Below are 44,764 nucleotides of genomic sequence, written 5' to 3' on the forward strand. Positions count from 1 at the left end.
GGCAGATCTTCGTCAAGGGCGAGGTCATCAAGACCGTCCCCGAGTCGAAGATCGTGGAGACCCTCATCGAAGAGGCGCTGAAGATCGCCGAGCAGATGGAGAAGGACGGCGTCCCTTCGGGCGAGCCGTCGGTGGCTGTGGCGGGCTGATCCTCGCCTGCGCGCCCAGGCGTCTACGTGGGCCCCGCCACCGGGGGTTGGTGGCGGGGCTGTCCTTTGCCTGCGGGTCGCTCCGGCCTGAACCGCCGCTTCGCGGCGGATGCCTCCCATCCACCCGAGTACCTCGCGGCACCGGCTGATGCGGGGCAATCGGGTGGTGGGCGGGAAACCCGCCGCGAAGCGGCGAAGAAGGCGAGCCACCCCCCGGCCCGCGGAGGAGGCGACGGCCGAGCCCCAAGCCGCCCCGCGGCACGAGGTAGCTGCCGGGTGATCGGTGGGTGGGTGGGAGACAGCCGCCGCGAAGCGGCGAAGAAGAGCCACCCCGGCCCGCAGGGAAGGGAGACAAAGCCCCCTCCAAGCGACCCCACGGCACAAGGCGCCCCCGCCAGGTACAGTGCGGAGATCAGCAGACCGTATGGTGAGGCCCCCGCACGTGTTGACTCAGACCACCACCAGGGTCCTCGAACCGAGTGACCTGGACGCCGCGCTCGCCGTCCTTGACCGCGAGCCCGTGGCCAACGCTTTCGTGGCCTCGCGGGTCCGGGTCGCGGGCCTCGACCCGTGGCGGCTCGGCGGTGAGATGTGGGGCTGGTACCAGGACGGCATGTTGGAGTCCCTCTGCTACGCGGGCGCCAACCTCGTTCCGATCTGCGCGACCCCGCGAGCCGTCCGCGCCTTCGCGGACCGCGCCCGCAGGGCGGGCCGTCGCTGCTCCTCCATCGTCGGCCCCGCCGAACCGACCGCCCAACTGTGGCGGCTGCTCGAACCGTCCTGGGGCCCCGCCCGCGAAGTCCGAGCCCAGCAGCCCCTGATGGTCACCGACCGTCTGCCGCACGACATCACGCCTGATCCGTACGTCCGTCGCGTCCGCAAGGACGAGATGGAGACGATCATGCCCGCGTGCGTGGCGATGTTCACCGAGGAGGTCGGCATCTCGCCGATGGCGGGCGACGGAGGCCTCCTCTACCAGGCGCGGGTCGCCGAACTGGTCGGCGCGGGGCGGTCGTTCGCGCGCCTCGACCGCGACGGCAAGGTCATCTTCAAGGCCGAGATCGGCGCGGCCACGGCACACGCCTGCCAGGTGCAGGGTGTGTGGGTGGCCCCCGAGTACCGGGGCCAGGGCTTCGCGGCACCCGGCATGGCGGCCGTCCTGCGCTACGCCCTCGCGGACGTCGCCCCGGTTGTCAGCCTCTACGTCAACGACTTCAACACCGCGGCCAGGGCGGCGTACCGGCGGGTGGGTTTCCAGGAGGTCGGGGCGTTCATGAGCGTCCTGTTCTAGCCCCCTTCCAGCTCCTCCGCGTCTCCCACCGCCCTCCTCACGTACCCCCGTACGCGAGTTAAAGTTCGGCGCATGACTGACGACGTCGTGTTCGGGCCGCTGGACCTCGCCACGCACGTGGACGAAGCGCTGCGGGTGCAGGCCCACGCCTTCGGGCTCAGCGACGACGAGGTGTCCGTACGGCGGCAGATCGTGCTGCGGCACATCACCTACCCCGGCGCCCGCGCCCTCGGCGCCACCACCCCCGAGGGGCGGCTCATCGGCTTCGTCTACGGCATGCCCAACGACCGCGGCCACTGGTGGTCGACGGTCGTCGAGCCGTATCTGCGCGCCGGAGGCATGGACGGCTGGCTCGACGACTCCTTCGTGATCACCGAACTCCATGTGCAGCCGGGCTACCAGAACCGCGGAGTCGGCCGCACCCTGATCACCACCATCACGGACGCCGTCCGCCAGCCCCGCTCGATCCTCTCCGCGATCGACACGGAGAGCCCCGCGCGCGGCCTCTACCGCTCCCTCGGCTACGCGGACCTGGCCCGCAACGTCCAGTTCCCCAGCGCCCCGAAGCCGTACGCGGTGATGGGCGCGCCCCTGCCGCTGAGGCGGCCGGGAACTTAACCGATTTCCGCGCGCCCCCGCGGCCCAGCTAACCTCCTGCCCATCACCCTTTCCACGCAGGAGTTCACCATGGCCCAGGTCCAGCGCATGTCCCGATTGATGATCAAGACACTGCGCGACGACCCGGCGGACGCCGAGACGCTCAACCACAAGCTGCTCGTCCGGGCCGGATACGTCCGCCGCACCGCCGCGGGCATCTGGTCCTGGCTGCCGCTGGGCAAGAAGGTCCTGGAGAACATCACCCACGTCGTGCGCGAGGAGATGGACGCCATCGGCGCCCAGGAGGTCCTCCTGCCCGCGCTCCTGCCCAAGGAGTCGTACGACGTGACGGGCCGCTACGACGAGTACGGCGACCTGCTCTTCCGCCTCAAGGACCGCAAGGGCGCGGACTACCTCCTCGGCCCCACGCACGAGGAGATCTTCACCCAGATCGTCAAGGACCAGTGCTCGTCCTACAAGGACATGCCGGTCATCCTCTACCAGATCCAGACGAAGTACCGCGACGAGGCCCGCCCCCGCGCCGGTGTGCTCCGTGGCCGCGAGTTCCAGATGAAGGACTCGTACTCCTTCGACACGACGGACGAGGGCCTCGCCGAGTCGTACGCCCTGCACCGCGCCGCGTACATCAAGATCTTCGAGCGCCTCGGCCTCGACCACCGCATCGTCTCCGCCGTCTCCGGCGCGATGGGCGGCTCGGCCTCCGAGGAGTTCCTGGCCCCCGCGCCGGCCGGCGAGGACACCTTTGTGGACTGCCCCGCCTGCGACTACGCGGCCAACACGGAGGCCGTGTCCTTCGTCGCCGCCGAGGTGGACGCCTCGGCGCACGGCCCGATCGAGGACCTGGACACCCCCGACACCCCGACCATCGAGACGCTCGCGGCCCACCTCGGTGTCCCCGCGTCCGCGACCCTGAAGAACCTCCTGGTCAAGGTCGACGGCGAGATCGTCGCCGTGGGCGTCCCCGGCGACCGCGAGGTCGACCTCGGCAAGCTCGGCGAGCACCTGTCGCCCGCCGTCGTGGAGCTGGTGACGGCCGAGGACTTCGTGGGCCGCGACGATCTCGTACGCGGATACGTCGGCCCGCAGGGCCTGGAGAAGGTCCGCTACATCGCCGACCCGCGGGTGGCGGCGGGCACGGCCTGGATCACCGGCGCCAACAAGATCAACACGCACGCGAAGAACGTCGTCGCGGGCCGTGACTTCGAGGTCGACGACTACCTCGACGTCGTGGTCGTCGAGGAGGGCGACCCCTGCCCCAAGTGCGGCACCGGCCTGAAGCTGGACCGCGCCATCGAGATCGGCCACATCTTCCAGCTGGGCCGCAAGTTCGCCGACGCCTTCCAGCTGGACGTCCTTGGCCAGCAGGGCAAGCCGGTCCGCGTGACCATGGGTTCGTACGGCATCGGCGTCTCGCGCGCGGTGGCTGCGCTCGCCGAGCAGACGGCGGACGACAAGGGCCTGTGCTGGCCCAAGGAGATCGCCCCCGCCGACGTCCACGTGGTGGCCGCGGGCAAGGCGCTCCAGACGGAGCTCGCGCTCGACATCTCCGAGCAGTTGAACGCCGCGGGTGTGCGGGTGCTGGTCGATGACCGTGCCGGGGTCTCGCCGGGCGTGAAGTTCACGGACGCGGAGCTGATCGGTGTGCCGCAGATTCTGGTGGCGGGGCGGCGCTCGGCCGAGGGTGTCGTGGAGCTGAAGGACCGGCGGACCGGGGAGCGCGAGGAGCTGACGGTGGCGGAGGCGGTTGCGCGTCTGACGGTCTGAGTCGGGCTGGGGTTCGGGCGTTCCCCGCGGGGCTCTCCCCAATCCCACCCCTTCCCGCAACTGGGGCTCCGCCCCAGACCCCGCTCCTCAAACGCCGGAGGGCTGAACCACTCAGCCCGTCCGGCGTTTGAGGACGAACTCGGCGAAGCCGGTGATGACGGCAACCAAGGCGCCCCGCCCGCCAAGCGCCCCGCCCGCTAAAGCCACCCCGCGAACTCCAACAACAGCTCCGCATCCTGCTCTCGCCCGACCCGCCGCGCCCGTACGCCCGACTCCACGGCCCGGAACAGGGTCCACCCCCGCAGCCGCTCCTGATCCACATCCAGTGACTCGGCCAGCTTCTTCACCCGGCGGCGGGTGATCGAGGCCCCCGAGGGCGAGGCGATCAGGTCCTCGACGCGGTCGCGCACGAGCCGCGCCAGGTCGAAGGCGGGCTCCCCGACCACCGGGTCGGGCCCCACCGCCAGCCACGGCAAACGGTCACCCTGGAGAACCTTGCTCTGCCGGAACGTGCCGTGCAGCAGCCGCACCTCCGCCTCCCCGGCAAGGAGCTCGTCCCGCGCGGCGAGCGCCGCGTCCACCAAAGGCCCGACCTCCCCGTCGGCAGACGCCCGCATCGCCTCGGCCTGCCGCCCCGTCCGCTCGGCGACCGTCTCGAAGCGGTGCCCCGTGGGCGGCTCCACCCACAGCCGCCGCAGCGTGCCCGCCGCTTCAAGCAAGGCCTTGGCCTCGGGCAGCGAACGCACCGACACATCGCGGTGCAGCCGTTCAAGCAGGAGGGCTCCGTCCGCTGCCGAGGGGTCCAGGAGGCGTACCGCGCCGAGCCCGTTCCAGTGCGCCAACGCAGCCCGCTCGCTCTCGGGCCGCGACCGCGGCGGCACCAGCTTCAGGACAGCGGGCGTGCCGTCGGCGAGCCGCACCAGGATGACCAGGCCACTGCGCCCGCCGGGCACGTGGACCCGTTCGACGGTCAACTCGCGTAGGGAGACGGCCTGTTCAGCTGCCTCGGGCAGCTTCGCCAGCCAGTCGTCGCCGTCCTGCGCCGTCTCACCGAGAGCGGTGACCAAACGCTGGGGCGGTTCGAGAGCCATACGCGAGGTGTTCCCTTCCTGAGCGGTTTAGGCCTTGGGTGCCGAGGAGCCAGGAGTGGCGGCCCGCTCGGCGAGACCAGGGAAGGTTACGCTCCCGCCGCGCCACCGCGCGGCACGGACCGCCGCCTCCCGCAGCGCCTCGGCCGCGTGCCCCCGCCGGGCGCCGGTGGAGGCCCGTACGAGATCCGAGTAGACCCCCGCGACCCGCTCCTCCAGTTCCGTCGCGAGCCGCACGGCCGCCGCGGAGTCCGGCACCGCGAACGGCAGCGCGTACGCGGCGGCCGACGGCTCGGGCTCGCCGCCCAGGTCGCGCACGGCGCGCTGCAGCTCGTCGCGCCGGGCGCGATGCGCGTCGTACGCCGTGCGGGCCTCGGCCCTGCGGTCCTCGCCGACACGGCCGCCGACGACCCCGAAGCCGTACACGGCGGCGTGCTCGGCACCCAGCGCCGCCTGTACCGCCGCCAACTCGTCCTTCAACTCGTCCTTGGAATCGCTCACTTGTCGCCCTCCGTCAGCAGATACGCGTGCGCTGCGCCCGCCGCCGACACCGACGCGAGCAGCCTTGCCAGCTCTGCGGGCGCGTCCAGCAGCGCACTCCCGCGCCGCTTCGCCAGCTCCCGCTCGGCCTCGGCGAGCTCGCGCACGGCGTCCTTCTCGTCCTTGGGGACGGAAGGCTTCCGAGGCGGGGGCGACGCGGGCGTGGAGGGGGAGCCCGAGGGCGACGGGGGAACGGCCCCCTCGGCGAAGACCTTCTCGTGCCGCTTCACCTCCGCCCGCAGCGGGTCGAGACGGCCGGCCAGCGAGGGATGCGCGGCGAGGACGGCGTCGTACCGTCCGAGCAGCTCACCGCTGTCCCGGGCGGCACGTGAGCGCAGCCGCGCGGCGGCGGACGGACGTTCGTCCGTGGAGTTGGAGTCCGAGCAGCCCGAGAGCAGCGCGGCCCCGGCCGCTCCGGCGGCCCCGGTCAGCAGACTCCTCCGGCGCGGCCCCGAGCGGGCGTGCGAGGGGGTGGGATACGACGGCACAGCAGACGTCCTCGGCAGGAAGGCCAGAAAGGCAGGCAGTCAGAAGGTGGGCGAGCCGGGCGCTCGGGCCTGTCGTCAGACTTCCGTCTGACGACAGGCCCGAGCCAGGTGATCACCGTACCTTCGGCCTGCCCTCGTACGCGTGAGCGGCTCGTGGCCCGTCGTACGGAGGGCGGCCGGCGGCCGGACGGCGGGCGGACAGCGGCGGCAACACCCCTCGGGACCGGATACCCTTTGACCTGACACACGACGATCCCACAACAGCACACGCGGCCGAGGAGTCACCCGGATGAGCACCACCCAGAGCGAGAGGCTGCGAGAACTGCTCGAACCGCTCGTCAGCTCGAAGGAACTGGATCTCGAAGAGATCGAAGTGGCCTCGGTCGGACGCAAGCGGGTGCTGCGGGTCGTCGTCGATTCCGACGACGGCGTGGACCTGGATCAGATCGCCGAGATCAGCCGCGAACTCTCCGAGAAGCTCGACGAGAGCGACGCGATGGGCGACGGGGAATACACCCTCGAAGTCGGCTCCCCGGGCGCGGAACGCCCGCTGATGGAGCACCGCCACTATCTGCGGGCCGTCGGCCGCCTGGTGAAGTTCCAGCTGACCGAGGGCGGCGACGAACTGATCGCCCGCATCCTCGAGGTGGACGACGAAGGCGTGGATCTTGAAGTACCGGGCGTGAAGGGGCGCAAGCCCACCGCCCGCAGGCTCGCCTTCGACGAGATCGCCAAGGCGCGCGTCGAGGTCGAGTTCAGCCGCAAGGACAAGAAGGAAGAGGAGGCGTAGCCGTGGACATCGACATGAGTGCCCTGCGGGGTCTGGTCCGGGAGAAGGAGATCTCCTTCGACCTGCTGGTCGAGGCGATCGAGTCGGCCCTCCTCATCGCCTACCACCGCACCGACGGCAGCTTCCGTCGTGCCCGCGTGAAGCTGGACCGCGACAGCGGCCATGTGACGGTGTGGGCGACGGAGGACCCGGCTGACCTCGAAGAGGGCCAGGAGGCCAAGGAGTTCGACGACACCCCGTCGGACTTCGGCCGCATCGCCGCGACGACCGCCAAGCAGGTCATCCTGCAGCGCCTGCGCGACGCCCAGGACGACGCGACCCTCGGCGAGTACGCGGGCCGCGAGGGCGACATCGTCACCGGCGTCGTCCAGCAGGGCCGCGACCCGAAGAACGTGCTGGTCGACATCGGCAAGCTCGAGGCCATCCTGCCGGTGCAGGAGCAGGTCCCGGGCGAGGAGTACGCCCACGGGCTCCGCCTCCGTTCGTACGTCGTCCGGGTGGCGAAGGGTGTCCGTGGCCCCTCGGTCACGCTCTCCCGCACCCACCCGAACCTCGTCAAGAAGCTCTTCGCGCTCGAGGTGCCCGAGATCGCCGACGGTTCGGTCGAGATCTCGGCGATCGCCCGCGAGGCCGGTCACCGGACCAAGATCGCGGTGCGCTCGACCCGCTCCGGCCTGAACGCCAAGGGCGCCTGCATCGGCCCGATGGGCCAGCGTGTGCGCAACGTCATGGCCGAGCTCAACGGCGAGAAGATCGACATCGTCGACTGGTCGGACGACCCGGGCGAGATGGTCGCCCACGCGCTCTCCCCGGCGCGGGTCAGCAAGGTGGAGATCGTCGACCTCGCGGCCCGTTCCGCGCGTGTGACGGTGCCCGACTACCAGCTGTCCCTCGCGATCGGCAAGGAGGGCCAGAACGCCCGCCTCGCCGCGCGGCTCACGGGCTGGCGCATCGACATCCGTCCGGACACCGAGCAGGTCCAGGGCTCCGACGAGTCTTGATCAAGACAACAACCGTTCGATTTTTGCCCCAAAGGGGTGAGGTCGGTGCGGGGAGGTAGACTTAATCGTGTCTGGCCGGACGCAAGCCCGCGCATGCCCTGAACGCACCTGTGTGGGGTGCCGGGAGCGAGCGGCCAAGAGCGATCTGCTGCGCATCGTGGCGAAAGAGGGCGCTTGCGCCCCCGATCCAAGCGGTACGCTGCCCGGCCGGGGTGCGTATATCCACCCCGTTCCGGTCTGTCTCGACCTGGCGGTCCGACGCAGAGCGTTCCCGAGGGCCTTCCGGGCCCCGGGCCCGCTCGACACGGCGGACTTGCGCCGAGTCGTCGAGACAGTTGCCCAGCAGGCAACACCGTAAGGAAGGTCGCGCGGAACCCCGCGCGGCCCTGGTATTCCGCGAGTTGGAAGTAGGTCGAGATTGCGATGAGCACTCGATGAGCACGCGATGAGTACGCCCATGAAGTAGCGACGGTCCGGCGTAACCCGGACCTAAAAGGAGCGAAGTGGCTAAGGTCCGGGTATACGAGCTCGCCAAGGAGTTCGGCGTAGAGAGCAAGGTCGTCATGGCCAAGCTCCAAGAACTCGGTGAATTCGTACGTTCGGCGTCCTCGACGATCGAGGCGCCCGTTGTACGCAAATTGACTGACGCATTGAACCAGGGCGGTGGCAACGGCAAGGCCGCCGCCAAGCCCGGGGCGCCGCGCAAGCAGGCCGCCCCCAAGCCGCCGGCCCCCTCGGGCTCGGCGTCTCCCTCTCCCGCGCAGGCCGCCCGTCCGGGTCCGGCCGCGCCGAAGCCGCCGACGGCCAAGCCGGCCGCCGCGGCCGACAAGCCGGCGGCATCGCCGGCCGCTCCCGGCCCGCGTCCGGGTCCGAAGCCGCCGACGCCCAAGCCGGCGCCCGCGGCTCCGGCAGCACCGGCGGCTCCGGCTGCCCCGGCCGCGCCCGCCGCACCGGCGAGCCCGGCTCCGGCAGCCCCGGAGTTCACCGCTCCGCCGGCCGCTCCGGCCGCCTCCTCGGCGCCGGCAGGCCCCCGTCCGGGCGCTCGTCCGGGTGCCCCGAAGCCCGCGGGCCGTCCGGCCCCCGGCCAGGGTGGTCAGGGTCAGGGCGGTCGTGGCGACCGCGGCGACCGTCAGGGTGGCGCACGCCCCGGCTCCGGTGGACCTGGCGGCCAGGGTGGCGCTCCGCGCCCCGGTGGCCGTCCGGCGGGACCGCGTCCCGGCAACAACCCCTTCACCTCTGGTGGCTCCACCGGCATGGCGCGCCCGCAGGCGCCCCGTCCGGGCGGCGCCCCGCGTCCCGGAGGCCAGGGTGGCCCCGGCGGTCCCGGCGGCGCCCCGCGCCCGCAGGGCCAGGGCGGCCAGGGTGCTCCTCGTCCGCAGGGCCAGGGCGGCGCTCGCCCGACGCCCGGCGGCATGCCTCGCCCGCAGGGTGGTGCCCCGCGTCCCGGTGGCGCTCCCGGCGGCGGCGGTAACCGTCCGAACCCGGGCATGATGCCGCAGCGTCCCGCCGCGGGTCCGCGTCCCGGCGGTGGCCCCGGCGGTGGCCGTGGTCCCGGTGGCGGCGGTCGTCCCGGCGGTGCCGGTGGCGGCGGCGGTCGTCCCGGTGGCGGCGGCTTCGCGGGCCGTCCCGGTGGCGGTGGCGGCGGTGGCTTCGCCGGTCGTCCCGGTGGTCCCGGTGGCGGTGGCGGCGGCTTCGCCGGTCGTCCCGGTGGCGGCGGCGGTCGTCCCGGCTTCGGTGGCCGTCCCGGCGGTCCCGGTGCCCGTGGTGGCACGCAGGGTGCGTTCGGCCGTCCCGGCGGGCCCGCCCGTCGTGGCCGCAAGTCGAAGCGGCAGAGGCGCCAGGAGTACGAGTCGATGCAGGCTCCGTCGGTCGGCGGCGTCATGCTGCCGAGGGGCAACGGCCAGGCTGTCCGCCTGTCCCGTGGTGCCTCGCTGACCGACTTCGCCGAGAAGATCAACGCCAACCCGGCGTCGCTCGTCGGCGTGATGATGAACCTCGGCGAGATGGTCACTGCCACGCAGTCCGTCCCGGACGAGACGCTGAAGCTCCTCGCGGACGAGATGAACTTCGTCCTGGAGATCGTCAGCCCGGAGGAGGAGGACCGCGAGCTGCTCGAGTCCTTCGACATCGAGTTCGGCGAGGACGAGGGCGGCGAGGAAGCGCTCATGGCGCGTCCGCCGGTCGTCACCGTCATGGGTCACGTCGACCACGGTAAGACCCGACTTCTGGACGCGATCCGCAAGACGAACGTCATTGCGGGCGAGGCCGGCGGTATTACGCAGCACATCGGTGCGTACCAGGTCGGTGCCGAGGTCAACGGCGAGGACCGCCGGATCACCTTCATCGACACCCCCGGTCACGAGGCGTTCACCGCCATGCGTGCCCGTGGTGCGAAGTCCACCGACATCGCGATCCTCGTGGTCGCGGCCAACGACGGTGTGATGCCGCAGACGATCGAGGCGCTGAACCACGCCAAGGCGGCCGACGTGCCGATCGTGGTCGCGGTCAACAAGATCGACGTCGAGGGTGCCGACCCGACCAAGGTGCGCGGTCAGCTCACCGAGTTCGGTCTGGTCGCCGAGGAGTACGGCGGCGACACGATGTTCGTCGACATCTCCGCCAAGCAGGGCGAGAACATCGAGGCCCTCCTGGAGGCCGTGGTCCTGACCGCGGACGCCTCGCTCGACCTGCGCGCCAACCCTGAGCAGGACGCGCAGGGTATTGCGATCGAGTCCCACCTGGACAAGGGCCGCGGCGCCGTCGCGACCGTCCTGGTCCAGCGCGGTACCCTCCGCGTCGGTGACACGATGGTGGTCGGCGACGCGTACGGCCGAGTCCGCGCGATGCTCGACGACAAGGGCGAGAACGTGAACGAGGCGGGTCCCTCGACCCCGGTCCTCGTCCTCGGTCTCACCAACGTCCCGGGTGCCGGCGACAACTTCCTGGTCGTCGACGAGGACCGTACGGCCCGTCAGATCGCCGAGAAGCGTGCCGCCCGTGAGCGCAACGTCCGCTTCGCCCGCAAGGGTGTGCGGTTCTCCCTGGAGAACCTGGACGAGGCCCTCAAGGCCGGTCTGGTGCAGGAGCTCAACCTCATCATCAAGGGCGACGCGTCCGGTTCGGTGGAGGCCCTCGAGTCCTCGCTGCTCCAGCTCGACGTCGGCGAAGAGGTCGATATCCGCGTCCTGCACCGCGGCGTGGGTGCGGTCACCGAGTCGGACATCGACCTGGCGACCGGCTCCGACGCGATCGTGATCGGCTTCAACGTCCGTGCGGCCGGTCGTGCCGCGCAGATGGCCGACCGCGAAGGCGTGGACGTCCGGTACTACTCGGTCATCTACCAGGCGATCGAAGAGATCGAAGCGGCCCTCAAGGGCATGCTCAAGCCGGAGTACGAAGAGGTCGAGCTCGGCACGGCGGAGATCCGCGAGATCTTCCGCTCGTCCAAGCTGGGCAACATCGCCGGTGTTCTTGTCCGGTCGGGCGAGGTCAAGCGCAACACCAAGGCGCGCCTCATCCGCGACGGCAAGGTCATCGCGGAGAGCCTCAACATCTCCGGTCTGCGCCGCTTCAAGGACGACGTCACCGAGATCCGCGAAGGGTTCGAGGGCGGTATCAACCTCGGCAACTTCAACGACATCAAGATCGACGACGTCATCGCGACGTACGAGATGCGCGAGAAGCCGCGAGGCTGATCACGACAGCTCGAACCGGGGCCGGTCGAGGGGAGGTAAATCCCGTCGATCGGCCCCGGCCGTTCCGTGTACGGTTCTTGTGTCCCTGCCAAGTGGTTGGCGGGGCGGAACCCGAACCGGCGGGACATCCGGACACACATGTATGTGGGGACTCTGTCCTTCGATCTGCTCCTCGGCGACGTTCGCTCGCTGAAGGAGAAACGCTCCGTCGTCCGCCCGATCGTCGCCGAACTCACGCGCAAGTACGCGGTGAGCGCGGCGGAGACCGGGAACCAGGACCTCCATCGCAGGGCCGAGATCGGCCTGGCGCTGGTCTCCGGGGAGACGGGGCACCTCACCGACGTACTCGACCGGTGCGAGCGCATGGTCGCCGCCCGTCCCGAGGTGGAGCTGCTCTCCGTTCGACGCAGGCTCCACAGCGACGAAGACTGATTGCACAGCAAGGCGAAGAAGGAGACGGAGCAGTGGCCGACAACGCGCGGGCGAAAAGGCTGGCGGACCTCATCCGAGAGGTGGTTGCCCAGAAGCTGCAGCGCGGGATCAAGGACCCGCGGCTCGGTACGCATGTGACCATCACGGACACCCGGGTCACGGGTGACCTGCGGGAGGCGACCGTCTTCTACACGGTCTACGGGGACGACGAGGACCGCGCGGCGGCCGCCGCCGGTCTGGAGAGCGCCAAGGGCGTCCTCCGTTCCGCGGTGGGCCAGGCCGCGGGTGTGAAGTTCACCCCGAGCCTCGCCTTCGTGGCGGACGCGCTGCCGGACAACGCCAAGGCCATCGAGGACCTCCTCGACCGGGCAAGGCTCTCGGACGAGAAGGTGCGCGAGGTGTCCGCGGGCGCCGAGTTCGCCGGCGGTGCCGACCCGTACCGCAAGCCGGAATCCGAGGACGACGCGACCGACGAGACCGACGAAACGGACGGCGACGCCCGCGCATGAGCAACACCAGCAACAAGACGCCGGACGGCCTTGTCATCGTCGACAAGCCGTCCGGCTTCACTTCGCATGACGTGGTCGCCAAGATGCGCGGGATCGCCAAGACCCGCCGCGTGGGCCACGCGGGCACCCTCGACCCCATGGCGACGGGCGTTCTCGTCCTCGGGGTCGAGCGGGCGACCAAGCTCCTCGGCCACCTCGCGCTGACGGAGAAGGAGTACCTCGGCACGATCCGGCTCGGCCAGAACACGGTCACGGACGACGCCGAGGGCGAGATCACCTCGTCGGCCGATGCGTCGGGGATCAAGCGGGACGCCATAGACGCAGGGATCGCCAAGCTCTCCGGCGACCTCATGCAGGTGCCGTCGAAGGTCAGCGCCATCAAGATCGACGGCAAGCGGTCGTACGCGCGCGCCCGTGAGGGCGAGGACTTCGAGATCCCCGCCCGCCCGGTGAAGGTCTCCGCCTTCACGGTCTACGACGTCAGGGACGCCGTGGCCGAGGACGGCACCCCCGTACTCGACCTGGTCGTGTCCGTCGTCTGCTCGTCGGGCACGTACATCCGCGCCCTCGCCCGCGACCTCGGCGCCGACCTCGGGGTCGGCGGCCACCTGACGGCGCTGCGGCGCACCCGCGTCGGGCCATACAAGCTGGACGCGGCGAAGACCATCGACCAGCTCCAGGAGGAGCTGACGGTGATGCCGGTGGCCGACGCTGCCGCCGCCGCGTTCCCGCGCTGGGACGTGGACGAGCGGCGGGCGAAGCTGCTGCTCAACGGCGTGCGGATCGAGATGCCGGGGGAGTACGCCGGGGTCGGCGCCGTCGCTGTCTTCGATGCGGAGGGCCGGTTCCTGGTCCTTGCCGAGGAGCTGAAGGGCAAGGCCAAGAGCCTGGCCGTCTTCGCCTGACCCTCCCGTACGTAGGATCCCGTCCCCTTTCCCGTACGTCGGATCTCCGTCGTGGAGCGGCGGACAGCTGTGAGCATGGCTGTCGGCGCCGCTCCACAGCGGCCCCCCCCCACCTCAAGATGTATCCATCGCGCCCTGCCGATTCACCCCATCGGGCAGGCGCTCGGAGTGAATCGAGGGGCGGAAGGGGGCGCGTTCGGGAGGCGTTCTGTCCTGCTGATCACTGCCGATCTACCGTCGTGGAGAACGGGGCGTGGCGGGGAGGTTCGGGCATGACGGGACAGGGTGACCCGGCGGCGCTCGACGGGGCTCTGGTGCGGATCTGTGATCTGGCCGGGCGCCCGCGCGGGACGGGTTTCGCCGCCGACGACCACGGCACGGTGATCACCAGCCATGAAGCGGTCGACGGCCTCGCGCGGCTCGTGCTGCACGCGGCGGGAGAGCGCGTCTGCGTGGTGGCCGCCGATTCCGTGGTGGCACTCCCCGAGGCCGATCTGGCCCTCGTCCGCACGGAGGGGCTCGGCCTGCGGCCGCTGCCTGTGACGGTCCGCGAGACCGTTCCCGTGGGCGCGTACGTCCACATCGTCGCGTGTGGCCTGCGCGAGGCGCGGGTCCTTGGTCCGGCCCCGGTGACGTACACGGCGACGGACCGCTTCCATCTCATCGACGCCGCCATGGAGTTGGCGATCGGCACGGACGGCGCGGACGCGCTGCGGCTCGGCTGCGGCTCGGCGGGCGGCCCGGTCGTCGACGCCTCGTCCGGAGCCGTGCTCGCCGTCCTCGCGACCGCGCTGCACGGCGAGCACAGCGCGGCGGGGTTCGCCGTGCAGCTGAGGGAGGCTGCGGCCGCAGCCGCGGGCGGGCCGCTCGCCGAGCTCCTGGCGCGCAACGCGGCGACCGTTCCCGCGTACGGCCGCGATCTCAATCTGGCGGGTGTGCTGCACCTGGCGGCGACGTCGGTGGGTTCGGACGGCCCGCGTCCCGCTCTCCTCGAACCGGTCGAACGCCCGGATACGGCAAGGGAGTTGACGGACTTCACGACCGGGCCCGCACAGGTCCTCGGCCTGGTCGGCGATCCCGGCACCGGCCGGACCACGGAACTCGCCGCGCTCGCCGCGGGCCGCGCGCGGGGCGCCGAACCTGCTCCCACGCTGTGGCTGCGCGGGGCCGACCTCCAGGGGACCGACACGGGCGTGGGCGACGCGGTGGAGCGGGCGATCGAGCGGGCGGGGCGGATCGTGGAGGCTTCGGAGGCGCCGGAGCCCTCCGAGGGTGCTGCGGCCTCGGAGGGTTCTGCGGTCTCCGGGGACTCGGACGACGGGCTCGGGGACATCTCCGCGGGGCGGATCGCGCGGCTCGTGCGGGACGAGGGGCGGCCGTTGCTGCTGTTGCTCGACGGGCCCGAGGAGATGCCGCCGGCCCTCGCGCACCGCCTCGCGGAGTGGAGCAGCGGGACGGCGGAGTGGCTGCGGGGGACGGGAGCGCGGCTCGTGGTGGGCTGCCGGGCGGAGTACTGGGAGCAGGCGGGCGCGCACTTCCCGGCGGAGCTGCTGCCGCGGCCCGGGTGCGTGCACCTGGGGGACCTGCCCGAGCGGCAGGCACGGATCGCACGGGCGCGGTACGGCATTCCGGACGGGGCGCTCGCCGCCGCCGATGCGCGGCATCCGCTGGCCCTGAGGCTGCTCGCGGAGGTGCGGGCGGCTCTTCCGGATGAGCCACCGCCGGGGTGCCCGGACCGGGAGGAGATCTTCGAGGCCTACTTGGACGTGCTGTGCCTACGGGTGGCTGTGCGGCTCGCGGCGGCGAACGGTCTGCGGGGCACGGCTGTACGACGCCTCGCGGCGAAGGTGTCCGGGCAGGTGCATGAGGCCGCGCGGCGGTGCCTGGGGCCGGGGCAGGGGGAGCTCGACCGGGCGTCGTTCGAGGGGGTGTTCCCGTGGGGGACGGGATGGGCATCGGCGGTGCTCACGGAGGGGCTGCTTGTTCCTGCCGGGGGCGGATACCGGTTCGCGCACGAGGAGCTCGCGGACTGGATCCAGGGGATGCACTTGGATGTGGACGGGGCCTTGTGGTCCCTGGTGTTCCGGCACCGCGAGCCGACGCCGGGGGCGGTCGCCGCCCTGCCGGTGCCCCGGCATCGGATCGGCCCCGTGATCCAGGCCTTGCTGCTCCTCGGCCGCCAGCGCGGGCCCGCGGAACTCGAGGCTCGGCTGGGTGACTTGGCCCGGTTCGCCGAGCCCTGCCCCAGCCCTCGTGAGTCACCCCCCGGCATCATCCAGGACTGCGCCCACCCTCCCCGCCCTACGGGACGCGTGCCTACGGCGGCGGGGACGGCGGCGGGGATGGCGGCGGAGGGCGGGACGGCTCCCGTTGTGGTGGGGGATGCGGGCGGCGCCTCAGCGCCGTGGGGTGCCCATGCGTCGGGGGACGCGGGGGACGTCCCCCCGCCGCGGGGTGCGGAGACACAAGGGGACGCGCAGTGGTGGGCCACCCACCTGCTGGGCGAGACGCTGCAGAGGGTGGGCGACGCGGCCCCGTACCTGGGGTTGCTCAAGCAGCTGGCCCAGCAGGGCACCCACCCCGCCGCGTTCTGGCTGAACCTGCCCCTCGCCGAAGGCCCCCGCTTCGACCTCCTGCGCGAGGCAGTCATCCACGACCCCCCGCCCGGCCCCCCGCAGGGTCGGCGTTGCCTCGACGCGGTAGCAGAACTGCTGGCCAAGGACCCCGCCAAGGTGCAGACACAACTCACCCGCTGGTTCACCGACGACCGCCCCCTCGAAGCCACCCCCCACGCCACCGTCGCCTCCGCCGCCCAGGCCCTCCTCCACACCCACCGCCACCGCGCCATCGACGACCTCACCGAAGTCCTCGTCGACTCCGCCCACCCCCGCGCCGACGAACTCCTCGCCGCCCTCGCGGAGGAGGAGCCATCGGCCATCTGCCGGGCCGTCGACCGCTGGGTCCACGACGAGCGCCCCGCACGCCGCGTCGCCGCCGTCGCCTACGGCCTGCGCGCCGCTCCGCACGTCACCACGGACGCCGACCGCAGGCTCCTGCGGTACGCGGCCTTCGCTCTCCTCGCCCGCACCGCTGACGACACCCTGCACGGCGCCGCCCTCGCCCTTCTCGTACGCGACCCGCAGACCCGCGCCCGCCACCTGCCACCCGCCCTGAAGCGCTTCACCGCGGGCGACCCGCAGCTGCCCGCCGGCGCGCTCGTCGCCGCCCTGGACACCCACCCGGAGCAGGTGCTCGCCGCCTTCCGGACCCGCCTGTACGGGCCCGGCCCCGCGCCGGGTGAGGTACTGCGCGGCCTGGCCGGCGTGACGGCGACCCCGGCAGCCCGGCGGGTGGCCGATCTCGTACGCGACGTCCTTGAGCTTCGCCCCGACCTGGCGGGGCATGTGGCCGCCTACCTCGACCTGCGGTTCGAGCAAGGGCCAGGTGCACGTGCCGTCCTCTTCCCTCTGGTCACGGGCCTCCTCCGGCACCACACGCCCGCGGTACGCGCCGCGCTCGCCGCGGCCGTCGCCGCCCCGGGCACCGACGTCTCGCGCGCCCTGCGTACCGAGCTCCTGGACGTGCTGCTCGCCCAGGAGCGGGCGCCCGAAGTCCTGGACGCCGTCCTCTGCGCCGCGGCGGGCGACGGCGACAGGGAACGGGTGCGCGAGCTCGTGCACCGCACCGGCGTGCTGCTCGTCCGCACTCCGGAGGGCGCGACCTGCTTCGACCGGCGCCTGGTCGAGCTGGCCCGATCCGTGCCCGGCTTCTCCGGCCTGGTCTCCCGGTGGATCTGCGCGTCCCCGCAGGACTGGTCCGCCCTCGTCGGCCCCAGCGCCCGCCGGATGATCGAAAACCTCGCCGGAGCACGTGTCCCGGCGTGACCCCCACCACCCCCTCCGATGCGATCCGGATCGCGCGGGCATGGCAGTCTTAGACCTGCGCAATCGGCAATGGGACGTACACGCACGTACACACACGTACACAGGTTCGGCGAGGAGCAAAGACAGTGCAGCGCTGGCGTGGCTTGGAGGACATCCCCCAGGACTGGGGGCGCAGCGTCGTCACCATCGGTTCCTACGACGGCGTACACCGCGGGCACCAGCTGATCATCGGCCGCGCGGTGGAGCGCGCCCGTGAGCTGGGCGTGCCCGCCGTCGTCGTCACCTTCGACCCGCACCCCAGCGAGGTCGTGCGCCCTGGCAGCCACCCGCCGCTGCTCGCCCCGCACCACCGGCGCGCCGAACTCATGGCGGATCTCGGCGTGGACGCGCTGCTCATCCTTCCGTTCACCACGGAGTTCTCGAAGCTGTCGCCCGCCGACTTCGTCGTCAAGGTCCTGGTCGACAAGCTGCACGCGCGCCTGGTCGTGGAGGGCCCCAACTTCCGCTTCGGCCACAAGGCCGCGGGCAACGTCGCCTTCCTGACCGAGCTCGGCGCCACGTACGACTACGAAGTCGACGTCATCGACCTGTTCGTGAGCGGCGAGGCCGGGGGCGGCGAGCCCTTCTCCTCGACTCTCACCCGGCGCCTGGTCGCCGAGGGCGACGTGGAGGGCGCGGCGGAGATTCTCGGCCGCCCGCACCGCGTCGAGGGCGTCGTCGTGCGTGGCGCGCAGCGCGGTCGCGAACTGGGCTTCCCCACCGCCAACGTGGAGACGCTGCCGCACACCGCGATCCCCGCAGACGGCGTCTACGCGGGGTGGCTGCACGCCCAGGGCGAGGCGATGCCCGCGGCGATCTCCGTCGGGACGAACCCGCAGTTCGACGGGACGGAGCGGACGGTCGAGGCGTACGCGATCGATCGCGTGGGACTCGATCTGTACGGCCTTCACGTGGCCGTGGACTTCCTCGCCTTCGTGCGCGGGCAGGCGAAGTTCGACTCGATCGACTCGCTGCTCGTCGCCATCGCGGACGACGTGAAGAAGGCCCGGGAGCTCATCGAGGCCGACTCCGACGGCGCCTCCCTGAAGTAGAGGGCCGGAAGCGGGACTTCACCCCCGGCCCCGTGCGCCTACAGGAGATGAGAGAGCGCGACGCTGTTGACCAGCGGGCCCTCGACGGTGGCTCCTTCGGTGATCAGTGACTCGACGGCGGGCAACGGGGGCGGGTTCGCGGCCGGATACGGTGCCGCCGCGGCTGGAGCGGTCATCGCGGTGACGGACAGGGCCAGGGCTGCGAGCAGGGTGAAGGCCAGGACGTGGCGACGATGACGCATGCGATCTCTGCTTTCTTCGGGTTCTTCGGGTTCTTCGGGTTCATTGAGATCTTGGGTTCTTGGGCTTGGGTGCTTCCGGTCGGTGGGGAGAGGTCGGGTTAGCCCACACGGGCGACGCGCGGGCCCCGGCATCCGACGACCCGTTCGTATGATCGTCAGTGACTTCCTGGACGTGCAGGGGTTACGCACGGTGAGCGGGCCGCGATCGGCGGACCCGCACACGCACGGTCCAAGGAGGCTGCAGTGAACGGCAGTTGGGTGCAGGCAACGTCACGTTGGGCGCTGGTCGCGGCGATGGCGGCGGTGCCGTCCGTCCTGAGCTCCGGCATGGCACACGCCGACGAGACGCACAAGAACTCGCACAACGCGCCCACGGTCGCTCTGATCAACACCGGCCAGATCGACGACCCGATGGAGGACGTGCTTGAGCACACCCTCAACTTCGGGGACGGGTACAGGTGGGACTGACGCACCCGGCCGTTCGTGGTCGTACCGTCCGTACTTGCGCGGTCCCGGGTGGCCGCGCAAGTACGTGACGATGCAAGGCTGTTCAGGCCGCGTGGGTCAAAGGGATCACGAGACCACAGGGATCACGAGGCCGCAGGGGTCACGAGGCCGTCATGGTGCGAGGCACGCCGCGCCCGGCACCTCGGAGGGGACGCCGGGGCTGGCCGGATCGACGAGCGAGGTGACGTCACCTGCCGCCTGTGCCACGCAGTCGACGGTCGCGACGGGGTCCGGGACGGCACTGGCGGGCACGGCGAGGGCCCCCAGCAGCGCGACGGCCCCGAGGATGACGGCGGCGGAACGGCGCATGGAAATCTCCTTCACTTCGGTGGAGTTGACTACGGTCCGTGAGTGTCTCGGACCTCTCTGTGACTCCCCACCGCTCATGCCTGATAGGCGCCGCATCACCCGTACGTGGCTGAGGTAACGATCCGTCACCACAGGACGTCGCCCCGCCCTCCCCTGACGGGACACAAACCTCGGTCAGAACCTCGGTCAGAACCTCGATCAGACGCCGGACGCGCTGACGTTGACCGCCGCCCAGTGGCACGCCACCTGCGTCTCGCCACCCCCGGACAGCACCGGCAGATCCTCCGTCCGGCAGCGGTCGGCGACCCCCGCCTGCTCCGCCTCGCCCGAAGCGAGGACCTGACAGCGCGCGTGGAACCGGCAGCCGCCCGGGATACGCGAGGGGTCCGGCGGCTCGCCGGTGAGGACCACGGGGTCGCCCGGCGCCTCCGGGAGAACGGACAACAGCGCCTGGGTATAAGGATGCTGAGGTGAGGTCAGGACCTCCTCCACCGTCCCCGTCTCGACGATCCGGCCCAGGTACATCACCGCGACGCGATCAGCGATGTTCCACGCGAGACCCAGGTCGTGTGTCACCACGAGGGCGGACAGGCCCAGTTCGTCGCGGAGCTTGAGCAGCAGGGCGAGGATCTCACCGCGTACGGAGGCGTCGAGCGAGGCCACCGGCTCGTCCGCGACGATCAGTTCGGGCTCGAGGACCAGCGCGCCCGCGATGACCACGCGCTGGCGCTGGCCGCCCGACAGCTCGTGTGGATAGCGCAGGAAGAACCGCTCCGGCGGCCGAAGCCCGGCCCGTGACAGGGCGTCGGCGACCGTGGCCTGCTCGTCGCCCCCGTAGCCATGGATGCGCAGGCCCTCCGCCACGGCCTCGTACACCGTGTGACGGGGGTTCAGGGAGCCGCTGGGGTCCTGGAGCACCAGCTGGACCCGCTTGCGGTACGCCTTCAGGGCGCGGCCCGAGTAGTCGAGCGGCTTGCCGCCGAAGGTCACCTTGCCGGAGGTGGGCGTCACCAGACCGAGCAGGGAACGGGCCAGGGTCGTCTTGCCGCAGCCCGACTCGCCGACCAGGGCCACGATCTCGCCCGGCTTGATGTCGAGGTCGACGCCGTCCACGGCACGCGCGGGCGGTGCGCCGCGGCGGCCGGGGAACGTGATGTGCAGGTCGCCCGCCGACAGCAGGGGCTCAGCGGACAGCAGGGTGTCGTCGGTGGTCATGCGTCGCTGCTCCTCGGTGCGTGATCTGTCGGTGCTCACGGCGTACGCTCCGCCGTCGCCGGTGCCGAAGTCGGCTGCGCCGGGAGCTGCGCGCCCGCGTGCACGCACGCCGCGCGGTGCCGGGGGCCCGCGTCCCGCAGCGCCTGGTCCTCCGTGGTGCAGGAGTCGAGGGCGACCGGGCAGCGCGGGTGGAACGTGCAGCCCGTGGGGAGCAGGGACGGATCCGGCGGGTCGCCGGGCAGGCCGCGCGGGGCGAAGCGGGACGCCGTGTCGCCGATGCGCGGGAAGGCCGCGGAGAGGGCCTGTCCGTACGGGTGCTGGGCGTTCTCGTAGACCTCGGAGGCCGGGCCCTCCTCGACGACGCGGCCCGCGTACATCACCGCGAGCCGGTCGCAGGTGTCGGAGAGCACCGCGAGGTCATGGCTGATCATGATCAGGCCCAGGTCCTGCTCGGCCACCAACTGCTCGATGAGGCGCAGGATCTGCGCCTGGATCATCACGTCCAGGGCCGTCGTCGGCTCGTCGGCGATGATCAGGCGCGGATCGCAGGCGAGCGCCATCGCGATCATCACGCGCTGGCGCTGCCCGCCCGACAGCTCGTGCGGATAGGCCTCCGCGCGGGCGGCCGGCAGACCCACCTGTTCGAGCAGCTCACCGGCCTTCTTCTTCGCCCCCGCCTGGGTCGCCTTCTTGTGCAGCAGGATCGGCTCGGCGATCTGGTCGCCGATGCGGTGCACGGCGTTCAGCGAGTGCATCGCGCCCTGGAAGACGATCGAGGCGCCCGCCCAGCGGACCGCGCGGACCTGGCCCCACTTCATGGTGAGGACGTCCTCACCGTCTAGCAGGACCTCGCCGGTCACCTTCGTACCGGCGGGCAGCAGCCGCAACAGGGCGAGCGCCAGCGTCGACTTGCCGCAGCCGGACTCGCCCGCGACGCCCAGCTTCTGGCCCGCGTCGACCGAGAGGTTCACGCCGCGCACGGCGGCCGCCCCGGACGCGTACGTCACTTCGAGATTTCTTACGTCGAGCAGGCGCTGTTCCGGCGCTTTGGTCTCTGTCACGTCGGTCTCCGCCACGTCCGTCTCCGTCACCTTGTCCGAACCACTCAACGGGAGACCCCTAGCCTGGGGTTGAGCACGGACTCCACGGCGCGCCCGCACAGCGTGAACGCGAGGGCCACGACGGCGATGGCGAGTCCGGGCGGTGCGAGGTACCACCAGTTGCCCGCGCTGACAGCGCCCGCCTCGCGCGCGTCCTGGAGCAGTCCGCCCCAGGAGACGACGGTCGGGTCGCCGAGGCCGAGGAACGCGAGCGTGGCCTCGGTCAGGATGGCGTTCGAGATGACGAGAGTGGTCTGCGCGAGCACCAGCGGCATGACGTTGGGCAGGACGTGCCGGCCCATGACATGGCCGTGGCCGCCGCCGAGGGCCTGCGCCCGTTCGATGTAAGGGCGGGACTCCACGGCCAGGGTCTGCGCGCGGACGAGCCGCGCGGTCGTCGGCCAGGTGGTCACGCCGATCGCCAGAATGATCGTCCAGATGGACTTGGACATCACCGAGGCGAGCGCGATGGCGAGCACCAGCGTCGGCATCACCAGGAACCAGTCGGTGACCCGCATGATGACGGTGGAGTACCAGCCCTTGAAGTGTCCGGCGGTGATCCCCACGACCGTGCCGATGGCCACCGAGAGCACGGCGGCGAGCAGCCCGACGGTGAGCGAGATCCGCGCGCCCCACACGAGCAGGCCGAGCAGATCGCGCCCGAACTGATCGGTGCCCAGCGGGAATTCACCGCTCGGCGACTCCATCGGCTTGCCCGGCGCGTCGGTCACGCTCTGCGCGTCCGCGCCCACCAGAAGCGGCGCGAATACGGCGACGAGCGCGATGACGACGAGCGCGGCGAGCCCGAAGAGACCGGCCCGGTGCGTGCGGTACTCCCGCCAGAAGCGGGCGACGGAGTGCCGTCTGCGGGTCCAGGCGAGGGCCCGGGGGCTCTTCGCGACCGGGACCTCGGGGGCCTCGGGCTTGGTTGCTTCGGTCGTCATCGGCCCACCCTCGGGTCGAGCAGCGGATAGATCACGTCGGCCAGGGTGTTCATCAGGATCACCGCGGCGGCGAACACGAAGAACAGACCCTGCACGAGGGGCAGGTCGGGCACGCTGAGCGCGGCGTAGAAGAGCCCGCCGAGCCCCGGCCAGGAGAAGACGGTCTCGACGAGGATCGCGCCCGCCACCACCGTGCCGAGGTTCACGAACATCAGCGTGACCGTGGGCAGCATCGCGTTCGGGACGGCATGACGGCGACGTACGAGATCGTCCCGAAGACCCTTGGCGCGCGCGGTGGTCAGATAGTCGCTGCCCATCTCGTCGAGCAGGGAGGACCGCATCACGAGGAGCGTCTGCGCGTATCCCACCGCCACCAGGGTGATGACGGGGAGCACCATGTGGTGCGCGACGTCGATGATGTACGCGATGCCTGTCTCACCCCCCGATTCGAGCCCGCCGGTCGGGAAGAGACCGGGGATCGGGCCGACCCCCACCGAGAAGGTGATGATGAGAAGAAGGCCGAGCCAGAAGGACGGCACGGAGTAGAGGGTGAGCGCCAGGCCGGTGTGGACGCGGTCCCCGAGCCCTCCGTTGCGCCAGGCCGTGCGGGTGCCGAGCCAGATGCCGATGAGGGTGTAGAGGACGAACGCGGTGCCGGTGAGCAGGAGCGTCGCGGGCAGCGCGTCGGTGATCTTCTCCATCACCGGGGTGTGGAACTGGTACGAGGTGCCGAAGTCGCCGGTCAGGGCATTGCCGCAGTAGTCGAAGAACTGCGTCATGACCGGCTGGTCGAGGCCGAACTCCTTGCGCATCGCGTCCAGCTGTTCGGACGATACGCGCTTTCCGCCCGTCATCTGCTTCACCGGGTCACCCGGGATGAGCCGGAACAGGAAGAAGCTGGTGACGAGGACGGCGAACAGCGAGACGGCGGCGCCGCCCAGCTTGCCCGCCACGTACTGGAGATAGGCGCGGGTGCCCGGGGCCCGGGGGCCGCGGGCCGACGGCCCGGCGAAAACCGGGTCGTCGGTCGCCGCGGTGCCCTCGGTGTCGAGCAGTGCGGGATTGCTGTCAGCGGTCATGCGTTACTCGCGGTCCTCTGCGGTCGAACGGCGGCGCAGGGCGAACAGGACTCCACCGCCGACGAGCACCACCGCGGCGGCGGCGATACCGATGATGACACCGGTCGAGCTTCCATCCTTGGAGGAACTCTTCCCATCCGCGGGCTCCGCCGACCACCAGGACCAGTAACCGTCCTGGCCGTAGATGTTGCCCGCGGCCGTCGGCATGGTGGTGATGGACTTGATCTGGTCGGTGCGGTAGGCCTCTACGGCATTCGGGTACGCGAGGATGTTCATGTATCCGGAGTCGTAGAGCCAGGACTGCATTTCCTTGACGGTCTCGGCGCGCTTGGCCGGGTCGTACTCGGCCAGCTGCTTGTTGTAGAGCTCGTCGTACTTCTTGTCGCAGATGAAGTTGTCGGTCGCGGCGCTCTCCTTGGCCTTTACCGGGAGCGCGTTGCAGGCGTGGATGCCGAGCACGAAGTCCGGGTCGGGGTTGACCGACCAGCCGTCGAACGCGAGATCGTACTCACCGGCGTACCAGGGCACGGACACGTCGTCGAGACAGTTGACCTTGAGCCCGATGCCGAGCTCCCCCCACCACTCCTTCAGATACTTGCCGACGGCCTTGTCGTTCGGGTCGGTGGCGTGACACAGGATGCGGAAGTCGAGCGGCTTCCCGTCCTTGCCGACGCGCTTGCCGTCGCCGTTCTTCTTGTAGCCCGCGTCGTCGAGGAGTTGGGCCGCCTTCTTGGGGTCGTACGCCAGCTTCTGCTCGGCCGAGGGCTTCCACGCGTAGTCCGCGAAGCGCGGCGGGATGTACCCCTCGCCCTCTACGGCCTGCCCCTGGAAGACCTTGTCGACGAGTGCCTCGCGGTCGACGGAGAGGAAGAGCGCCTGACGGACCTTCTTGTCCAGGAGGGCCGGATGGCCGTCACCGAACTTCTTGCCGTCGCGGGTCTTGGCGCCGGGGTTGGTGGCGATGGCGAAGAAGCGCCGCCCTGGCCCTTCGTTCACCTTCACGTTCTCCGTGCCCTTGAGCTCGGAGGCCTGGGCCGGGGTGAGGGCGGGCTGGCCGGCCACGAAGGAGACCTCGCCCTTCTTGAGTGCCGCGACGGCCGCGTCCTGGTCCTTGTACGTCTTGAAGACCACCTCGTCGAACTTGGGCGCGCCGCGCCAGAAGTTCTTGTTGGCCTTCAGCTTCACGTACTGGTCGGTCTTGTAGTCGGTGAGGACGAAGGGTCCGTTCCCGACGATGGGGAACTTCTTGTCGTTGTTGAACTTGGAGATGTCCCCGACCTTCTCCCAGACGTGCTTGGGAACGATCGGCACGTCGAGGGCGGCCATCGTGGCCTGCGGCTTCTTCAGCTCGACGACCAGCTCGGTGGGGCTGGGGGCGGTCACCTTCTTGAAGTTGGCGACGAAGCCGGAGTTGGCGGTGGCGGTGCCCTGCTTGGACATCAGCTTGTTGAACGTCCAGGCCGCGTCCTCGGCGGTCGCCTTCTTGCCGTCCGACCACTTGGAGTCGTCCCGGATGGTGTACGTCCAGGTCAGCTTGTCGGCAGAGGGCTCCCACTTGGTGGCGAAGCCCGGGATCGCGTGGTTGTCCTTGGCGTCGTAGTTCGTCAGGTACTCGTTGGTGAGGCGCAGGATGCTGGTGCTGAGCAGCCGCTGGGCGAGGAACGGGCTGAGCGAGTCGACGCTCTGGGCCACGGCGACGGTCAGGGTCTCCTTGCCGTCCGCCTTTGCCTCGGCCTGTTCCGGGGCCGGGTTGAGGGGGCTGGCAAGGCCTGCGGTGAGGGTGAGGGCGCCGGTGGCGGCTGCCAGGAGGAGACGGAGGCGCGGTGGAGTCTTCGGGGGCGCCTTGGTGGTGCGGCGGGACCGTGTTCTGCCGTGCTGATCTTGTGTGTCCATGGGTCGGTGACCTCGCGTCATCGCTCGCGCAGAGATGGCTAGTTGATCAAGGAACGTCAGCTGGTGATGTGTGTTTACCAGCGCCAGTCTGCGTCAGTCAACGGCAGGTGAACCCCATGTGGCCTGCGGAAATAACGAGTTGACGCGGATTTCATCCGCATTGGTCAAGACCTGTGAAGCGTGGCTGGTCGGGGGGTGATGGTGGGGGGAGGGGCAGGTGGGGGAGGGCGTCGCCATTCGGGGAGGGGCGAGCTGCGGGTAATCCGGTGGGTGGACGGGAAAGTTTGTTCGTCAAAGCTTGTTCGTCAGCGGAAGCTGCGGGCGACGGGAAACGGACTGGGCCCGCACCAGGAGTCGGTGCGGGCCCAGTTGGGGGTCGACGGAGGGGAAGGCTACTGCTGAGGCGCTTCCGGTGCAGGTGGCTGCGGTTGCGGCTGCGGTTGCGGCTGATACGGCGCTCCGGGCTGGAACGGCTGCCCAGGCTGAACGGGCGGCGGGGCCTGCCCACCCTGAGGCTGACCGGGAGGCATCTGCCCCGGCTGCTGCGGCTGACCCTGCGGCGCCTGGAACGGCTGCCCCGGCCCGGGAGTCGCGGGCGCCTGCGGCGGGGCGGCGTTCTGCCACCCCTGCGGAGCCCCTGGCTGCTGGGGGTAGGGCTGCCCGCCGGGCTGGGGCTGCTGGGGCTGCGGGGGCTGCTGAGGAGAGTAAGGCTGCTGGGGAGCCTGCCCCGGATGCGGCGCCTGCCCAGGATGTGGAGCCTGCCCCGGATGCGGCGCCTGCCCAGGCACGGGCTGACCCTGACCGGGGTAGGCCCCCTGGCCAGGCAGGGGCGGAGCCACCACCGGCGGCGGATTGCCGTCGGAAGTCCAGAGCCCCTGCTGCTGCTGAGCCCGCACGAAGTCCTCGGCGACCATCGCCGAGAGATTGAAGTACGCCTCCCGCACCTTCGGCCGCATCATGTCGAGATCGACCTCGGCCCCGGCGGCAAGATGCTCGTCGAAGGGAATGACGACAACGCCCCGACACCGGGTCTCGAAGTGCGACACGATGTCGTCGACCTTGATCATCTTCCCGGTCTCGCGCACCCCCGAGATGACGGTGATGGAACGCGAGACAAGGTCGGCGTACCCGTGCGCGGACAGCCAGTCCAACGTCGTGGACGCACTGCTCGCGCCGTCCACGGAGGGCGTGGAGATAATGATCAGCTGATCGGCGAGATCGAGAACCCCTCGCATGGCGCTGTAGAGCAGCCCCGTACCCGAGTCGGTCAGGATGATCGGGTACTGCTTCCCCAGTACGTCGATGGCGCGCCGATAGTCCTCGTCGTTGAAGGTGGTGGACACGGCCGGATCGACGTCATTGGCGATGATCTCGAGCCCGGACGCGGCCTGCGAGGTGAAGCGCCGAATGTCCATGTACGAGTTGAGGTACGGGATCGCCTGGACGAGGTCACGAATGGTGGCCCCGGTCTCGCGGCGCACGCGGCGCCCGAGCGTACCGGCGTCGGGGTTGGCGTCGATGGCAAGGATCTTGTCCTGCCGCTCGGTGGCGAGAGTGGACCCGAGCGCGGTGGTGGTCGTGGTCTTGCCGACGCCACCCTTGAGGCTGATGACGGCGATGCGGTAGCAGGACAGAACCGGAGTCCGGATCAGCTCCAACTTCCGCTGCCGCTCGGCCTCTTCCTTCTTGCCGCCGATCTTGAACCGCGACCCGCCGGCCGCGGGCCGACTGCTCTTGGCCTTCGGCTTGGTGTTACGGAGCAGCCGGTCGGAGGAGAGCTCGACGGCCGCGGTGTAACCGAGCGGAGCCCCGGGGTTGGTCCGCTCCCGCTGATCGTGCTGCACGGCCTGCGGCCAGGCGGCACCGGTGCGGGGGTCGATGGGCGGCTGAGGCTGGCCCGGGGGCTGAGCTTGGGGCTGGGGCTGCGCTTGGGCCTGAGGCGGAGCTTGGGGCTGCTGCTGGGCCGGGAGCGGCGGCTGTTGCTGCTGCGGCGGCTGCGACTGCTGCGGCTGTACGGGAGCAGGCGGCTGTTGTTGCTGCGGCGGCTGCGGCTGCTGCGCTACGGCGGGCGGGAGCGGCTGCTGGGCGGCCTGGGGTGCGGGCGGCTGCGGGAAGCCGTAACTGCCTTGCGGGGCGGGGTAGTTGGGGTTGCCCGGGGCCGGTGTCGGGGCTGGGGCGCCTTGCTGGGGGAACCCGTAGCTGCCCTGCTGTGAAGGCGGGGCAGGAGCCGGAGCAGGCGCCGGAGCGGGGGCCTGCGGGAACCCATAACCAGCAGGCGGAACAGGCGCTTCAGGGGCGGGGGCGGAGGCGGGAGTGGGAGCAGGGGCCGGAGCAGGCACCCCGGCCTGCGGGAACCCGTACCCACTCGGAGGCGCCGGCGGAGTATCGGCAACCGGCGCGGGCGGAACCGGAGAGGGGGCCACGGGCCCGGTGGGCGAGGGCCAAGCCGGAGGCGCCTGCTGCTGTACGGGCGCGGGGTCGGGCGCAGGCGCGGGCTGAGCCTGCTGCGGCACCGGCGGCTGCACGGGCTCGGCAGCCGGCGTCGGCTCCGCGGGCTGGACAGGGACGGGCCACTGCGGCGCCGAGGTGGGCGCGGCGGGCTGGAAGGCGGGCGGCAGCGGCGGCAGCCCACCGTTCGGCGCGGGCGGCGGAGTCCAGGAGGGCGGCACGGAGTCCTGGACTTCGTCGACGGGCAGGGCAGGCACGGCGTCCTGAGGAACAGCGTCGTCAGGAGCGGCATCCTGCGGAACGGCATCACGGATCTCGTCCGCGACATCGAACGTGTCGGAAGCGTCGGAGCCATCGGCACCATCGACATCGACGTCCGAGTCCTCATCGTCCGACGACTCATCGACGTCCGCGTCCGGTTCAGACGCTTCGGCAGGCTCACCAGAAGGCGGGAGGTCGTAGGAGCTGTCGTCGGAGGAGACATCAGCGTCGGCAACGCCGTCATCACCGGACTCATCCAAGTCCAAGTCCAAGTCCAATTCCGAGTCTGCGTCCGAATCCGAATACGAATCCGAATCCGATTCAGAGCCCGAGCCCGAGCCCGAGGATGACGAGGAGGCAAGCTCACCCTCTTCGACATCAGCAGCGACATCATCGACACCGTCTACGTGATCTGCGTGATCGACATCGTCCCGCGGAGCCTCCGCGGCGGCTCGCTCCTCGATCTCCCGCTTCAGAGCGCCGGCGGAGAACCGCATGGTGGCGCCACTCTCAAGATCGCCACTGCTCTCGGCAAGGGGCTCAACGACAGGGGCAGGCGCGGAGGGCCCGGCCTCATGCCCCGGTTCCGGCTCCGGCTCCGATTCCGGCTCCGCCGGAACCTCAGGCTTAGGAACGACACCAGTCACATGCACGGAGGAGGCAACACCAGCAACGGCACCACTCCAGTCGGAAGCACCCCCGGAAGGAGCCTCCCCCTCAGGAGCGGCCGGAGCCGGAGAAGGGGCAGGAGCCGCAGCCGCAGAAGAAGCAGGCGCAGCCCAATCCGCATCCGGCCGTGCATCCGGCCGAGCCTGCGGCTGAAACCCGCTCCCCACAGGCAGCTTCGGCACAGCAGTAGGCAGCCCGACCGGCGGAGCCGGAGGCTCAGGAGCAACGGGCGGAGCGGCAGGCTCCGCAGAAGGCACAGCCGTAGGCGGAGGGACAGGGGGAGTGGCAGGCGAAGAAGCCGGCGCGGACGCGGGCGAGGAGGGCGACGCAGAGGGAGTCTCCCCCGCACTGCCGGACGCATTCTGCGTATACCAGGCAGGCGGGGCGTAGTCGATGGTGAACTCGCCCGTCGTCTCGGCAGCGGACTCCGCGTCGGACTGATCATCGACGGGTGTGTCCCAGCCCCCGCGGATCTCGTCCCGATCGCTGTTCACAATGCCTCCTGGTGTGGTCGAGCACCCTCGTGCCGTGGTGGGGGGCGACCGTTCCTGTCGTCCGATCCGCCTTGGCTCTCCCCGTTGTGGACGCGCACGACCCACTCGTGGGTTCTGGCGTCGCGCCCAGTCCCAGCCTAATCACCAAAAGCACCAGCACGGCAGGGCAGCCCACCCCACGAATGCTGTCCATTGCGTCACGCTCCCCGGGGGAGTGATCCACGTATCCGAAACGGTGACGGACAAACCACCCAACAAGTGACGAGTAGCCGCTAATTCGCGAGGTCACCCGACGATGCGTCGCACCGACCGCTCCCTCTGCGGCACACCCAACAATCCGGTCTCGACGCCCGCGATCAGCAAGCGACCTGCCCGGCCCCCTGCAGGCTCTCTGCCGGACACTTGGCGGGCGACCCGCACCCCACGCCCCGGCAGAGCATGCGCCTTCTGAGCTTGAGTGGGGGAACTCCTGTCCTGTGGCACGGAGTTGGCCGCGTTTGGGCCTGTGCGATGAATCAACGGTCCGGGCGTCCACGTACGATCACTTGCCTCCCCTCCCCGGAGCCGCCACATGGTCGGCTGCTGGCCTCATGCTGCTGCCTCCTCACCGGCTCCTCACCGACGTAGACAAGGACCTCGACACGTGAGCTTCGGCCCGCCTCCTTCTTCCTTCACCCAGTCCACGCTGGCGGCGGACGGGGCTCGCAGGAATCGTCGGAGGCGGCTGGTCGGCGTCTTGGTCGCTGTCGTCGTCGCTGTGCTGTGCGCCGGTGGTGGGTTCCTCTGGTTCGGGACCGGCGGCTCGACACCGGACGACGAGAAACCGGACACCACCCCGCAGGGCCGTCTCGACGTCAGGGAGACGGTCGAGGAGCCGCCCGCGACCGCGAAGGGCCAGATGGCCTTCCGGTTCTCCGTCGACGACATGAGCCCCGGCGAGCAGTACGAGACGCCGGGCACGTGGGCGACGGACAAGATCCTTGCCAAGGGCATCAACAGAACGCTCGTGGGCTTCAAGATGGGCGATGACGCGAGCACGGGTGACGAGACCTGGAGAACGCCACTCGCCGGTCCCATCTGTGGGGTGACCCGTCATGTGACCGTGGAAGGGCGCACGGCGGTGCTCCACAGATCCAAGAACGATCCCGAGGCACTGTGCAATCACGTCGCCTTCGTCGACATCGACACAGGGGAGAAGGTCTGGGAGAAGGAGTTCCCGACGTCCGAGAACATCTTCGGGCAGGACGCGACGAGCGTCTCGATGACGCGCGGCACCGTCGCTGTGACGTGGGGCAACGGCTCGGCGGCGTACGACATGGACACAGGGGACCGCCTGTGGAAGAAGAAGAGCGTCTCGGACTGCGATCACCAGGGCCTGGCAGGTGGCCGCGGTCTGCTCTTGGTGTTGTCCTGTTCCCACACCAAGGACGTGACGTACCAGGTGCAGAAGCTGAACCCTCGTACCGGCTACGCGACGTGGACGTACCAGGTCTCCGATGGTGTCAAGGGCGTCAATCTGCTGTCGGCCGAGCCCGCGGTCGTTGCTCTGGCCGCGGGCGACAACGACGTGACGCACCTGATCTCCCTCGACGACCACGGAAAGCGACGCGCGACCATCGGGCTGGAAGACGGTCGCTATGTCGTCAACTGCTTTACCGCGACGGGCTCCCATGCGGTCGACGACTGCCCCTCGACGGTGGTCAGTGACGACCAGGTCTTCGTCATGAGCCGTGAGGACCCGCACGGCGACATGATCAACAACGCGAATCGCATCGTGTCGTTCGACCTAGGGACGGGCAAGACCGTCAAGAAGTTCGAGTCGGGGAACGATCAGTTGCTCTATCCGCTGCGGATGAGCGGTGACCAGCTCCTCGCGTACCGGGAGAGCAGCGACCACATCTCGCCGATGGGAGTGGTGAGTCTGGACCCGCGGACCGGCAAGGAGACCCCGTACTTCTTCTTCGGCCTGCCCGTCGAGGGCTGGACGCTCGCCAGCATTGAACTGAGCGACATCGTCGTCCAGGATGGGCGGATCTTCTTCGGCAGCAGGCGGGCCTCAGGCCCCAGTGCCGAAAAGAAGAAGGAATGGTCGTGGCTGGTCATCGGCATCGAGGGCGCGAAGCGGTAGATCCGCACGGACTCTGGCGGGAGTGGGCCGCTGGCCGCTGCGGCCTCGGTCAGCCCGCGTCCTGGCCGCCCTCGCGCGGCGCAGGCTCAAGATCGAATTCCCCGTCCCGGGCTCCGAGCACGAAGGCCTGCCACTCCGCGTCCGTGTACCGCAGCACCGTCTCGGGCTCGAGCGAGGACCGCATGGCCACGGCGCCGTCCGGCAGGTATGCGATCTCGACCCGCTCCTCGTGTGTCTCGGTGCCCGGTGCGCTGTGCCACTCCACGCCGGAGATGTCGAGAGCGTAAAGCTCGTTCTTCTCGCGCTCCTTGCGAGCCTTGACGTCCTCGTCCTGTGCCTCGGCCATGGCGCAACGGCCCCTTCCAGATGAGCGAACCAACCGTCGGCTCAGCCTACTTGGCAGGCCGGAAGGTACGCAGCCCAATGACCTCGCCACCAGGGGTCCCGGCCTCGGCCTCGCAAACCCTGAACAGAGGGTGGCGGAAGCGCGGAGATAAGGTGACGCGCGCATCACGCGGAACCTGAACCAGGGGGTATTCAAGGTGAGTTCGCCAGCTGTGGCCGGCTCGTACCAGGGCCACTGTCGTCGTGTCCGACGACCCTTCCGGCGGCCGGTCGCCCCGTTGAACTTGTGGGTCGCGACCAACCTTCGATGTCAGAAAGGCTCTGCAGCGTGAGCTCCGGCCCCACCCCTTCCCCCTTCACCCAGTCCGTCCTGAGCGCGGACGAGGCGAACAAGAAGCGCCGTATGAGGGCGCTGGCCGTCCTGCTGGCAGTAGTGGTCCTGTCCACGGGCGGCGGCATCCTCTTGGCGGCCGCCGACGACGATCAGCAACAGTCGAAGAAGCCGACTGTCGTCCGGCAGGCACCGGACGAAATCCGGGACACGGTGGAGAAGGCCCCGCGAAATCCTGAGGGCAGCCTCGCCGTCGACTACAACGAGAAAGAGTTCAAGAAGAGGTTCGGGCGCGAGTCCGTGTACGCGCCCGGTGCGTGGGCGACGGACAAGAACTTCGTCAGAGGGACCGGCAGCACACTCAAGGGCTTCAAATTCGGCACGTTCGAGGAGGACTGGTCCACCGAGTTGACCGGGCCGATATGCGACACCACGCGCCATGTCACCGCCGATGGACGCACGGCCCTACTCCTTCAGGAACGTGAGGACAAAGGGGCTAAGGGCGACGACGGCAAGGCCAAGGGCGAAGGCAAGAAGGACAAGGACAAGAAGGGCAAGGGCAAGGGCAAGGGCAAGAAGGGCAAGGGCAAGGGCAAGAAGGGCAAGGGCAAGGGCAAGAAGGGCAAGGGCAAGAAGGGCAAGGGCAAGGACGTCCCGGCCGGCGACCCGGACAAGTACTCCTGCAACCAACTGGCCTTCTTCGACCTGAACACCGGCAAGAAGCTGTGGCAGGTGAAGCTGCCCGACGCCAAGGGAGCGTTCGCGCCGAACACCAACGTGACCATGACGCGTGGCACGGTCGCCGTGGCATGGGGCCATGGCTCGGTCGCGTACGACATGAAGCGCGGTCGGGAGCTGTGGACGAGTTCGGCTTCGGCGGAGTGTCAGGATCTGGGCTTCGCTGGAGGGCGAGACCTCCTCGCCCTGACCCAGTGCGGGGATGCCGAGGAGCCCCGGTTCAAGGTCCAGAAAGTGATCCCCGGGACAGGCAAGCCGGAGTGGACGTACAAGGTGGCTCGTGGGGTCGAGCGCGTCTACTTGGTGTCGTCCGACCCTGCGGTGCTGGCCGTCTCGACCGCAGAGTCCACGGTGACGGACTTGATCACTCTCGATGAGCGAGGCGAGTACCGGGCCACGATCGACATGCCGGAAGGCCGCTTCATCGACAATTGCCACAAGCCGCTCTTCGGGGCTGTGGAGACATGCGACTCGATCGTGGTCGGGCGGAAGCAGCTGTTTCTGGCTACCGCCGAGGGGGCGGACGCGGACAGCTGGATCGTCTCGTACGACCTCGGTACCGGGAAGACCGTCAAAAAATTCGACTCGAAGGCGAATCGCCCGATGTATCCCTTGCGGGTGAGCGGCGGCAAGCTGCTCGCGTTCCGGCCGAGCGGCGATGGCGTGGCACCGGCCGCCGTGGTGAGTCTGGACCCGCGTACAGGCGAGGAGATCCCGTACCTGCTCTTCGGGATGCCGGACCGCATCATGATGGAGGATCCGGCGGAGAACGAGATCATCGTCGAGCACGGCCGGGTCTTCTTCGCCCCCAAGGAACTGTCCGCGGTGGACAGCGGCCCCTGGGAGGGGATGGCCTTCGGCGCGCTGGGGATCGAAAGGGCCTGACACGAGGGCCTGACGCGAGGGGCCTGTCCTGCGGCAAGCCTGAACCGCTGCGGGGGTCCGGACCGGAGCCCTGTCAGACCTCCACAAGCAGACTGGTACCCTGTGTAGCGGCCGTATGTGTACGCGTCCCCGGACCCCCTCCACGAGGACCTGGAGACAGCGCCCAGCGGACCTCGCCTCCCGAGTTATGGAAGCTCCCCTGCGATTTAGACCAGGGGCACTCGGTGGCCACGAAAAGACTACGAGGAGTAAGCGTGTCGCTCGACGCCGCTACGAAGAAGCAGATCATGACCGAGTTCGGCCAGAAGGAGGGCGACACCGGCTCCCCCGAGGTCCAGGTCGCCATGCTCTCCCGCCGGATCTCGGACCTGACCGAGCACCTCAAGACCCACAAGCACGACCACCACTCCCGTCGTGGTCTGCTGATCCTGGTCGGTCAGCGTCGCCGTCTGCTGCAGTACCTGGCCAAGAAGGACATCAAGCGCTTCCGTGCGCTGGTGGACCGTCTGGGCATCCGTCGCGGTGCGGCAGGCGCCAAGTAAGACTCGTGAAGATCGTGAAGGGAGCGGTTCCCACGCAAGAGGGGACCGCTCCCTTTGCTGTATCCAAGCGTGCCGTACGTGATGTAAGTGGTGTACGCATGCTGGATGTGCGCATGCTCTACATGCGAAGTGTCACCAGCGCTTTGTAGTCTGGTCGCACAACGTCATAGACAACGTCATACGCACACCCCATACCGGACTGGGCAGAATCGGACTGCACGGTTCGGAGACGTAACGGCGTCGCACATGGCGACGAGACGACGTCAACCGAACGAGGAGAAGCGCACCTCAAGGAAAGCCGCCGCCGGTCCTCGGTAGTGGCCCCCGGGGTCAGCGTGACGTCCCAGAGATGTCGCGAGACCCCCGGGAGCTTCGATCGAAGACCGGCCCGCACCAGTAGGAGCGCTTCTCCGCCACCGTCCCCGTGCCACACGGGCCAAGGGGACGAAAGACGACAAGTAACGGAGAAAACGCTAGTGGAGAACGAGACCCACTACGCCGAGGCTGTTATCGACAACGGCACTTTCGGCACCCGCACCATCCGCTTCGAGACGGGCCGCCTGGCCAAGCAGGCCGCAGGCTCCGCCGTCGCGTACCTGGACGACGACACCATGGTGCTGTCGGCCACCACCGCTTCCAAGCGGCCCAAGGACCAGCTCGACTTCTTCCCCCTGACGGTGGACGTCGAGGAGCGGCAGTACGCCGCGGGCAAGATCCCTGGCTCCTTCTTCCGCCGTGAGGGTCGGCCCTCCGAGGACGCGATCCTCACCTGCCGCCTGATCGACCGGCCGCTGCGTCCTTCCTTCAAGAAGGGTCTGCGCAACGAGATCCAGATCGTCGAGACGATCATGGCGCTCAACCCCGACCACCTGTACGACGTGGTCGCGATCAACGCCGCCTCCTGCTCCACGCAGCTGGCCGGCCTGCCCTTCTCGGGCCCGATCGGCGGCACGCGTGTCGCGCTGATCAAGGGCCAGTGGGTCGCCTTCCCGACGCACACCGAGCTCGAGGACGCCGTCTTCGACATGGTGGTCGCCGGTCGCGTCCTCGAGGACGGCGACGTCGCGATCATGATGGTCGAGGCCGAGGCCACCGAGAAGACCATCCAGTTGGTGAAGGACGGCGCCGAGGCCCCCACCGAGGAGGTCGTCGCCGCCGGTCTCGAGGCCGCGAAGCCCTTCATCAAGGCGCTCTGCAAGGCCCAGTCGGACCTCGCCGCCAAGGCCGCCAAGCCCACCGGCGAGTTCCCGGTCTTCCTGGACTACCAGGACGACGTCCTGGAGGCCCTGACCGCCGCCGTGAAGTCGGAGCTCTCCCAGGCGCTGACCATCGCCGGCAAGCAGGAGCGCGAGACCGAGCTCGACCGCATCAAGGAGATCGCCTCCGAGAAGCTGCTCCCGCAGTTCGAGGGCCGCGAGAAGGAGATCTCCGGTGCGTACCGCGCGCTGACCAAGAAGCTGGTCCGCGAGCGCGTCATCAAGGACAAGGTCCGCATCGACGGCCGTGGCCTGACCGACATCCGTACGCTCGCGGCCGAGGTCGAGGCCATCCCGCGCGTGCACGGCTCGGCGCTGTTCGAGCGTGGCGAGACCCAGATCCTGGGCGTCACCACCCTCAACATGCTCCGCATGGAGCAGCAGCTCGACACCCTCTCCCCGGTGACGCGCAAGCGCTACATGCACAACTACAACTTCCCGCCGTACTCGGTCGGCGAGACCGGCCGCGTCGGTTCGCCCAAGCGCCGCGAGATCGGCCACGGCGCGCTCGCCGAGCGCGCGATCGTGCCGGTGCTCCCCTCGCGCGAGGACTTCCCGTACGCGATCCGTCAGGTCTCCGAGGCCCTCGGTTCGAACGGCTCGACGTCCATGGGCTCGGTCTGCGCCTCGACGATGTCGCTGCTCAACGCCGGTGTGCCGCTGAAGGCCGCCGTCGCAGGTATCGCCATGGGTCTGATCTCCCAGGAGATCGACGGTCAGACGCACTACGTCGCCCTCACCGACATCCTCGGTGCGGAGGACGCGTTCGGTGACATGGACTTCAAGGTCGCCGGTACGAAGCAGTTCGTGACCGCGCTCCAGCTCGACACCAAGCTCGACGGCATCCCCGCCTCGGTCCTGGCCGCCGCGCTGAAGCAGGCCCGTGACGCGCGTCTGCACATCCTGGACGTCATGAACGAGGCGATCGACGTTCCGGACGAGATGTCCCCGAACGCGCCGCGCATCATCACGGTCAAGATCCCGGTGGACAAGATCGGTGAGGTCATCGGCCCGAAGGGCAAGATGATCAACCAGATCCAGGAGGACACCGGCGCCGACATCACGATCGAGGACGACGGCACCATCTACATCGGTGCCGCCGACGGACCGGCCGCCGAGGCCGCCCGCGCCACGATCAACGGCATCGCCAACCCGACCATGCCGGAGGTCGGCGAGCGCTACCTGGGCACCGTCGTGAAGACGACGACCTTCGGCGCGTTCGTGTCCCTGCTCCCGGGCAAGGACGGTCTGCTGCACATCTCGCAGATCCGCAAGCTCGCCGGCGGCAAGCGCGTGGAGAACGTCGAGGACGTCCTCGGTGTGGGCCAGAAGGTCCAGGTCGAGATCGCCGAGATCGACTCCCGCGGCAAGCTCTCCCTCATCCCCGTGGTCGAGGGCGAAGAGGGCGACGACGACACGAAGGACGACACCGACAAGTGACGTCGCGTAGCACCACGACGACGGCCCGCCCCTCTTCGGAGGGGCGGGCCGTCGCCCGTACCCAAACCCTCCTCAAGGGCAAGGACGGCATCGGCACGGTCCGCCGTACGACGCTGCCGGGCGGCCTGCGCGTCGTCACCGAGACCCTGCCATCCGTACGCTCCGCGACCTTCGGGATCTGGGCGAATGTCGGCTCGCGCGACGAGACCCCGGCCCTGAACGGCGCCACCCACTACTTGGAGCACCTGCTCTTCAAGGGCACCAAGAAGCGCAGCGCCCTCGACATCTCGGCCGCGCTCGACGCGGTCGGCGGCGAGATGAACGCGTTCACGGCGAAGGAGTACACGTGCTACTACGCACGCGTGCTCGACACCGACCTGCCGCTGGCCATCGACGTCGTCTGCGACATGCTGACGGGCTCCCTGATCCTCCAGGAGGACGTCGACGCCGAGCGCGGCGTCATCCTCGAAGAGATCGCGATGACCGAGGACGACCCGGGCGACTGCGTGCACGACCTGTTCGCGCACACGATGCTCGGCGACACCCCCCTCGGCCGCCCGGTCCTCGGCACGGAGGAGACGGTCAACGCCCTCACCGCGGACCGGATCCGCCGCTTCTACAAGAAGCACTACGACCCCACGCACCTGGTGGTCGCCGCCGCGGGCAACATCGACCACAACAAGGTCGTACGCCAGGTCCGTGCCGCCTTCGAGAAGGCCGGCGCCCTCCACCGCACCGACGCGACGCCGGTCCTCCCGCGCCAGGGTTCCCGCGCACTGCGCACGGCGGGCCGCGTCGAGGTCATCAACCGCAAGACCGAGCAGGCCCACGTCATCCTCGGCATGCCGGGCCTGGCCCGCACGGACGAGCGCCGCTGGGCCATGGGCGTCCTGAACACCGCGCTCGGCGGCGGCATGTCGTCCCGCCTCTTCCAGGAGGTCCGCGAGAAGCGTGGCCTGGCCTACAGCGTGTACTCGTACACGTCGGGCTTCGCCGACACCGGCCTCTTCGGTGTGTACGCGGGCTGCCGCCCGAGTCAGGTGCACGACGTACTGAAGATCTGCCGCGACGAACTCGACCAGGTCGCGCAGAACGGCCTGAGCGACGACGAGATCGGCCGCGCGATCGGCCAGCTCGCGGGCTCCACCGTCCTCGGTCTCGAGGACACGGGCGCGCTGATGAACCGCATCGGCAAGAGCGAGCTGTGCTGGGGCGAGCAGATGTCGGTCGACGACATGCTGGCCAAGATCGCGGCGGTCACCCCGGACGAGGTCCGCGAGGTCGCCCGTGACGTCCTCGGACGCCACCGTCCGTCGCTGTCGGCCATCGGCCCGCTCAAGGACAAGCAGGCCGCACGCCTGCACGAAGCGGTCTCGTAACTCCTCAGCGGTCTCCCAACCCCCTTAAGGAATCAGGTACATGAGCAAGCTGCGCGTGGCGGTCGTCGGAGCCAAGGGCCGGATCGGCTCCGAGGCCGTCCGGGCCGTCGAAGCGGCCGACGACCTGGAACTGGTCGCGGCGCTGGGCCGGGGCGACAAGCTGGACACGCTGGTGGAGACCGGCGCCCAGGTCGCGGTCGAACTGACCAACCCCGACTCGGTGATGGGCAACCTCAACTTCTGCGTGCGGCACGGCATCCACGCCGTCGTCGGTACGACGGGCTGGACCGACGACCGCATCGCGCAGCTGGAGACCGCCCTTGCCGCATCGCCGGAGACGGGCGTCCTGATCGCCCCGAACTTCTCCATCGGCGCGGTCCTCACCATGAAGTTCGCGCAGATCGCGGCGCCGTACTTCGAGTCCGTCGAGGTCGTCGAGCTGCACCACCCGAACAAGGCCGACGCCCCCAGCGGCACCGCCACGCGCACCGCCCAGCTCATCGCCGAGGCCCGCCGCGATGCGGGCAGCGCCCCGCAGCCCGACGCCACCTCGACCGCGCTCGACGGCGCCCGCGGCGCGGACGTCGACGGTGTGCCGGTGCACTCCGTGCGGCTGCGCGGCCTCCTGGCCCACCAGGAGGTGCTGCTCGGCGGCGAGGGCGAGACCCTCACCGTCCGGCACGACTCGCTGCACCACAGCAGCTTCATGCCGGGCATCCTGCTCGGCGTACGCCGTGTGGTGAGCACTCCGGGCCTGACGTTCGGCCTGGAACACTTCCTGGATCTGAACTGACGCGAGCCGAACCGAGCTGAACCGAACCGAGCTGAACTGACCGTCATGCGAGCAAAGATCACTTACGCCGTCACGGCTGCCGTCCTGGTCGTCTACTTCGTCCTGGTCGGCAGCCGCGGCGTGCTCCTGATACAGCACGGCACCGCGCTCACCATCACCTTCGGTGTCGCGGTGCTCATCCTGCCGTTCATCGGCGTCTGGTTCCTCTGGAAGAACACGCAGTTCGTCCGGCGCGCCAATCGCCTCGCCGCCGAGCTGGAGGCCGAGGGCGGCCTGCCCGTCGACGAGTTGAAGCGCACGCCCGGCGGCCGTATCGACCGCGACTCGGCCGACGAGGTCTTCGCGAGGCGCAAGGCCGAGACCGAGGACGCGCCGGACGACTGGCGCTGCTGGTTCCGCCTCGCCGTCGCCTACCACGACGCCCGTGACACCCCGCGCGCGCGGCAGGCGATGCAGCGCGCGATCGCGCTGCACGCGGGCAGGCCGGTGAACGTCTAGCGCTCGGGATCAGGCGGTGCGCCGGTACTCGTCGGCCCACACCTCGATGGAGTCCGCCGCCCGGTTGAAGGCCTCGTGCCGGGCGAGGAAGTCGGCATTGCGGTCGGTGAGCAGGAAAGACGGGCCGTCGGCCCGCTGATCCCGGCGTACGAGGATGAGCGCCTGCCCCTGGACGGTGCGGGGCAGCCCGAGCCACCGCACGGGCTGCTGCGTCGTACGCACGGTCACGACCTGCGCCCACGGCACGGTCTGCGTCGTCAGGAAGGCCACGCGACGCAATCCGTGCGCGCTCACCCAGGTGCCCATCCGCAGCAGCCGCAGCGCGCTCACGATGATGACCGTCGCGAGGCCCGCGCAGAGCGCAGCACCCGCCAGTGAGTCCGCGAACGCGATGATCACAGCGGCGACGAGGACATACGAGGCGAGCAGCAGGAGCAGCGCTGCCGCCCCCACGCGCCACGGGCCCGGCCGGTAGGGCCGCCGCCAGTTGTCGCGATCGTCGAACGGCAGCGCGGCGTCGTCCGCTGCCTCGTCAAAGGCGCGGTCCGCCGTCAGGAAGGGCAGGGGCACGACTGAATCCTCACTCAATCCACGCACGGGCTGTGCCCGGTGAGGCTACCGAGCCCTGCTCGCGGCTACCACCCTTGGGGGGCCATGGGGGTACCTCCCACGCCATTAGGGCAGTGGGGGAGAGTCAGGGGCGTCATCGGCCGTCCGAGGCCTCGGACTGCTGGTTCTGCGCCGGTGACTGATCGGGTGACAGGGCGGGCATGCCGAACAGCAGAGAGCCTGCGAGTCCGGCGACCACGACGAGGCCGACCAGGGTGCGGCCCACGACCTGAGCGGCCGAAGCGCGCTCTCGGGGTGGGGGAGTGACATTGCTGCGGAACTTGTCGGCTTCGGCGATGAAGGCGAACGGGACTGGCTCGCGCCGACGGAACATGGGGTGCGTTTCTCCTCACGCGAATCGAACTTGACTCTGTTGTCCAGTCAGACGCTCGAAACGCCCAAATGGTGCCCGCTTTCGCCAAATTCGCCGAAGATTGTCGTGGCGAGGCACCGCACGGCCGATTGTCAGTGCCGGGCCATAGAGTGGGCGCCGCCCGAGTGATGCACATGGAAGGACCCCGCCAGTGAGCGAGACCGCCACCGAAGACCTCAAGCCCGGCTTCCGCAGTGAGGTCACCGTCGAGTTGGTGAAGCATGCCGCGACCGACTCCGACGTCCTGTGGGCAGCCCGTGTCTCCACTGCCGGGGAGCAGTCCCTGGAGGAGCTCCAGAAGGACCCCGAGCGCTCCAAGGGCTTGATCAATTACCTGATGCGGGACCGCCACGGCAGCCCCTTCGAGCACAACTCGATGACGTTCTTCATCAGCGCCCCGATCTTCGTCTTCCGCGAGTTCATGCGACACCGAGTGGGCTGGTCGTACAACGAAGAGTCGGGCCGCTACAGGGAGCTCCAGCCGACGTTCTACGTCCCGGACGAGTCCCGCAAGCTGGTCCAGGAAGGCCGCCCCGGGAAGTACGTCTTCGTGGAGGGCACCCAGGCCCAGCAGGAGCTCACGGGCCGCGTCATGGAGGACTCGTACCGCCAGGCGTACGAGGCGTATCAGGAGATGCTCGCCGCCGGCGTCGCCCGCGAAGTCGCCCGCGCGGTCCTTCCGGTAGGCCTCTTCTCCTCGATGTACGCGACGTGCAACGCCCGTTCGCTGATGCACTTCCTCGGCCTGCGTACGCAGCACGAGCTCGCCAAGGTCCCGTCCTTCCCGCAGCGGGAGATCGAGATGGTCGGCGAAAAGATGGAGGAGCACTGGGCCAAGCTCATGCCCCTCACGCACGCGGCCTTCAACGGCAACGGACGTGTGGCTCCGTAAGGCACTGATGTACGGGTGGGCTGAGTGAGGTGTCCGTATTGCGGCATTTCGAGAAGTTCATCTAGCCTGATCAAACGGACCCGGCACTGCTTGAACCCCCGAGCAGGCAGTGCCGGGCTCCTCACTTGTCAGGCCCGCACACATCCCCCGAGGGGGGACCACGCGCTGAGCAGCGAGTAGCGTGTTACCCATGGCTCCGACCTCCACTCCGCAGACCCCCTTCGGCAGGGTCCTCACCGCTATGGTCACGCCCTTCACGGCGGACGGCGTACTCGACCTCGACGGCGCGCAGCGGCTCGCCGCCCACCTGGTGGACGCAGGCAATGACGGCCTCGTCATCAACGGCACCACCGGCGAGTCCCCGACCACCAGCAACGCGGAGAAAGCCGAGCTCGTACGAGCCGTAGTGGAAGCAGTCGGAGACCGCGCCCACGTGGTCGCGGGCGTCGGCACGAACGACACCCGCCACAGCATCGAGCTCGCCCGCGACGCCGAGCGTGTGGGCGCCACCGGCCTCCTGACGGTCACGCCGTACTACAACAAGCCCCCGCAGGAGGGCCTGCTCCGGCACTTCACCGCGATCGCCGACAGCACCGAGCTGCCGGTCATGCTCTACGACATCCCGGGCCGCAGTGGCGTACCGATCAACACCGAGACGATCGTCCGCCTCGCCCACCACCCCCGGATCGTCGCCAACAAGGACGCCAAGGGCGACCTCGGCCGCGCCAGCTGGGCCATCGCCCGCTCCGGCCTCGCCTGGTACTCAGGCGACGACATGCTGAACCTCCCGCTGCTCTCCGTCGGCGCCTGCGGCTTCGTCTCCGTCGTGAGCCACGTAGTCACCCCGGAGCTGCGCGCGATGATCGACGCGTACACCACGGGTGACGTGCAGAAGGCCACCGAGATCCACCAGAAGCTGCTCCCGGTCTTCACGGGCATGTTCCGTACGCAGGGTGTGATCACCACGAAGGCGGCGCTCACCCTGCAGGGCCGCCCCGCGGGACCGCTGCGGCTGCCCCTGGTCGAGCTGTCGCCCGAGGAGACCCACCAGCTCAAGATCGATCTCGCCGCCGGCGGGGTACAGCTCTGAATCACAGACTTCACAACTGAATACGAGAAACACCGCAGGACACCGTCCTGCACCCACACCAGACAACTGCTACTGCACGAACGTCATGCGCGCCACGTGCCCTAGAGGTACGTGGCGCGTGTGGTGAGGAGAGTCTTTTGAGTCATCCGCATCCTGAACTCGGCGCCCCGCCGAAGCTCCCGAAGGGCGGCCTGAGGGTCACCCCGCTGGGCGGCCTCGGTGAGATCGGCCGCAACATGACCGTCTTCGAGTACAACGGTCGCCTGTTGATCGTCGACTGCGGAGTGCTCTTCCCCGAGGAGGAGCAGCCCGGAATCGACCTGATCCTGCCGGACTTCACGTCCATCAGGGACCGCCTCGACGACATCGACGGCATCGTGCTCACGCACGGCCACGAGGACCACATCGGCGGTGTCCCGTATCTCCTGCGCGAGAAGCCGGACATCCCGCTGATCGGCTCCAAGCTGACCCTCGCGCTCATCGAGGCGAAGCTCCAGGAGCACCGCATCCGTCCGTACACGCTCGAGGTCACCGAGGGCGACCGCGAGCGCCTCGGCCCGTTCGACTGCGAGTTCATCGCGGTCAACCACTCCATCCCGGACGCCCTGGCCGTCGCCGTCCGCACCCCCGCGGGCATGGTGGTCGCCACCGGCGACTTCAAGATGGACCAGCTGCCGATGGACGGCCGCCTCACCGATCTGCACGCGTTCGCGCGGCTGAGCGAGGAGGGCATCGACCTCCTTCTCTCCGACTCGACGAATGCCGAGGTCCCGGGCTTCGTCCCGCCGGAGCGCGACATCTCGAACGTGATCCGGGGCGTCTTCGCCGGCGCCCAGAAGCGGATCATCGTCGCGAGCTTCGCCAGCCACGTCCACCGCATCCAGCAGATCCTGGACGCCGCCCACGAGTACGGCCGCAGGGTCGCCTTCGTCGGCCGCTCCATGGTCCGCAACATGGGAATCGCCCGGGACCTCGGCTACCTCAAGGTCCCGCCGGGCCTGGTCGTCGACGTCAAGACCCTGGACGACCTGCCGGACCACGAGGTCGTGCTCGTCTGCACGGGCTCGCAGGGTGAACCGATGGCCGCCCTCTCCCGGATGGCCAACCGCGACCACCAGATCCGCATCGTCCAGGGCGACACGGTGATCCTGGCGTCGTCGCTCATCCCCGGCAACGAGAACGCGGTCTACCGCGTGATCAACGGACTGACCCGCTGGGGAGCGAACGTCGTCCACAAGGGCAACGCGAAGGTGCACGTCTCCGGCCACGCGTCGGCCGGTGAGCTCCTGTACTTCTACAACATCTGCAAGCCCAAGAACCTGATGCCGGTACACGGCGAATGGCGCCACCTGCGGGCCAACGCCGAGCTGGGCGCCCTCACCGGCGTCCCGCACGACCGCATCGTGATCGCCGAGGACGGCGTCGTCGTCGACCTCGTCGAGGGCAAGGCGAAGATCGTCGGCAAGGTCCAGGCCGGATACGTCTATGTCGACGGCCTCTCGGTCGGCGACGTCACGGAGTCCTCGCTCAAGGACCGCAGGATCCTCGGGGACGAGGGCATCATCTCGGTATTCGTGGTGGTGGACTCCAGCACCGGCAAGATCACCGGGGGCCCGCACATCCAGGCCCGCGGCTCCGGCATCGACGACTCGGCTTTCACCGCCGTCATGCCGAGGGTCCAGGAGGTCCTCGAGAAGTCGGCCCAGGACGGCGTCGTGGAGCCCCACCAGCTGCAGCAACTCATCCGCCGCACGCTGGGCAAGTGGGTCTCGGACAACTACCGCCGACGCCCGATGATCCTTCCGGTCGTCGTCGAGGTCTGACCCGACACCGCGTGAACTAGGAGCGGGGCGCCTCGATTTGCATCGGGGCGCCCCGCTCCAGTACGTTTACGTCTCCGCCTGAACGGGAAGCACCCGGCACTCACGTGCCCGGAGCACCACCGAACAGGGCGGGGAATTCCGACTCAGAATCTCTGATAAAGTCGGAACCGCCGGAAAGGGAAACGCGAAAGCCGAAAGGCCGGAGCGGGAACCGGAAAGGCACCGAGGAAATCGGA

37 protein-coding genes and 1 pseudogene are annotated in these 44,764 nt (G+C 69.6%); 24 read left to right on the top strand and 14 right to left on the bottom strand.

Going from position 1 to position 44,764, the window contains the following annotated elements; genetic code table 11:
* The 4 genes and pseudogenes from AC5P1C_RS38485 to AC5P1C_RS38500 form a co-directional block, all read left to right on the top strand.
* Positions 1–149: pseudogene (locus AC5P1C_RS38485) on the top strand (flavodoxin-dependent (E)-4-hydroxy-3-methylbut-2-enyl-diphosphate synthase); the annotation flags it as partial.
* Positions 150–591: 442 nt separating this feature from the next.
* Entirely contained in the window at positions 592–1,440 is an 849-nt protein-coding gene (locus AC5P1C_RS38490) for a GNAT family N-acetyltransferase (RefSeq protein WP_493870627.1), read from the top strand.
* 72 nt (positions 1,441–1,512) lie between these two features.
* Positions 1,513–2,058, top strand: a complete 546-nt coding sequence (locus AC5P1C_RS38495; RefSeq protein ID WP_493870628.1) for a GNAT family N-acetyltransferase — start codon at positions 1,513–1,515, stop codon at positions 2,056–2,058.
* Positions 2,059–2,127: 69 nt separating this feature from the next.
* Complete coding sequence (locus AC5P1C_RS38500; protein WP_493870629.1) at positions 2,128–3,822, top strand: proline--tRNA ligase; 1,695 nt, start codon at positions 2,128–2,130, stop codon at positions 3,820–3,822.
* 197 nt (positions 3,823–4,019) lie between these two features.
* Here the strand turns inward: AC5P1C_RS38500 and AC5P1C_RS38505 are convergent, their stop codons facing one another.
* Genes AC5P1C_RS38505 through AC5P1C_RS38515 form a run of 3 tightly spaced genes read right to left on the bottom strand, consistent with a single transcriptional unit; the run spans position 4,020 to position 5,938 of the window.
* Entirely contained in the window at positions 4,020–4,913 is an 894-nt protein-coding gene (locus AC5P1C_RS38505; protein WP_493870630.1) for an aminoglycoside phosphotransferase family protein, read from the bottom strand.
* 27 nt (positions 4,914–4,940) lie between these two features.
* Positions 4,941–5,411 carry a ferritin-like domain-containing protein gene (locus tag AC5P1C_RS38510; protein ID WP_493870631.1) on the bottom strand — a complete coding sequence of 157 codons (471 nt, stop codon included), beginning with the start codon at positions 5,409–5,411 and terminating at the stop codon, positions 4,941–4,943.
* Entirely contained in the window at positions 5,408–5,938 is a 531-nt protein-coding gene (locus AC5P1C_RS38515) for a hypothetical protein (RefSeq protein WP_493870632.1), read from the bottom strand. The genes AC5P1C_RS38510 and AC5P1C_RS38515 overlap by 4 nt, the downstream gene beginning before the upstream one ends.
* Positions 5,939–6,227: 289 nt before the next feature.
* Here AC5P1C_RS38515 and rimP point away from each other — a divergent pair, with 289 nt between their 5' ends.
* The 9 genes from rimP (at position 6,228) to AC5P1C_RS38560 (ending at position 18,245) form a co-directional block, all read left to right on the top strand.
* On the top strand, positions 6,228–6,728 hold the full coding sequence (gene rimP, locus AC5P1C_RS38520; protein WP_493870633.1) for a ribosome maturation factor RimP: 501 nt from the start codon (positions 6,228–6,230) through the stop codon (positions 6,726–6,728).
* A 2-nt stretch (positions 6,729–6,730) separates the two neighbouring features.
* Positions 6,731–7,729 (top strand): transcription termination factor NusA, encoded by a 999-nt coding sequence (gene nusA, locus AC5P1C_RS38525; protein ID WP_493870634.1) that lies wholly within the window; start codon positions 6,731–6,733, stop codon positions 7,727–7,729.
* A 67-nt stretch (positions 7,730–7,796) separates the two neighbouring features.
* A complete protein-coding gene (locus AC5P1C_RS38530) occupies positions 7,797–8,087 on the top strand; it encodes a YlxR family protein (protein ID WP_351165619.1) in 291 nt (96 codons plus the stop codon).
* Positions 8,088–8,232: 145 nt separating this feature from the next.
* Positions 8,233–11,424 (top strand): translation initiation factor IF-2, encoded by a 3,192-nt coding sequence (gene infB / locus AC5P1C_RS38535; RefSeq protein WP_493870635.1) that lies wholly within the window; start codon positions 8,233–8,235, stop codon positions 11,422–11,424.
* Positions 11,425–11,562: 138 nt separating this feature from the next.
* Entirely contained in the window at positions 11,563–11,856 is a 294-nt protein-coding gene (locus AC5P1C_RS38540; RefSeq protein WP_493870636.1) for a DUF503 domain-containing protein, read from the top strand.
* 32 nt (positions 11,857–11,888) lie between these two features.
* On the top strand, positions 11,889–12,365 hold the full coding sequence (gene rbfA, locus AC5P1C_RS38545; protein ID WP_493870637.1) for a 30S ribosome-binding factor RbfA: 477 nt from the start codon (positions 11,889–11,891) through the stop codon (positions 12,363–12,365).
* Positions 12,362–13,270, top strand: coding sequence for a tRNA pseudouridine(55) synthase TruB (gene truB, locus AC5P1C_RS38550; protein ID WP_493870638.1), 909 nt, complete (start codon positions 12,362–12,364; stop codon positions 13,268–13,270). Before rbfA ends, truB begins: the two co-directional genes overlap by 4 nt.
* Positions 13,271–13,542: 272 nt before the next feature.
* Entirely contained in the window at positions 13,543–17,154 is a 3,612-nt protein-coding gene (locus tag AC5P1C_RS38555) for a trypsin-like peptidase domain-containing protein (RefSeq protein ID WP_493870639.1), read from the top strand.
* 125 nt (positions 17,155–17,279) lie between these two features.
* Positions 17,280–18,245 carry a bifunctional riboflavin kinase/FAD synthetase gene (locus AC5P1C_RS38560; RefSeq protein ID WP_493870640.1) on the top strand — a complete coding sequence of 322 codons (966 nt, stop codon included), beginning with the start codon at positions 17,280–17,282 and terminating at the stop codon, positions 18,243–18,245.
* A 38-nt stretch (positions 18,246–18,283) separates the two neighbouring features.
* Here AC5P1C_RS38560 and AC5P1C_RS38565 read toward each other — a convergent pair whose 3' ends face one another.
* Positions 18,284–18,487: a hypothetical protein gene (locus AC5P1C_RS38565; protein WP_493870641.1), complete on the bottom strand. Its 204-nt coding sequence runs from the start codon at positions 18,485–18,487 to the stop codon at positions 18,284–18,286.
* Between the two features lie 243 nt (positions 18,488–18,730).
* On the opposite strand from AC5P1C_RS38565, the gene AC5P1C_RS38570 reads away from it, so the two are divergent.
* A complete protein-coding gene (locus AC5P1C_RS38570; protein WP_493870660.1) occupies positions 18,731–18,955 on the top strand; it encodes a hypothetical protein in 225 nt (74 codons plus the stop codon).
* Positions 18,956–19,105: 150 nt separating this feature from the next.
* Here the strand turns inward: AC5P1C_RS38570 and AC5P1C_RS38575 are convergent, their stop codons facing one another.
* The 7 genes from AC5P1C_RS38575 to AC5P1C_RS38605 all read right to left on the bottom strand — a co-directional run bounded on the left by AC5P1C_RS38575 (position 19,106) and on the right by AC5P1C_RS38605 (position 29,406).
* Positions 19,106–19,303, bottom strand: coding sequence for a hypothetical protein (locus tag AC5P1C_RS38575; protein WP_493870642.1), 198 nt, complete (start codon positions 19,301–19,303; stop codon positions 19,106–19,108).
* A gap of 198 nt (positions 19,304–19,501) precedes the next feature.
* Positions 19,502–20,518 carry an oligopeptide/dipeptide ABC transporter ATP-binding protein gene (locus tag AC5P1C_RS38580; RefSeq protein ID WP_493870643.1) on the bottom strand — a complete coding sequence of 339 codons (1,017 nt, stop codon included), beginning with the start codon at positions 20,516–20,518 and terminating at the stop codon, positions 19,502–19,504.
* A gap of 35 nt (positions 20,519–20,553) precedes the next feature.
* Entirely contained in the window at positions 20,554–21,735 is a 1,182-nt protein-coding gene (locus AC5P1C_RS38585) for an ABC transporter ATP-binding protein (RefSeq protein WP_493870644.1), read from the bottom strand.
* On the bottom strand, positions 21,624–22,562 hold the full coding sequence (locus AC5P1C_RS38590; RefSeq protein WP_493870645.1) for an ABC transporter permease: 939 nt from the start codon (positions 22,560–22,562) through the stop codon (positions 21,624–21,626). Before AC5P1C_RS38590 ends, AC5P1C_RS38585 begins: the two co-directional genes overlap by 112 nt.
* Complete coding sequence (locus tag AC5P1C_RS38595) at positions 22,559–23,641, bottom strand: ABC transporter permease (protein WP_493870646.1); 1,083 nt, start codon at positions 23,639–23,641, stop codon at positions 22,559–22,561. Before AC5P1C_RS38595 ends, AC5P1C_RS38590 begins: the two co-directional genes overlap by 4 nt.
* 3 nt (positions 23,642–23,644) lie before the next feature.
* On the bottom strand, positions 23,645–25,534 hold the full coding sequence (locus tag AC5P1C_RS38600) for an ABC transporter substrate-binding protein (protein WP_493870647.1): 1,890 nt from the start codon (positions 25,532–25,534) through the stop codon (positions 23,645–23,647).
* Between the two features lie 392 nt (positions 25,535–25,926).
* Positions 25,927–29,406, bottom strand: a complete 3,480-nt coding sequence (locus tag AC5P1C_RS38605; protein ID WP_493870648.1) for an SCO5717 family growth-regulating ATPase — start codon at positions 29,404–29,406, stop codon at positions 25,927–25,929.
* Positions 29,407–30,049: 643 nt separating this feature from the next.
* Here AC5P1C_RS38605 and AC5P1C_RS38610 point away from each other — a divergent pair.
* Positions 30,050–31,534 (top strand): outer membrane protein assembly factor BamB family protein, encoded by a 1,485-nt coding sequence (locus tag AC5P1C_RS38610; RefSeq protein WP_493870649.1) that lies wholly within the window; start codon positions 30,050–30,052, stop codon positions 31,532–31,534.
* Between the two features lie 49 nt (positions 31,535–31,583).
* Here AC5P1C_RS38610 and AC5P1C_RS38615 read toward each other — a convergent pair whose 3' ends face one another.
* Positions 31,584–31,880, bottom strand: a complete 297-nt coding sequence (locus AC5P1C_RS38615; RefSeq protein WP_493870650.1) for a DUF397 domain-containing protein — start codon at positions 31,878–31,880, stop codon at positions 31,584–31,586.
* 327 nt (positions 31,881–32,207) lie between these two features.
* Between AC5P1C_RS38615 and AC5P1C_RS38620 the strand changes: the two genes are divergently transcribed.
* The 6 genes from AC5P1C_RS38620 to AC5P1C_RS38645 all read left to right on the top strand — a co-directional run bounded on the left by AC5P1C_RS38620 (position 32,208) and on the right by AC5P1C_RS38645 (position 39,741).
* Positions 32,208–33,833 carry an outer membrane protein assembly factor BamB family protein gene (locus AC5P1C_RS38620; RefSeq protein WP_493870651.1) on the top strand — a complete coding sequence of 542 codons (1,626 nt, stop codon included), beginning with the start codon at positions 32,208–32,210 and terminating at the stop codon, positions 33,831–33,833.
* 254 nt (positions 33,834–34,087) lie between these two features.
* Complete coding sequence (gene rpsO, locus AC5P1C_RS38625) at positions 34,088–34,375, top strand: 30S ribosomal protein S15 (protein ID WP_160507553.1); 288 nt, start codon at positions 34,088–34,090, stop codon at positions 34,373–34,375.
* A gap of 476 nt (positions 34,376–34,851) precedes the next feature.
* Positions 34,852–37,071 carry a polyribonucleotide nucleotidyltransferase gene (locus tag AC5P1C_RS38630; RefSeq protein WP_493870652.1) on the top strand — a complete coding sequence of 740 codons (2,220 nt, stop codon included), beginning with the start codon at positions 34,852–34,854 and terminating at the stop codon, positions 37,069–37,071.
* Positions 37,068–38,450, top strand: coding sequence for a M16 family metallopeptidase (locus tag AC5P1C_RS38635; protein WP_493870653.1), 1,383 nt, complete (start codon positions 37,068–37,070; stop codon positions 38,448–38,450). The genes AC5P1C_RS38630 and AC5P1C_RS38635 overlap by 4 nt, the downstream gene beginning before the upstream one ends.
* Before the next feature lie 40 nt (positions 38,451–38,490).
* Positions 38,491–39,243: a 4-hydroxy-tetrahydrodipicolinate reductase gene (gene dapB, locus AC5P1C_RS38640; protein WP_493870654.1), complete on the top strand. Its 753-nt coding sequence runs from the start codon at positions 38,491–38,493 to the stop codon at positions 39,241–39,243.
* Between the two features lie 45 nt (positions 39,244–39,288).
* Positions 39,289–39,741, top strand: a complete 453-nt coding sequence (locus tag AC5P1C_RS38645; protein ID WP_493870655.1) for a hypothetical protein — start codon at positions 39,289–39,291, stop codon at positions 39,739–39,741.
* Positions 39,742–39,750: 9 nt separating this feature from the next.
* On the opposite strand, the gene AC5P1C_RS38650 is transcribed toward AC5P1C_RS38645, so the two are convergent.
* Together AC5P1C_RS38650 and AC5P1C_RS38655 are read right to left on the bottom strand one after the other, a co-directional pair.
* Entirely contained in the window at positions 39,751–40,311 is a 561-nt protein-coding gene (locus AC5P1C_RS38650) for an SCO5741 family PH domain-containing membrane protein (RefSeq protein WP_493870656.1), read from the bottom strand.
* Positions 40,312–40,444: 133 nt separating this feature from the next.
* A complete protein-coding gene (locus AC5P1C_RS38655; protein ID WP_160507559.1) occupies positions 40,445–40,684 on the bottom strand; it encodes a hypothetical protein in 240 nt (79 codons plus the stop codon).
* Positions 40,685–40,874: 190 nt separating this feature from the next.
* On the opposite strand from AC5P1C_RS38655, the gene thyX reads away from it, so the two are divergent.
* From thyX to AC5P1C_RS38670, 3 genes are all read left to right on the top strand, one after another.
* A complete protein-coding gene (thyX, locus tag AC5P1C_RS38660; protein ID WP_493870657.1) occupies positions 40,875–41,615 on the top strand; it encodes an FAD-dependent thymidylate synthase in 741 nt (246 codons plus the stop codon).
* A 190-nt stretch (positions 41,616–41,805) separates the two neighbouring features.
* On the top strand, positions 41,806–42,705 hold the full coding sequence (gene dapA, locus AC5P1C_RS38665; protein WP_493870658.1) for a 4-hydroxy-tetrahydrodipicolinate synthase: 900 nt from the start codon (positions 41,806–41,808) through the stop codon (positions 42,703–42,705).
* A gap of 137 nt (positions 42,706–42,842) precedes the next feature.
* Positions 42,843–44,528: a ribonuclease J gene (locus tag AC5P1C_RS38670; protein WP_493870659.1), complete on the top strand. Its 1,686-nt coding sequence runs from the start codon at positions 42,843–42,845 to the stop codon at positions 44,526–44,528.
* Positions 44,529–44,764: the final 236 nt, after the last annotated feature.

Source organism: Streptomyces sp. A18 (genome assembly GCF_059026065.1).

Bases quoted from the DNA above. Each gene is read 5' to 3' on its own strand.
- AC5P1C_RS38565 (WP_493870641.1), bottom strand. From the start codon at position 18,487: ATGCGTCATCGTCGCCACGTCCTGGCCTTCACCCTGCTCGCAGCCCTG.
- AC5P1C_RS38595 (WP_493870646.1), bottom strand. From the start codon at position 23,641: ATGACCGCTGACAGCAATCCCGCACTGCTCGACACCGAGGGCACCGCG.
- AC5P1C_RS38505 (WP_493870630.1), bottom strand. From the start codon at position 4,913: ATGGCTCTCGAACCGCCCCAGCGTTTGGTCACCGCTCTCGGTGAGACG.
- AC5P1C_RS38580 (WP_493870643.1), bottom strand. From the start codon at position 20,518: ATGACCACCGACGACACCCTGCTGTCCGCTGAGCCCCTGCTGTCGGCG.
- AC5P1C_RS38500 (WP_493870629.1), top strand. From the start codon at position 2,128: ATGGCCCAGGTCCAGCGCATGTCCCGATTGATGATCAAGACACTGCGC.
- AC5P1C_RS38575 (WP_493870642.1), bottom strand. From the start codon at position 19,303: ATGCGCCGTTCCGCCGCCGTCATCCTCGGGGCCGTCGCGCTGCTGGGG.
- AC5P1C_RS38645 (WP_493870655.1), top strand. From the start codon at position 39,289: ATGCGAGCAAAGATCACTTACGCCGTCACGGCTGCCGTCCTGGTCGTC.
- AC5P1C_RS38540 (WP_493870636.1), top strand. From the start codon at position 11,563: ATGTATGTGGGGACTCTGTCCTTCGATCTGCTCCTCGGCGACGTTCGC.
- truB (WP_493870638.1), top strand. From the start codon at position 12,362: ATGAGCAACACCAGCAACAAGACGCCGGACGGCCTTGTCATCGTCGAC.
- dapB (WP_493870654.1), top strand. From the start codon at position 38,491: ATGAGCAAGCTGCGCGTGGCGGTCGTCGGAGCCAAGGGCCGGATCGGC.
- AC5P1C_RS38615 (WP_493870650.1), bottom strand. From the start codon at position 31,880: ATGGCCGAGGCACAGGACGAGGACGTCAAGGCTCGCAAGGAGCGCGAG.
- rimP (WP_493870633.1), top strand. From the start codon at position 6,228: ATGAGCACCACCCAGAGCGAGAGGCTGCGAGAACTGCTCGAACCGCTC.
- AC5P1C_RS38495 (WP_493870628.1), top strand. From the start codon at position 1,513: ATGACTGACGACGTCGTGTTCGGGCCGCTGGACCTCGCCACGCACGTG.
- AC5P1C_RS38590 (WP_493870645.1), bottom strand. From the start codon at position 22,562: ATGACGACCGAAGCAACCAAGCCCGAGGCCCCCGAGGTCCCGGTCGCG.
- AC5P1C_RS38555 (WP_493870639.1), top strand. From the start codon at position 13,543: ATGACGGGACAGGGTGACCCGGCGGCGCTCGACGGGGCTCTGGTGCGG.
- AC5P1C_RS38655 (WP_160507559.1), bottom strand. From the start codon at position 40,684: ATGTTCCGTCGGCGCGAGCCAGTCCCGTTCGCCTTCATCGCCGAAGCC.
- dapA (WP_493870658.1), top strand. From the start codon at position 41,806: ATGGCTCCGACCTCCACTCCGCAGACCCCCTTCGGCAGGGTCCTCACC.
- AC5P1C_RS38600 (WP_493870647.1), bottom strand. From the start codon at position 25,534: ATGGACACACAAGATCAGCACGGCAGAACACGGTCCCGCCGCACCACC.